Genomic DNA, 57,053 nt, shown 5'->3' with positions numbered 1-57,053 from the left:
ATGCTGGTTATTTTTGTTTTCTTTGTGTTTATAAGCCATAAAACGGCATTTGGCCGTTCAATTTATGCCATCGGTGGTAATGCCACGGCAGCTCAGCTGTGTGGCATTAATGTAAGGGCTGTACGCATCCTGGTTTTTGCATTGTCTGGACTGATGAGTGCGGTAACCGGAATTTTGCTCACCGCAAGATTGGGTTCCGGTAATGCAGGTGCCGCAAACGGCATGGAGTTTGATGTCATTGCCGCAGTTGTCGTGGGCGGGACTGCGCTGGCCGGTGGCAAGGGTTCTTTGTTTGGCAGTTTGTTAGGTGTGCTGGTGATTACTCTGATTGGTAATGGCTTGGTTTTGTTAGGTATTGATTCATTCTTTCAGCAAGTGGTTCGTGGTGTGATTATTGTGCTGGCGGTACTGATTAATATTCAGTTGCTTCAGAACAGTCGCCGTCGTTGATTTTGTGCGATGTCATCCAGACTGATTCTTCATATTGGAGTTGTGTCGTGTTGAAAACCATGATGGCCGCTTACCTGCCAGGGGACGCGCGTGTTGTTTTAAAAGAAGTGGCTGTGCCAATGCCGGGTATCAATCAAGTCCTGATCCGTATGAAGTCGTCAGGTATTTGCGGCAGTGATGTGCATTATATATATCACCAACATCGCGCCAGTGATGCCGCATCGGGCAAGCCGCTTTATCAAGGTGTGATCAACGGTCATGAGCCTTGTGGCCAAGTGGTGGCATTAGGTCCGGGCTGCCGTCACTTTAAAGAAGGGGACCGGGTGCTGGTCTACCATATTTCTGGTTGTGGATTTTGCCAGAATTGTAGGCGTGGCTTTCCCATTTCCTGCACCGGCAGCGATAAAGCAGCTTATGGCTGGCAGCGTGATGGTGGCCATGCCGACTATCTGCTGGCGGAGGAAAAAGATTTGATCCGCCTGCCTGATGCGCTGCGTTATGAGGATGGCGCATTCATCAGTTGCGGCGTGGCTACGGCATATGAAGGGATTGTGCGGGCCAAGGTGTCGGGCAGTGATACGGTGCTGGTGGTGGGCTTGGGGCCGGTTGGCATGATGGCCATGATGTTGGCCCGTGGCCGGGGGGCCAAACGTGTGATCGGGGTAGACCTATTGCCGGAGCGGCTTGCCTTGGCCAGCCAGTTGGCGGTGATGGATGTGGGCTATCTCGCGACTACGCCAGACCTGGTGCAAGTGATTGTCGAGCACACCAAAGGAGGGGCAGATGTCGCGCTGGATTGTTCCGGGAATCCTCAGGGGCGCTTGCTGGCTTTGCAAGCCAGTGCCGATTGGGGACGGGTTGTATATATCGGAGAAACGGGCAAAGTAGAGTTTTCGGTCAGTGCAGATTTAATGCATCACCAGCGCCGTATCATTGGCTCCTGGGTAAGCAGTTTGTTCCATATGGAAAAATGCGCGCATGATCTGACCGATTGGAAATTATATCCCCACCAGGCTATTTCACATCGGTTTACGCTGGAGCAGGCTGGTGAAGCTTATGCTTTGATGGCCAGTGGTCAATGTGGCAAAGTGGTTATCAATTTTCCGGAATAAATCATGACGACATATACCTTGGAAAACGCCAGTCTGCGGCTGCTGGTATCAAGTCATGGGGGATGTATTGAAGGTTTTTTCTTGCGAAGGGCAACGGGTGATTTTCCCTTGCTGCGGCCTGGGAAAAATAATGGTCAGGCTATTCACTCCTCTTGCTTTCCTTTTGTGCCATTTGCGAGTCGGGTGAGTGGTAATCAATTTGTGCAGGCGGGTAAAACTTATCACTTACCGCCCAATACCGATTGGGATCCGCATTATTTGCATGGTGATGGCTGGTTGAATGAGTGGCAATTACAACAAGCTGTTCACGATGAGTTGCAGCTTGCATACCAGCATCGCGGTGAATGTTATTGCTATGATGTATTGCAAACATTCAGTTTGCATGATGATTGCTTGCGATTGACGCTGGCAGTCACGCACCGCGGCCACACGCCACTGCCTTATGGTTTGGGTTGGCATCCTTATTTCCCCATGAATCATAAAACCCTGCTTTATGCACCAGCAGATGGGTATTGGGTGGAGCGGGAACAATGGTTGTCCGGGGCGCATAGGACGGTGCGCCCTGCGGCGCTGAATTTTAACCAAGCCACGCCGATTCCAAGCCATTGGGTAAATAACGGCTTTTCAGGCTGGAATGGCCAAGCGATTATTGCCTGGCCTGACGCTGCTTGTCAGTTATTGCTAAGCACGGAGCCAGCCGCACCATGCTATTTCGTGTTTGTTTCTGATACGCAGTTTGATCCGCAATATCAGTCAGATTATTTCTGTTTTGAGCCGATGAGCCACGGACCGGACGACCACCATCGTCCTGGCGCGGGTAAGCTGAACATCTTGGCAGCGGGAGAAACATTGCAGCTGAGTATGCTGTTGAGCGTGCTGGATCAGCAGGTTTGAGCAGGCAGGGCTAAGCTGAGTGCTGGCGTCGATTACCATTCCGCCAGACTGCCATCTTCGTGTCGCCAGAGTGGATTGCGCCATGGCTGGCTCTGTTGGCTGCGCGCCAGCACCATGTCCTCATCAATCTGTACACCCAAACCTGGCAAGTGCGGGGCTTTGAAAAAGCCCTGCTCAACCATAAAGTCGGCTTTATTATGAACGTAGTCTAATAAGTCGGCTTGCTGATTGTAATGCATGCCCATGCTGTGTTCTTGTAATGTGGCATTCCAACAGCAAAAATCAATTTGTAGACAAGCAGCCAAGGCAATGGGGCCGAGTGGGCAATGCGGTGCAAAGGCAACATCATAGGCCTCGGCCATGGCGGCTATCTTGAAGCATTCACTAATTCCCCCGGCATGGGACAAATCTGGCTGAATGATTGCCAAGCCTCCCGCTTCCAGCACGCTTTTGAAATCGAAGCGTGAAAACAGACGCTCGCCTGCCGCCAGCGGTATATGTGTTTGTGCGGCCAGCCGGGCATATGCATTGGCCTGCTCTGGCAATACCGGCTCTTCAATGAATAATGGGCGATAGGGCTCTAATTCATGGATCAGCACCTTGGCCATGGGCATGGAAACACGGCCATGAAAATCCAGGCCAAATTCCACAGTATGACCAAAGGTTTCCCGGATTTCTGCAACCCGCGCCACGGCATCATCAATCGCGCGTGAGCTGGCAATCATGGCCATCTGGTCGCAGCCATTCAGTTTGAAATAATCAATGCCCTGCGCCAGCAAGGTTTGCATGCCGGCGATGACCTCGCTGGGGCGATCGCCGCCCACCCAGCGATAGCTGCGCATGCGTTCGCGTACCTGGCCCCCTAATAGCGTGGCAACCGGTGCGCCCAGCCATTTTCCTTTGATGTCCCACAAGGCTTGGTCAATACCGGACAAGGCACTCATCAAGATGGGGCCGCCACGGTAGAAGCCGCCCCGGTACATGGTTTGCCATAAATCATTGATCTGGCCTGGATCTTTGCCAATCAGATATTCGGATAATTCATGTACGGCGGTTTCCACGGTATGCGCCCGGCCTTCGAGTACGGGCTCTCCCCAACCTGTGATGCCTGCGTCCGTTTCTATTTTCAGAAACATCCAGCGTGGTGCCACGTGATAACACTGCATGCGGGTAATTTTCATCGGCTTGTCTCTGCGGGTAATGCGGCCTGATAGGCGGCAACAAAGGCCTTGGCACCTTGCAAGGTTTGCTCGGGTGATTGGCCTGCTTGATACAGATCACTACCCAGGCCAGCACCGATGCATCCGGCAGCAAGGTAAGCAGCGATATTTTGTGGGGTGATGCCGCCCACTGCATAAAGCGGGATGTTTGCCGGCAGTACGGCCTTGAGCGCCGAAATATATTTTGGCCCCAGCGGGCCTGCCGGGAAGATTTTCAAGGCATTGGCACCGGCTTGCAGCGCGCGCAAGGCTTCCGATGCGCTCATGCAGCCGATGCAGCTATACAGCCCGTGCGTGCTGGCTGCGGCAATAATGTCGGGGTCGGTATTCGGGGTCACGATAAAGCGTGTGGCGCAGGCGGCTAATTGCGTCACTTGTGCGCAATGCAGCACGGTGCCAGCACCAATCCAGATATCCTTGCCAAAGGCTTGCACGCTTGCTTGCACACTGGATAAGGCTTGGGGCGAGTTCAAGGGAATCTCAATGGCGCGGAAACCGGCATCGATCAGCACTTCACAATGCTGCAAGACTTCTTCTGGCCGTATGCCGCGCAGGATTGCCACCAGGGGGGGAGCTGGGTCCAGGTCATGATTTACTCGTGATAAAGTTGCGAGCGTCCACCATCAATCAGAATGTCGGTGGCATTGATGAAACGGGCTTCATCGCTGGCGAGAAACAGCGCGGTATAAGCCACTTCCTCGGGTTCTCCGATACGTTTGCACGGCAGTAATTCTGCTTGGCGTTGGCGTTCGGCTTGTGGGTCGGCTGCTGCGGCAAAGCTGGCTTCGGCAATGGCGGTGAGGATTAATCCCGGAGAGATGGAATTAACCCGGATGCCGTGTGCCGCATATTCAATGCCCAGCGCGCGGGTGAGCCCAATCAAGCCGTGCTTGGCGACCGGGTAGGGAAAGCTGCCGGGAATGATTTTGTGGCCATGCACGGAAGCAATATTGATGATGCTGCCCGCCCCGCCGGCCAGCATGTGCGGCAATACGGCGCGCGCGCAGTGCCAGGCCCCTTCCAGATCAACGGCAAAACAACGCGTCCAGTCTTCCTGACTTAAAGCGAGCGGGTCGGAGAACACATTGATGCCGGCATTGTTGACCAGCACATCAATGGTGCCAAAGCGCGCAATGGCTGCGCTGACCATGGCATCAACCTGCTCCCGGCTGCGTACATCTGCCTGCATCAGCAGGATATTTTCTGGCTGGCCCAGCGAGGCGGCAAAAGCCATGGCGGCGTCGTTACAACTACGGACATTCACAATGACACGGGCACCATGCAGCGCGAACAGCTTGGCGCAAGCCGCGCCAATACCATGGGCGGCACCGGTGATCAGGGCCACTTTGCCGGCTAAGCGAGGTGGAAAGGTGTGTGGGGCATGGGTGGAGTGCATATGAGCTCGCTGTGGATCATGGCTGGCCTTAAGCGCGACTAAAAAAACCTGCTGCTGGATTGCGCCACCTTGCGCCAGGGACGCCAGGCGATTTTGTCAGCCGCTTTAAGGGAAAGAATTGCGCTGGCGACTGTTAGCAAGTGCTTGCGCCAGCCGCTCCGTAGCGTGCTTCGCGCAAGCCGCGCAGGCCGGGGAGCGTGAGCTGTAAAACTGCGCCGGCATTGGCATCGTTAGCCCGCTGCTGCTCAGACAGGCCGATATGCGCGCTGCTGACGTAGAGGGTATCCAGATCCGGCCCGGCAAAAGTCAGGCAGGTGGCTTGTGTAACCGGCAGCAACACGCGTTGCCGCAACTGTCCATCCGGGGTGTAGCAGGTGATGCAGCGTCCGCCCCACTCGGCATTCCACAAGCAGCCGGCCGCATCCACGCAGGAGCCATCCGGATAGCCGGACGTCTGGGTGTGATCAAGTTGGGCAAACAGGCGCAGCCGGTCAACTGCACCACTGTCTGCGTCGTAGTCACACATCAGAATGCGGCGTGTCGGCGTGTCACAGCAGTACATGGTTTTGCCATCCGGGCTGAAGGCAATACTGTTGGCCACGGTGACTGCTGGGAGTGCCAAGCGCTGTAATTGGCCGCTGGTCGTGAAGCGGTAAAAATGGCCAATGGCTTCCGGGCCGTGCTCGTTCATGGTGCCGAACACAAAATTGCCGGCGCGGTCGACTCGGCCATCATTAATGCGGGTGGAGTGCAGCCCCGCTTCTACTTCTGCCAGCAAGGTGAGTGCGCCGTTGCGGCTATCAAAACGCACGAGTTGTTTGGCCAGGCCGAGGATGAACACGCCAGGGGTGGCGGTCATGGCAAATGAACAGACGCGCTGCGGCAAAACCCAGTGCTGCTCTTGCTGGCTTGCTGGATGATGGTTCCACAGCATGCATTGCTGGATATCAACCCACCATAATTTCTCCTGCTGTTCATCCCAGAGAATGCCTTCGCCCAAGGTGCAGCGCGTAGGGGACAATAAATGTATCTCTGCCATTTGCTTCCCCTTAGCGATCGCCATGGCGGTGTTTTAATTGATCCGCCAATACTGCCGTCAACAAAATGCCACCACGAACCAAATATTGATAAAAAGTATCGATATTCAGCAGATTCATTGCATTTTGTACCGTACCCATAATCAGGACCCCCACCAGCACACCACTGACCGTGGCACGCCCACCCATCAGCGATACACCACCCAGCACGCAGGCAGAAATTACATTCAATTCAAAGCCCTGAGCGGCATTGGGCTGACCGCTGGTAATGCGCGCAGCCAGAATGATGCCGGCTAAAGCCGCAATCACGCCCTGAATCAAAAAGATGGTAATGCGTGTGGCATTGACCTGGACCCCGGCCAGCCTTGCCGCTTCCGGATTACCGCCAATGGCCAAGGTATTGCGTCCATAAACAGTTTTATTAAGCAGCACGGCAAACAGGATGAAACACAGTATGGCGATCCATACCGGTAGCGGCACACCCAGCCAGATGGCATTACCAAGTTCAAAAAATGCCATATCGGCAACGCCGACAGCCTGTCCGTCCGAGGTGATAAAAGCCAAACCGCGGACAATTTCCATGCTGGCCAGGGTAGTAATCAAGGCATTCACTCTCAGCTTGGCGATCACCACACCATTCAGGCCGCCAATCAGCGCACCGGCGCACAAACTGGCGGCAATGCCAAGCGTAATACTGCCGCTGGCATTGATGACGGTGGCGCACAGCACGCCGGCAAAGGCGACAATGGAACCGACGGAAAGATCAAAATCACGCGAGGCCAGGCAAAACATCATGCTGCACGCCACCATGCCGATTTGCGACACCGATAGCGCCAATCCCATCATGTTTTGCCATGAAAAAAAATAATCTACCGACAACGACAGCAGGATGAATAAAAGGGCAAAGATCAGCGGCAGGCTGAAATCCTCCAGCCACTGCAATTTGGCCATCCTGTCTGGCCGGGTAGGAGGCGGCATGCTGGCATGGTTTTCTGATGCAGGTTGCAACGGGGTCATGAAACACTCCTTTATCTGCGAATCGCACATCTGAGGCTGTTTTATCTGGCAGGCATGGCCAAGGTCAGAACGGCTTGCTCATTCGCCTGTTCGCGCGGCAATTCACCCACAAGGCGGCCGGCACTCATCACCAGAATGCGATCAGTCACACCCAATATTTCCGGCAGATCACTGGAAATCATCAAGATGGCCAAGCCCTGTTCGGCTAACTCATAAAGTAATTGGTAAATCTCGCTTCTGGCACCAACATCAATGCCGCGCGTTGGCTCGTCGACAATTAAGACGTGCAAACTATCCATGGCCAACCAGCGGGCCAGAATGGCTTTTTGTTGATTCCCTCCGGACAGCAGCCGAATTGGCTGTTCCCGGCTGGGCGTTTTAATATGCAGGCGCGTAATATAGTTGTCGGCAAGCGCAGCCTCACGACGCGCATGCACTGGCTGAAGCAAGCCCAAGCCGCTGCGACGGCGGCTGATATTGATGTTCTCCGCAACCGAGCGACAGCCGATAATCCCGTCTTGTTTACGATCTTCCGGGCAGAGCACGATGCCGTACCGGATGGCATCGGCAATACTGTTGATTTGCGCTGTTTTCCCATCAATCAGGATATTGCCGCTTCTTTTTGGCGCTACGCCAAAAATCAGGCGGGCCAATTCGGAACGACCGGCACCCACCAAGCCAAACAAGCCGACGATTTCTCCTTGTCTAACGGACAAACTCACCGGCTCGGCCAAGCCTGTGCCGTGCAGATGCTCTATGCGCAAACGTACCGCCCCAGGCTTGCGCGGGCGGTAGCCAAAGATATCCTGTACTTGTCGTCCCACCATGCAACTGATCAATTCATCCCGCGTCAGCCCGGCCATCTCCGGAAAATCGGCCACCTTATGTCCATCGCGAAACACCGTGCAACAATCACATAAATGAAAAATTTCATCCATGCGGTGCGAAATATAAATCAGCGCCTTGCCTTGTTTGCGTAGTGCCTTCACCAGATCAAATAAAATCTCTGTCTCACGGCTGGATAAGGAACTGCTCGGTTCATCCAGTGCAATCACGTGTGCATTACGTAATACCGCTTTGCAGATTTCCACCAGTTGTCGTTGACCAATAGACAAGGTTTTCAATTTGCAACGCAGGTCAAGGTCAATTCCCATGTGTTCAAGCTGGCTGCTAGTCCATGCCATGGCTGCGCGGTGTTGGATAAAACCAGCACGATGTGGTAAATGTCCCAGCATGAGATTGTCCATGATGCTAAGCTCCGGGACACCTTGCAGCTCCTGGTGAATCACGGCAATGCCGGCATTGATTGCTGCCTTGGTAGAGGTAAATGCGGTGGCTTGTCCCTGAATGACAATCTGTCCATGATCGGGCCGATAGTCACCACTCAGTATTTTTAATAGTGTTGATTTTCCCGCGCCATTTTCCCCCATCAAACCATGTATTTGCCCTGATGCAATGCTGAGTGACACATCAGACAGCGCCTGTACCCCAGGGAAGGCTTTACTGATATGGCGAAATTCAAGGAATGCAGACATACGCCAGTCTCCTGATGATGGCTCGCAATATTAAAAGCCCATGTCCCGGCGTAGCGTCTTTTGGTTTTCGCGCGTCATCAATGCGCCACTGGTCAGCGTCAGCATCGGCGGTGGCTTGTTATGGCTGATCCATTCATACATATTGATTGCAGTTTCATAGCCATGACGTTTTGGACTGATGAGCACACTGCCAAAAAATCCCGTGATGTTTGGTTTGGCAAATTCGTTCAGCGCCGATTGGCTCCCGCCAATCCCTACGCCAATCATATTTGCGGGCTTGATGCCTCTGCCTTCTGCCGCGCGCACGGCACCTAGCACCGCTTCGTCGTTCAGCCCAAAGGCAATCCAGTTTTTAAATTGCGGATTCTTGGTGATGGTAATATTTGCCGCGTTAAAGGCCGCTTCTGTGTCTGTTTTAGTCTGCGGGCTATTGAGAATGTTTTTCTGTGGCAAACCGGCCTGCAGCAGTACTTTCATCGCGCCATTGGTACGCTCCTGGGCAGTCGGTAATTGGTCATAGGCAATGCGGATGGCACCGACTTCGCCCAGCTTCCAGCCGCGCTTTTTCATTTCCTGTTTGATGGCTTCACCGACTTGCTCACCTATCTTGCTGGCTGATATACCCATGTGTGGAATGGATGAGATTTCTTTTCCGCTGCCATCCACCAGACGGTCATCAACGGTCATTAATTTCAAGCCATTCTGTTTGGCTTTGGCAATAATGGCCGGACCCAATTTGACATCGGGTGCGCAAATAATGAAGCCTTGCGCCTGTTGTGAGCCCAGATTGTCAATGGCAGTTAATACATCACTCCCGCTGGGGACGCCGATTTTTATTAGCTTGAATCCTTTTTGCTTGGCCGCAATGTCGGCAAACTTCCATTCATCCTGAAACCAGGATTCTTCTGGCTGTTTAACCAGAAAGCCAATTTTCACCACGGTGGCAGCATTGCTTGTTGCTATGCTGCTGGCGCACAGCGCCAGTACCAGGAAGGCTTTTCTGAGGTGGCCGCATTTGTTCATATTCCCCTCCTTGATAAAGCGCACAGCTGATGCTGCCCGCACGCGAATAAGATGCTGCTGTTTATTGCTTGTTGAGCAAACCACGCGCATGGGCAATGGCCATGGCACCATAACCGGCCAGATTTTCCTGTTGCATTTGATTGACAATGCTGACCTTGCCTGAGAAAAAGTCATCGTTTGAAACCAGTGCCGCCAGTGCTTCGCGCAGCATGGGCTTGCCCGTAATGACAAACTGTGTACTGGGATTCATGCGCATGGCGGTGCTGTTTCTCAGTGTGAGCAAATCTGCGCCCAAAATGGCACCCAGTAGAAAATTCGCCCGTGCATTACGTTGATAAACAGTAAACTGACTGAGCGTGCGTACCATGAAGCAGGCTCGCCCCAATCCCAGATTCTTGGCACTGGCCGCCCCGGCCAGCAGCATTTCAATATCTAATTCATCCGCGAAGTCAGCATCTAATGCTTCGGCCAGAATAGTGTGCTGGGTAACAACCTGTAATAATTCACCGGCTAATGTGGTGACGCAGCCGGTTATACGTTGCTGGGCATCAAGATGAACAAACTTGGAGTGTGAGCCCGGTAATGCAATCACGGCCGCTGTATTCAGTACCAAGCGTTTGAGCAGCCCCATGACTTCCACTTCTTCGCCGCGCATCATATCCATGGCTTCTATATTGTGTAGTCCAATATTGGCTATCTGATTGCGTATGCCAGGAATAAACCATATTGGTTTGGCACATACATTTGGCAGTGTGACTTCTACCATGCCCTTGGCCAGTTCTGGCAGGCCGGCAGGTGCCATTAAGTGGCCTAGCTCAATAAGGCCGACATTGGAGGTAATCATGCCCGATGCGACAATCAGATCAATTTGCGCAAGATAAAGCCCTGCTTGTTGCAACGCTTCGGCAATAGTGTTTTTCACACTATTTTCCAAGGCGGATTTATTGCCTGAAATGGCGGTATTTCTTACCCCGACTGCCTTGCTAGCCTGATAGACCGGAGTTGCATTTTCCCAGACAGTTATCCTGGTATTGGTGGTGCCAGTATCTAAGGTGATGATATTCATTCCTTGCCTACCCTCAAAGGCGTGACTGTGTGATGGCTTGTTTATTTATTACTTTCCATCGATTGCATTAACGCGGCGTCGTGTTTGTGATCTGGCTGGTCACTCAATGACATGGACAACTGCATTGGGTTGTCAGGCGACTTCAGTCTGTGTGCTGAGGTGACTGTGTGGTCAGGTGTCTGGATCAGCAGAGAAATGCAAAGATAGCGGGCATCCATTTTTTCATCGGTGTTTGCATGGTGATGTGCGGTGTGGATGATGAAACGGCATCAGGACAAATCGCGCAAACGAGAAATTTTTACTGCCCGTTAACATTTTTTTAGTGAAAGACCATGAAACAACGCCTTCCTCCGTTGAATGCCGTTCGCGTCTTTGAGGCGGCGGGTCGTCATCTGAGTTTCAGCCGTGCGGCAGATGAGTTGTGTGTGACTAATGCGGCGGTCAGCTTGCAGATCAAGCTGCTTGAGGAATTTTTGGGGAAGAAATTGTTTCACCGTCAGAATAATCAGTTGAGTTTGACGGAAGATGGACAGGATTATTTGCCTAGAATCCGAGAGTCGCTGCGCGCCTTGAGTAAGGCGACGGATAGACTATTTAGCAAGGAGGCCAATACATTGCGTATTGGCGTGTCTCCTTCTTTTGGTTCCAAATGGCTGATTCCCCGGCTTTATCGCTTTCTCAAGCAGTATCCGCAGGTTAATGTTGAGCTGGCCACCTTGGGGGGCAAAACCACCAGCAATATGATGTGTGTATTGATGATAGTCCTGCTTCTGGGCAGAACTTACAGATTGAATGGTTGACCGAGACTGATTTTTTTCCGGTTTGCAGTGCAAGCATGTCAGTGGAATTACAGCAGGCACCGGATTTCCAATGCAAAACGCTATTGCATGTGCGTAGCGCACCGCCGTCCGCGCATTACCCCACCTGGCGTCAATGGTTTGGCGAGGCCGGCATTATGCATCTGGAGCCAGAGGCCGGGCCGGTATTCAGTGAGGCATATATGGCATTGCAGGCGGCAATGGCAGGTCAGGGTTTGGTGCTGGGGCAAAGCATATTGGTAGATCATGATATGGCAGCCGGCAGGCTGGTACGCATGCTGGATACCCCGGTATCACTGCGTATGTCTTATTACTTGCTTTATCCACAGCAGTCGCAAGGGGAGCTTGCGTTTGAATTATTTCGAACATGGTTGTTGGATGAAATAAGACTTCCCCTGTATGGCAGCACTGTGTCGGCGGGCGGACAAAATCCTGTACTACCCCATGCCTAAGGCTTTCCGGCGCAGACAGTAGCAAGCTGGGAAGGGGACCATGGAAGGTGAGGGTGGCGTGATAAATAAAGCCCGCTTGCGCGGGCTTGCTTGTTGCAGTCAGGCTTAATGGGCGCCGCTGTCGGCCGCACCGCTGGAGGTGAACGGTGGCCGGGCAAACCACACCAGGGCAATCAGCGCGACAAACATGATGCCGAACAGCCAGAACACCTCGTTGACACCAATCAGTGAGCCCTGACGGGTAATTTGCAAGGTGGTGTAGGCCTGCTGCTGGCTGGTGGACATGCCGGTACTCTCCAGCAGGCGGAACCACATCAGGCTGGCCTGATCGTACAGCGTCACATGCTGGGTGAGCTGGGCGTGGTGCAAGGCTTCGCGGCGGTCCCACAGCGTGGTGGTGATGGAGGTGCCGATACTGCCGGCCAGGATGCGCAGGAAGTTGGACAGGCTGGAGGCGCTGGCAATCTGGTTCGGGCGCAGGCCGGACAGGGTGATGGTGGTCAGCGGCATGAAAAAGCAGGCCACGCCGATGCCCTGGATGAACTGCGGCCATACCACATAGGCAAAGTTCATCTCCACGTTGAACGTGCTACGCCAGAAGAAGCACAGCGCATACACGCTGAAGCTGATGGTGACCAGCCAGCGCATGTCCAGCCGGTGCGCATTCTTGCCGATGATGGGCGACAGGAAAACCGGCAGGATGCCGATGGGCGCGGCAGCGAGGCCGGCCCAGGTGGCGGTGTAGCCCATCTGGGTTTGCAGCATCAAGGGCAGCAGCACCACTGCGCCGAAGTACAGCATGAAACCCAGGCTGATGGCCACGGTGCCGACGGTGAAGTTGCGTTTGGCAAACAGGGTGAGGTCGACAATCGGGTGTTGTTCACCCAGCTCCCAGATCACCAGATAAATCAGTGATACGGCGGAGACGATGGCCAGCACCACGATTTCGGTGGAGTTGAACCAGTCCAGCTCCTTGCCGCGGTCCAGCATCATCTGCAGCGCACCCACGCCCACCACCAGCAGGGCCAGGCCCAGCTTGTCGATGGGCAGGTCGATGATGTCGGTTTCCCGCTCCTTGAGGATTTTCCAGCTGATGAAGGCAGCCGCCAGCCCTACCGGTACATTGATGAAGAAAATCCAGCCCCAGTGCCAGTTGTCGCTGATCACCCCGCCCAGAATCGGGCCGAATACCGGGGCCACAATCACCGTCATCGCCCATAGCGCCAGAGCCAACCCCTTCTTGGCCGGCGGGTAGCAGGCCATCAGCAGGCTTTGCGACAGCGGAATCATCGGCCCGGCCACCGCGCCTTGCAGCACGCGGAACAGGATGAGCATTTCCAGGCTGTTGGCCATGCCGCACATCCAGGAGGTGAGCACGAATAGCAGGGTGGAAATGGTGAACAGCCTTACTTCGCCAATCTGCTTGGCCAGCCAGCCGGTGAGCGGTACCGCGATGGCATTGGCTACGCCAAACGAGGTAATCACCCAGGTTCCCTGGCTGGTGGCCGCGCCCAGATTGCCGGAGATGGTGGGCAGCGCGACGTTGGCAATGGTGGTGTCCAGTACCTGCATGAACACCGACATCGACAATGCCAGCGTGATCCACACCAGGCGCGAGCCGGTCAGTGGTGGATGTTGCATGAAGAAATATCCTTGCTGCGGTATGCGCGGCCCTGGCTGTGCCAGGACCGCGTGTTGCCGGGATTACTGGGCGTTGGCAGCCAGCAGGCTGGCGACCAGATCGTCGGCCTGTTTCAGGTCCGGCGTGAGGGCTCGGGTTTCCTGTACCGGGTTGTCACGCGCACTCTGTGCCAGCGTGGGGCCATCCTGCTTGCTGGTGTCCACCACGGCATCCACCGACAGGCCGACGCGCAGCGGATGATCCTTCAGTTGTTTCGGGTCCAACTGGATGCGCACCGGCACCCGCTGCACCACCTTGATCCAGTTGCCGGTGGCGTTTTGCGCCGGCAACAGCGAGAAGGCACTGCCGGTGCCAGCCGACAGACCCTGTACCTTGCCGTGGTAGCTGATCTTGCTGCCGTACACGTCGGCTGTCAGTTCCACGTCCTGGCCGATGCGGATCTTGGCCAGTTGTACTTCCTTGAAGTTGGCATCCACCCATACGCTGTCCAGCGGCACCACCACCATCAGCGGGGTGCCGGCGGCCACGCGCTGGCCTACCTGCACATTGCGACGAGCCACATAGCCGGATACCGGTGCCTTCACCTCAGTACGTTGCAGCGCCAGCCAGGCTTCCTTCAGCTTGCTGGCGGCGCGCTGCACATTGGGCTGCTTGGCCAGCACATCCTTGCCCACCAGCGCATTGGTGGCCTTGGCCTGTTCGCGCGCGGCGTCCAGCGCAGCCTGGGCGGTTTTCACCGCATCACGGGCATGGCCCAGCTCTTCGGCCGACATGGCGTCGGTGCCGGCCAGGGTTTCGCGGCGCTTGAGGTCGGACTGGGCGCGGCCCAGCTCGGCTTCGCGCTGGGCCACCTGGGCGGCCAGTTGCTGGGTGCTGGTCATCAACTGGCGGGTTTCGCGCACGGTCTGCACAAATTCATTGCGGGCGCGTTCAAACGCCAGCTTGGCATCGCTGTTGTCAAACGCCACCACGGTCTGGCCGCTGTTGACGCGGTCGGTGTCTTCGGCACTGATTTTTACCACCGTTCCGGCAATTTCCGGGGTGAGCTGCACCATGTGGCCGGCGACGTAGGCATCGTCGGTGCTTTCCTGATGGCTGAGCACCAGACCCCAGTAGGCACCGTAGCCGATGGCCAGCGCCGCGATGAGGCCGGTGGCGACAAAAAGATTACGTTTGCGGCTTTTCGCCGTCTCGATCTGCTTATCCATGATGGGTGTGTCCTTAATGGGCTTGTTGGGTGGTTTCACTGGTGGCGAAACCCCCGCCCAGTGCGGTGTTCAGTGTGGCCCAGGCCATGCGGTTGGCGGCGGTGGCGTCAATCTTGCCGGCTTGCTGGTTCAGGTCGGCATCCTGTGCCTGCAGTACGGCCAGCTTGTCGACCAGGCCGGCCTTGAAGCGCAGTACCGTACTGTCGGATGCCTTGCGGCTCAACTGGGTGGCCTGGTGGGCGTCAGACAGTTGGCCGGCGGTTTTTTGCCAGGTAGACAGGCTGTCAGCGGCATCGCGCAGGGCATCCAGCACGGTCTGGTTGTAGTTTTCCACCGCCATGTCATAGCGCGCGCGCGTGGAGGCCAGATTGGCCTGCAGTGCGCCGGAGGTGAAGATGGGCAGGTGGATGGCCGGTGCGATGCCCACCACCTTGGAGCCGGTCTTGAACAGGTCGGATGTTTCCAGCGCCGACTGGCCGGCAAAGGCGGTCAGCGCCACATTGGGGTAGAACTCGGCACGGGCGGCCTTGACCGATTCATTCATCGCTTCCACGCGGGCGCGCTGGGCGATGATGTCCGGGCGCTGGCCCAGAATATCCAGCGTCAGGGCTGCGTCCGGCATGGCCGGGGCGGGCTTGAGTGGTGCCGGTTTCAGGCTGTCCAGCGCATGCGGCGGCTGGCCGGTGAGTGCGGCCAGTGCGTGGCGGGCATGATCGGCCTGGTCGGCCAGCACGCTGTCTTGCTGGCTGAGCTGTTTCAGGCGGATTTCTGCCTGGCGCAGGCTGTCGCCCGGCAGCAGGCCGGCATTGACGCGGGCCTGGGTCAGCGCCAACTGGCTCTGTGCCAGTTGCTGGCGCGCCTTGAGCAACTGCGCCTGGGCCAGGATGCGCTGCAGGCCGGTGTACTGGGCAATCACGGCCTGGGTCAGCACCAGGCGTGCCTGTTGGCCCTCCAGCGCCACGGCCTGCTGGTTGCCGATGGCCGCCTTGACTGCGGCGCGGTTCTTGCCCCAGAAGTCGATTTCCCAACTGGCGCTCAGCGACAGGGTGTAGACATCGTAATAATTGCCGCCAATGGGCGCGGGCAGCAGGCCGTACAGCGAGTAGCGCTCACGGTCCATGCTGGCATTGGCCTGTACTTGCAGGCCGTCCTTGCTCTCGGTCATGCCAATGGCGCTGCGTGCTTCACGCAGGCGGGCATCGGCTATTTTCAGGCTGGGCGATTGTTGCAGGGCGGTACTGATCAGTTGGTCCAGCGCCGGGTCTGCCAGTTGCTGCCACCAGCCCGGCCCTACCTGGGACGCGCTATGGCTGTCCAGCTGCAGTTGGCTGGCCGTCAGCGGTTTGGCGGGTGCGGTTTCGTCACCGAAACTGGCGCAGCCACCCAGCATGGCGGTCAACATCAGCACGCCTGCTGTTTGCTGCCAATTGGGTTTATTCACCTTGTGGGTCTCCGGATTCCATCGTGATGGTTGATCGTGTGATAGTCACTTACGTTATTATCTGGGCGCACCTTGGCAAGGGCGGGCAGGATTCAGCCGCCCAGCTTGGCCAATAGTTTGCGCATCATTTTTTCCATCAACTGCATTTCCTCGGCATCAAAGTCCTGCCACAGCGCACGGTGGCTGGCGCGGGATACCGGCAGCAATTGTTCCACCAGTGCTAGTCCGGCGTCGGTCAGCTCCAGGCGGATCTTGCGGCGGTCTTCGGCGCAGGGAATGCGCGTGGCCCAGCCATTGCGTACCAGTTCGTCGACAATCCGTGTGGCATTGGTGCGCGAGGAATCCAGCGTGTCGCTGATGTCCGAGGGAAAAAGCGTCTGTTGCGGACAGGCGTACATCGCCAGCAGTGACATCCACAGCGATTCATTCAGCCCGAATTCCTTCATGCCTTCATTCAGATGGCAGGTGAGGCGCGGCATGATGTGGTAGTACAGCCGGGTGAGGATGACTTCCTGACGCGGTACGCCGGGGAAGCGGCTTTCGATGCGATCGATAGCCTGTTCCAGATGATGGAATGATTTGTTCATGCGCTATTTTAGTAACGGATGTTATTATTTTACAAGTTACTATTTGCATGCAAGCCATTTGCCCGGCCGCGCAGTGTGGCCGGCCCACGACAGCGGCTGTCCGGGAAAAACAAAACGCCAGGCGGTGGCTGGCGTTGGTGGGAGCCTGCTCGGCATCGCCGTTCAGGCATGTGGCGCATTGCGCAACTGTTTCAGTGTTGCAACAGTGCCAGCACCTTTTCCGGCGGGCGGCCCAGCACCGCCTTGTCTTCACTGACGGCAATCGGGCGTTCGATCAGCATGGGATTGTCCACCATGGTTTCGATCAGCGACTCGCGCTCCAGCGTGATGTCATCCAGACAGAGGGTTTCGTACTCTTCTTCCTTGGTGCGCAGCAGATCACGCGGTTCCAGTTGCAGCAGGGTCAGGATGCGGTCCAGTTCGGCTGCGCTTGGCGGATGTTTCAGGTATTCGATGACCTCGACCTCGGCACCGGCCTCTTGCAGCAAGGCCAGTGCTTCGCGCGATTTGGAGCAGCGCGGGTTGTGATATAGACGGATCATTGAGGGTCTCCCTTGTGGTTTTGGTGGGGGCGGGAAGAGGGCCTGTCGTGCCGACCTGGCAGGGTGGACAGGACGGCGGTGCCAGCAGCATGCCGGCCAGGACAGTGACTTCCATCTTAGACAGAAAACTTTTTCTTTGTGTAGCTGCAATGGCATGCGGGCCAGCAGCTTTTCTGCGGCGCGCATTCTCGCGCAGACTGCCGCCCACGCCAAGGGTTTGGCTTTTGCCGTGGCGGGGCGGTAACATGTGCCGCCCCCACCGCCCTTGATCGGATTTCCATGTCGCATTCCGCACGCAGCCATTTTGGTCTGGCCTTGTTGCTGGCGGCCCTGTCCACGCTCGGCCCCTTCTCGATCGATACCTTCCTGCCCGCCATGCAGGCCATCGGTCATACGCTGTCGGCCTCTCCGCTGCAGATGCAGCAGGCGTTGACGGTATACCTGTTGTGCTATGCGGTGATGATGTTGTGGCATGGTTCGATTTCCGATGCCATTGGCCGTAGGCCGGTGGTGCTGGTTACCACCTTGTTGTTCAGCCTGGCCTCGCTGGGCTGTGCGCTGGCCCCGTCGCTGGGTTGGCTGCTGCTGTGCCGCGGCCTGCAAGGGCTGTGCGGCGGTGCCGGGCTGGTGGTGGGCCGGGCCATCATCCGCGACAAGCTGGACGGTGCCGAGGCGCAGCGGCTGATGTCGCAAGTCACCATGCTGTTTTCCTTGTCGCCGGCCATCGCGCCGGTGGTGGGCGGCTGGTTGTTCGGCGCTTTTGGCTGGCATTCCATTTTCGTGTTCATGGCGCTGATCGGCCTGGCGCTGTTTGTGATGAGCTGGTTTGCACTGGATGAAACCCACCACGCCCATCTGCGCACCCCGCTGGCCTGGCGCTCCCTGCTGCAAAATTATCTGGAGGTATTGCGCAAGCGTGATTTCCAGTTGCTGGCGGCCGCCGTGTCCTGCAATTTTGCCGGCTTCTTTCTGTACATCCCGTCGGCACCGGTCTTCCTGCTGCAGCACCTGCATTTGCGCCCGGATCAGTTTCTGTGGATGTTTGGCCCGGCGGTGTCCGGCATCATGTTCGGGGCTTATCTGTCCGGCAAGATGGCCGGGCGGCGCGGCGCGCGCGAGATTGTCACGCTGGGCTATGTGCTGATGTTTGCTGCGGCGGGAGCCAACCTGGCCTACAACCTGGCGGTGGTCGAAGCGGCCATGCCGTGGGCGGTATTACCGCTGGCACTCTACACCACCGGCATGTCGCTGGCCGCACCGTCGATCACACTTAACCTGATGGACCAGTTTCCGGCGCTGCGTGGCACTGTGTCATCCTTGCAGGGCTTTTTGCAGACCATGCTGGGCAGCATCGTGGCTGGCGTGATTGCGCCGCTGGTATGGGGCAGCACACTCAGTCTGGCTTGTTGCATGGCGGTGTTTTTACTGTTGGGCTTTGGTTTTCGCAGCGCTTATCGTCGTCGTTTGGCACGGCCTGCCAGGTAGCATGGGGGGCGCGGCTGATGGCGCTGCTGTCGCTCGTTTTGTCTGGTAGTAGTGCGGGATGATTCCGTAAATAAACGTTTTTTTCCTGACAAGCCAGTGTGGGCATGTTGCGAAAGAGAATGATTCCTATGTAGAATGCGAAAAATTATCATTCGCTTGCAGTCCTTGCAGCTACACCGGCTGCTTGCTGCTTTGAGAAAGGGCATCTCATGCGTTCTACCGTAAGCACCTTGTTGCTGGCTTCTGCCGCCTTGACCCTGAGCGCCGTTGCTGCGGCCAAGGAATACCCGATTGGCAAGCCGGCCATCAAGAATGGCATGGAAATTGGTGCGGTTTACCTGCAGCCGACCAAGATGGAGCCGGAAGGCATGATGCGCAAGGCCGAAGAGTCCGACGTGCATCTGGAAGCCGACATTCACGCACTCAAGAACAATCCCAACGGTTTTGAAGAAGGCGCGTGGATGCCTTACCTGATGGTCAAGTACGAACTGACCAAGGTGGGCGGCAAGGGCAGCATCAAGGGCGATATGATGCCGATGGTGGCCAACGATGGCCCGCACTACGGCGATAACGTGAAGCTGCAAGGCCCGGGCAAGTACAAGCTGAAGCTGACCATTCTGCCGCCGTCGGAAAACCCGCACGCCCACTTTGGCCGCCATGTGGACAAGGAAACCGGCGTGGGTCCGTGGTACAAGTCCTTTGAAGTGAACTACGAGTTCACCTATGCGGGCATCGGCAAGAAGGGCGGCTACTAAGCCGCAGCGTTTGCCCAAGCGTGGCCTGGCGGCATAGTGTAATGCGAATCTAAACGCAAACCATTCCCGTTGGAGTATCATGAGAAACAGCGCTGCTGATTTGAGCCAGCGCTGTTTTCTATTCAGGGGTTGCACATGAAAGTTGCGATGTTTCTGACGGCAGCACTGCTGTCGATGTCGGCACTGGCTGACGACATGCCCACCTACCGGCTGGAGCTGAAGGACGGCGTACTCAAGCCCGCCCGCCTGCAGGTGCCGGTCAATACCAAGTTCCGTCTGGAAGTAAGCAATACCGGCAAGACGCCGGCCGAGTTCGAAAGCACCCAACTGCGCAAGGAAAAAGTATTGGCACCGGGCGTGACGTCCTCGGTGGTGATCCTGCCGCTGGCCGCAGGCGAGTACAAGTTCTTCGATGATTTCCACATGGCAACCGCGCAGGGCGTGATTGTTGCCAAGTAAGTGACATGCGCAGGAAGAAGGTAAAACAATGGGTCAGGTATTGTTCATTGTCTGGCGCGAAAGCGTGGAAGCCTTGCTGGTGGTGGGCATTCTGAATGCCTGGATGAACCAGAACCCGCAGGGCAAGGCCGGTAAACCCTATTTGTGGGGCGGTGTGGCGCTGGGGATTGCGCTGGCGGTATTGCTGGCGGTGGCGCTGTTTTCTGCCAGCACCCTGATGGCAGGTTCGCAGGATGTGTTCCAGACCGTGATGGAATTCATGGCCTCCGGCCTGATCGTGCAGATGGTGCTGTGGATGCGCGAGCATGGCCGCACGTTGAAAAAAGAGCTGGAATCCGGCCTGGCTGATAATGCCAGCAGTGCCAACTGGTGGGGTGTCACCACGCTGGTGGCCATCGCCGTGGCGCGTGAGGGCAGCGAAACCGTGGTGTTCCTGTACGGCATGCTGGGCAGTGCCGACGGCCAGACCTTGCTGCACATGAGTGGTGCCGCCCTGATGGGCCTGGCGCTGGCCTTCCTGACTTTCTACGTGTTGCAGTTGGGCGGCAAGGTGCTGTCCTGGCGGCTGTTCTTCCGCGTGACCGAAATCATGCTGCTGCTGCTGGGTGCGTCCTTGTTCCTGGCCGGGGTGGAGAAGCTGATTTCCATGGAAATCCTGCCCGCGCTGATCGACCCCTTGTGGGATAGTTCGGCGCTGCTGGATGACATGAGTCCGGCCGGCGGGGTAGTGGCTTCGCTCACCGGCTATCGTGCCCATCCGGCCTTGATGAGCTTGTTGGCCTATATCCTGTTCTGGGCTGGGGTGTTTGGCATGTTCTTCTGGCGCAAGCGTCGTCAGCCGGCATGAAGCCGCTTGCTGATCACCGTCGTCGGCCCGAGCTGCTGCGCCCGCTGTCTGGCGGTTGCGGCAGCCATGCGGCCGCCGGCAATGGCCGCCTGGCCGCAGTGGGCAACTGGCTGCGCGACCATGCCGGCACCCTGCGTCTGCTGCAGTGGCTGGTGGTGCTGGTGTATGCGGCGCTGCTGTTGATTCCTGCCTGGCTGCCGCTGCCAGGCGATAGCGCCCGCATCGTCAACAATCTCACCATTTTTGCCCAGTTCGTGTTCTGGGGCATCTGGTGGCCGTTTGTACTGCTGTCCATGGTGCTGTTTGGCCGGCTGTGGTGCGGTGTGCTTTGCCCGGAAGGCGCGCTTAGTGAATGGGCGGCCAAGAAGGGACTGGGCCGACCGATTCCGCGCTGGATGCGCTGGGACGGCTGGCCCTTTGTCGCCTTTGCCCTCACCACCCTGTATGGCCAGTTGGTGAGTGTGTATCAGTATCCCAAGGCGGCACTGCTGGTGCTGGGCGGCTCCACCGTGGCGGCCATCGCCATCGGCCTGGTGTATACCCGCGGCAAGCGCGCCTGGTGCCGTCATCTGTGTCCGGTCAACGGTGTGTTTTCCCTGCTCTCCAAACTGGCCCCCATGCATTACAAGGTGGATGAACAGCGCTGGCAGGAATCCACCCGCCAGTCCGGCGTCATCCGCATCCAGGCGGTGGACTGCGCGCCCTTGCAGCCGCTACGTCATATGCAGGGCGGCAGTGGCTGTCATATGTGTGGCCGGTGCAGTGGCCACCGTGATGCCATCAGCCTGAGCCTGCGCTCGCCGGCCGAGGAAGTGGTGAAGGTGGCGGGCAAGGAGGCCACGGTGTGGCAGACCCTGCTGATTGTCTATGGTCTGCTGGGCATTGCCATGGGTGGCTTTCACTGGACGGCCAGCCCCTGGTTTGTCGACCTGAAGCAGGCGGCTGCCGAATGGCTGGTGGACCACGACATCATGTGGCCGCTGGATACCGATGCGCCGTGGTGGCTGCTTACCCATTACCCGGATCACAACGACGTGTTTTCCTGGCTGGATGGCATGGCCATCATCGCCTACATGCTGGGTACGGCGTTGGTGCTGGGCAGCGGCTTATTGTTGGCGCTGTCCTGTGCGGTGCGCCTGGCCGGCGCGTGGCGCAGCCAGCGCCTGCATCATCTGGCTCAAAGCCTGATTCCGCTGGCCGGTATCGGGGTGTTTCTGGGACTGTCGGCGCTGACCGTCACCCTGCTCAAGGCTGAAGGTATTGCCACCGGGTGGGCCAATGATTTGCGTCTGGGCCTGCTGTTGCTGGCCAATGTCTGGTCGCTCTGGCTGGCGGCGGGCATCGTGCGGCAATGGCAGATCGGCTGGCGTACCTTGCCGGCACTGGCTTGCCTGCTGGCCGGCATGGCGCTGGTGGATGCCGCCTGGGGCTTCATGTTCTGGTGGTGGTAAACCCCTTATCCCGAATAGTCACCCGAATAATCAACAGGCCGCGCTAAGCGGCTTGTTGATTATTGAAAACGCCCTCTCGCTTTGTGCAAGGGAAGCCAGCCTCCCTTCTTCAATTGGCAGGGCAAGGGCGGGGATCGGGAATAGATGGCAGGCTGCGCAATAAAGCAGTTTGTCGGAAGGCCCCGCGTTGCCGGGTCCAATGCAACCGTGGCAAAGCACTTTGTTTGCAGCCAAAACAGGGCGGTTTTACCGCCCTGTTTTGTGTCTGGCATCAGGCCGCCGCCTGAACCAGCACCGGCTGCAACACGCGAATGACTTCCTGCGGGTCGATGCCGATCAGGAAACCGCGCTTGCCGCCATTGATATAGATGCGCGGTAGTTGGGCAATGCTGCTTTCCATATACACCGGCATCGGGTGGCGGGTGCCAAACGGGCTGGTGCCGCCCACCTGATAGCCGCTGTGCTTGTCGGCGGTTTTCGGGTCGCAGGGGCTGATCTTCTTCACCCCGATCTGCTTGGCCAGCATGCCGGTGCCCACTTCGCGGTCGCCATGCATCAGCACGATCAGCGGGTGCTTCTGTTCGTCTTCCATGATCAGGGTTTTCACCACGCAATGTTCATCCACGCCCAGTTCGCGTGCCGACACGGTGGTGCCGCCCTTGTCCTCGTATTTGTACAGATGCTCGCTGTACTCCACTTTGTGTTCGCGCAGCACGCGAATGGCCTGGGTGACTGGCGTCTTTTCCTTGGACATATCCGTCTATCTGTTACGGCAAAACGGCTACTTTAGTGGCTGTGGCGGTCAACTGCAAACCGGGTGTACGGCGCTATGCCGGCGGCGTCTGGTGACTGCGCCGCCTGCCGGTCAGGCTCAGTGTGCGGCAGGGCGGATGCTGCATAACAGTTCTTTCCCAAGCAGATGTACGCAGCTTTCCTGCTCTTCCTGACGACATAACAGCATGATCTGCATTTTCAGCCTGGAGTCTGGCACGGGCCGATAACAGACCCGGTCGGTATCAATGTGTTGCAAGCCTGCCGGTAGCAGAGCCACACCCAATCCTAGCCCCACCATGGTGATGATGGACTTCCAGCTGCGTGCCTGATGCAGGATGCGCGGATGAAACCCCGCCGCGGCGCATTGGGCCAGAATCTGGTGGTGAAAGTGTGGAGAGACTTCTGGCGCAAACAGGATGAATGGTTGCTGTTGCAGTGAGGGCAGTGCGATGCATTGTTGTGCATGCAAGGGGTGGTCAAGCGGCAGGCAGCAGACAAAGTCTTCTTCCAGCACGCGTTGCGCCAGGATGCCGGCGGGAAAGTGCGCATCATTGGCACAGCCAAGATCAATCTTCCCTTGTTCGATGGCCTGAATCTGTTCGTGGGTACCCATTTCCTTGAGCGCAATGTCCACCCCAGGATATTGGGCGGCAAAGCGTTGTACCACCTGCGGCAAGCCCAGATGCAACATCGAGTTGATGAATCCCAGGCGAATAAAGCCTTTTTTTCCCTGCGCATAGCTGTGTAGCATTTGCTGCAATTCGTCTGCACTTTCCAGCAGGCTTCTGCATTTGATCAGCAAGGCATCACCGCATTGGGTCAGCCTAACTTCCTTGCTGTTGCGCAAGAATAATTGCACCCCTATCCGTTCTTCCAGTTTCCGAATGTCAAAACTCAAGGCCGGCTGTGAAATGTGCAGCCGTTTTGCTGCCCGGCCAAAATGCAGTTCTTCAGCAACTGCAAGGAAATTACGCAATTGTCTGAGTTCCATTGCCTTCTTTCGTGGATGACGATAACGATGATTTATCGTTCGAGAATTTAAATGTATTGGACGCTGTATTGCCATGCCAATAGCCTGTTTTCCTTCATCAATCAAGCATGGCTATTGCTTGATCCGGGTGATGACTCTTGAGGAGAAAACAAATGGCAATGCATCAGGATGGTCATGGTGGAAATAATATTCCCGATAGCAGGAATTGTAATTTCTTTGCATTGGATAAAGATCTAGGTGCTTTGCTGTCCTTGCATCTTGGTGCCGATTATTATTCCGGCATCAAAAAGCAGTTGTTTGATTTGGGTGGCAGGATAACGGCGGAATTGGATGAGCTGGCATTGCTGGCTGATCGGAATCCCCCGGTGTTGTATCCACGGAATCGTCGCGCCGAGCCCGTGGATCATATTGAAAAACACCCGGCCTATATCAAGTTGGAAGAGGTAGCTTATTCAGAATTGGGTTTGGCATCGCTCAGTCATGATGGAAAAAATAACCCACCATTGCTGAAATATGCCCTGACATATCTATTTGTGCAGGCAGAATTTGGCCTGTGCTGCCCGGTCAGCATGACGGATTCACTCACCCGCACCTTGTGCAAGTTTGGCGAGCCAGACCTGGTGGCGCGCTATTTGCCTTTCCTCAGCACGCGGGATTTTGACCAGCTCTATCAGGGTGCGATGTTCATTACCGAGCAGCAGGCCGGTTCGGATGTCGGCCAGGTGGCCACCCGTGCGGTGTGCAGCCAGGCGGCTGATGGCAGCAAACAGTGGCAGCTATATGGCGACAAATGGTTCTGCTCCAATCCGGATGCCGATCTGGCCATGGTGCTGGCACGCCCGGAAGGCGCTCCCAAGGGGATACACGGCTTGGGCCTGTTCCTGTTGCCCAAGCATTTGCCGGATGGCACGCGCAATGCCTACCGCATCGTGCGGCTGAAACCGAAAATGGGCACTCGCTCCATGGCCAGCGGCGAGATTGTGCTGGAAGGTGCCACGGCTTATCTGATTGGCCAGATTGGCCGTGGCTTCCAGCAAATGGCCGACATGATCAATATGTCGCGGCTGTCCAACGGGGTGAGGTCTGCCGGGCTGATGCGCCGTGCCTTGTCCGAAGCCTTGCATGTGGCCAGCCATCGCCATGCCTTTGGCCAGCGGCTGATCGATATGCCGCTGATGCAGCGCCAGTTGCTGAAGATGCTGCTACCCACCGAGCAAGGCCGTTCCATGTTCATGCATACCGCGCAAATGCTGGGGCGGGCCGATGCCGGCGATGCCAGCGCGCAAGGCGCGGTACGGCTGCTGACGCCGTTGATCAAGTTCCGCACCTGCCGCGATGCGCGCCGGGTGACTGGGGATGCCATGGAAGTGCGTGGCGGGCTGGGTTACATCGAGGAATGGAGCGATGCCCGCATTGTGCGCGATGCCCACCTGGGCTCCATCTGGGAAGGCACCAGCAATATCGTGGCGCTGGACATCCTGCGCGCGGTGAAGCGCGCCGGGGCGCTGCCGCCCTTGCTGGCCCATGCGCTGGCCCTGCTGGACGAGGCTGGCCTGCCCGCTGCCAGTGATCACTTGTTCCGCCGCGTATTACGTCAGGCGGCTGACAATCTGCTGCAGGTGGCCGAGCGCGGCGAGGCGCAGTCCATCCGACAGGCGGGCAGCCAGTTCTATCATGTGCTGACCGCCCTGTTCATGGCCTGGGAAAGCGCCCGGCTGGCACCGGATTACCGGCGGCTGGCCATTGCCCATCTGGTATTGCGCCATCGCGTGTTGCCACGTGACCCGATGCAACTGGATGCCGACGCACTGGCACCCGCGCTGGCGGCCAAACTGCTGGAAGTCCAGCCCTGCAGCCTGGATGAAGCCATGGCCTGCCTGCCTGCAGGAGCACAGCCATGAAGCCGGCAAGCGCAGCCTTGCACGGCGTGCGGGTGCTGGACCTGAGCCGGGTCTTGGGCGGGCCGTATTGCAGCCAGGCGCTGGCCGACCATGGCGCGGATGTCATCAAGCTGGAGCCGCCCTCCGGGGATGAAACCCGTGGCTGGGGGCCGCCCTTCCTGGGCGATACCGCCTGGTATTTCGAGGGGGTCAATCGCAACAAGCGGGCCATCTGTGTCGATCTGTCGCAGGAGGCCGGTCGCGCCATTGTGTGGCAGTTGCTGGAGCAGGCCGATGTGCTGCTGGAAAACTTCAAGCCCGGCACGCTGGCGCGCTGGGGCATGGATTATGCCCGCGATCTGGCACCGCGTTTTCCGCGGCTGATTCATTGCGCCGTCACCGGCTTTGGCGCACAAGGACCGCTGGGCGGGCTGCCCGGCTACGATGCCGCCATCCAGGCGATGACCGGGCTGATGAGCGTCAACGGTGAGCAGGATGGGCCGCCATTGCGGGTGGGGCTGCCGGTGGTGGACATGGTGACCGGGCTGAATGCCTTGTCCGGCATCTTGCTGGCGTTGTATGAGCGGGAGCGCAGCGGGCTGGGGCAGTCGCTGGATATTGCGCTATACGATTGCGGTGTGTCGCTGCTGCATCCGCATCTGCCCAATTATTTTGGCTCCGGCAAGGCCACGACGCGCAGTGGCAATGCCCATCCCAATATCGCGCCCTACGACAGCTACCGCACCGCCAGCGTGCCCTTGTACCTGGCGGTGGGCAATGACCGGCAATTTGCCCGGCTGTGCCAGATGCTGGAGATCGCCAGCTTGCCTGCCGACCCGCGCTTCATCGACAACCGCAGCCGCTGTGCCCACCGTCCGCAACTCAAGCAGGCGCTGGAAGCGGCGCTCAGTCAGCACCGGGCTGAAGAGCTGGCCCCGCGCCTGCTGCACGACGGCGTGCCTTGCGCGCCGGTGCAGGGAGTGGAGCAGGTGGTGGCCCATCCGCATACCGCTTACCGCCAGTTGCTGGTGGACATGGGGGAGTACCGTGGTACCGCCTCGCCGATCAAGCTGTCCCGTACCCCGGCGCGCTATGACACGCCGCCTCCGGCCTTGGGCCAGCACAGCCGCACCGTGCTGAGTGAGCTGGGCTATGCGGACGCACAGCAACAAGCCCTGCTGGATGCCGGGGTGGTGATCAGCCACGACTGAGCCATTCCTGCCCGCTTTCTCCCGCTAACAGCCTGCGTGCCGTGCCGGGAGATGCGCCCTTTTTCTGGAGACACTATCCATGCAACACGTGCAGACCCAGGCGGACGACAAGAAAAAACCAATGCGTGCCGCCATTGCCGCCTTTGTCGGCACCACCATCGAGTGGTACGACTTTTATATCTATGGTCTTGCCGCCGCGCTGGTGTTCGGCAAGGTGTTCTTTCCGGCCACACTGGATCCGGGCGTGGCCACGCTGCTGTCCTTTGTCACGCTGTGGGCCGGTTTTATCGCCCGGCCGCTGGGCGGGGTCATTTTTGGCCACTTTGGCGACCGTATCGGTCGCAAGACCACGCTGGTGATCACCCTGATGCTGATGGGCCTGTCCACCCTGGGCATCGGCCTGCTGCCGTCCTACCAGAGCATTGGCGTGCTGGCACCCATCGGCCTGGTGCTGCTGCGCATCGTGCAGGGCATTGCCGTGGGCGGCGAGTGGGGTGGGGCGGTGCTGATTGCCAGCGAAAACGCGCCCAAGAACAAGGGCATCCTGTATGCGGCGTTTGCCCAGCAAGGCTCACCGGCGGGTAATCTGCTGGCCACGCTGGTGTTCTTCCTGCTCGGCCGCATGCCCATGCCGGAGTTTGTACAGTGGGGCTGGCGTATTCCCTTCCTGTTGTCTGCCGTGCTGGTGCTGGTGGGGCTGTTTATCCGCCTGCAACTGAGCGAATCCAAGGCCATGCAGCAGGTGATGGCCGAGAAAAAGGTAGAGCGGTTGCCGCTGCTGAGTGTGCTGCGCCAGCACGGCATGCTGGTATGGATGACCATGCTGGTGCCTACCGTCATCCACGTGACTTATCTGAAAACCACCTTCGCCCTGTCCTGGGCCACCAGCGAGCTGGGGTATGGCCGGGAAACCTTTTTGCAGATCATCCTGTGGGCCTTGGTGGTGCAGTTTGTGGTGCAGCCGTTTGGCGCAGTGCTGGTATCGCGCATGGACAAGGCCAAGGCCATTTTGTGGATCTTGCTGCCGGAATTTCTGCTGATGCCGCTGATGTTCTGGGCCATCTCCACCGGCAGCTACTGGCTGGCCGTGACTGCCATGTGCCTGGCCACCATTCCGCATTCCATGTTTTACGGTGCGATTGGCGGCCTGCTGGCCCAGGCTTTTCCGGTGCAACTGCGCTACACCGGCATGTCCTTTTCCTACCAGCTATGTTCCCTGCTGATTGGCGGCGGCACACCGGTGCTGGCGCAATGGCTGCTTAATGTCACTGGCGGCATCAGCTGGGTGGCGGTCATTTCTGGCTGTTATGCACTGGTGTCGCTGTTCAGCACCCTGTGGCTGCTCAAACGCATTCCGGAGCCGGATGCGCAGCCAGCCGGCGTGGCGCACACCCCGCTTGCCGCTGCAACAACCGCACAGCCGCGTTGATCCATCCAGCCGCCAGGAGAAACAAGCATGCCTTATGCCGATATCCCCGATTTATTGCAGTGTGCCGCTCCGGTGGAGGGGGTGCTGACCCTCACCCTGCACCGTCCTGCGCTGCGTAATGCCTTGTCCACCCCCTTGCTGCAGGCCTTGGTACAGGTGCTGGCGCGCGCCGAACAGGACGATGCCGTGGCGGTGGTGGTGTTGAGCGGTGGCGACAAGGTGTTTGCCGCCGGGGCCGATCTGGCCGAGATGGCGGACAAGAAGCTGCCCGCCATGCTGTGCGATGAACGCCCGGCGCTGTTTGCCGCCATTGCCCGCTTTCCCAAGCCGCTGCTGGCTGCCGTGTGTGGCTATGCGCTGGGTGGCGGCTGCGAACTGGCCATGCACGCCGACATCATCATTGCCGGGGAATCAGCCTGTTTCGGCCAGCCGGAAATCAAGCTGGGCATCATGCCGGGGGCCGGTGGCACCCAGCGCCTGCTGCGTGCGGTGGGCAAGTCGCTGGCGATGAAAATGGTGCTCAGCGGCGACTTTATCGGGGCCGAAGAAGCCAGGCAGGCCGGGCTGGTGGCCGAGGTATGGCCGGATGCCGATTGCCTGCCCAAGGCGCAGGCACTGGCTGCGCGTATTGCGCGGCAAGCCCCGCTGGCCTTGCGTCTGGCCAAGGCGGCCTTGCTGGCGGCCCAGGAAACCGGCCTGTCCGCCGGGCTGGCACAGGAGCGTGCCCATTTTGTCACGCTGTCGGCCAGCCAGGACCGGCAGGAGGGCATCCGCGCCTTTCTGGAAAAACGTTCGCCACAGTGGCAGGGCTGCTAGTCCGTCTTCATCCCCATTTCGCACAGAGAGAAGCCATGCAACACGCTCTTTCCTTATCCCGCCCGGTGGCGATCATCGGCAGTGGCGTGATGGGCCGTGGCATCGCCATGGTGGCTGCTGCGGCAGGCCATCAGGTCTGTTTATATGATGCCAATGGCCATGCCAGCGCGCAGGCGGTGGCAACCATCCAGCAGCAGTGGCAGCGCCAGGCCGACAAAGGCAAGTTATCTGCAGAAGAGGTGGCGCACTTGTGCGCACGGCTGTCCCGTGCCGAACAACTGCAGCAACTGGCCGATGCCGGCTTGGTGATTGAAGCCATTGTCGAAGACCTGGCCGCCAAGCAGGCCTTGTTTTGCCAGTTGGAGCAAATCGTGGCTGTGGACTGCCTGCTGGCCAGCAATACCTCCTCACTGTCCATCAGCGCCATTGCCGCCGCCATGGCCGCGCCGCAGCGGCTGGTGGGCATGCACTTCTTCAACCCGGCTCCGGCCATGCGGCTGGTGGAAATTGTCCACGGCCTGGCCACCGATGCCGATCTGCTGGCGCAAGTGCGCGCCACCGCCCGCGCCTGGGGCAAGGAGACGGTGCTGGTGCGCTCCAGCCCCGGTTTCATCGTCAACCGCATTGCCAGACCGTTTTATCTGGAAAGCCTGCGTTGCTTGCAGGATGGTCTGGCCGATTGCGCCACGCTGGACCGCCTGTTGCAGCACAGCGGTGGCTTTCGCATGGGGCCGTTTGCCTTGATGGACCTGATCGGCCTGGATGTGAATCTGGCAGTGCATCGTTCCATCTGGCAGGCCATGTGTTACGACCCGCGCTACACCCCGCTGTGGATTCAGCAGGAAATGGTGGCGGCCGGCTGGCTGGGCCGCAAAAGCGGTCGCGGTTATTACCGCTATCCGCAGGATCAGACCGCCGAGCCGGACCGCTTGCACGTCGGCCAGCCCGACTGCCGCCAGATCATCTGCAATCCGGCGCAGCCGGTGGCTGTCGTGCTGGCGCAACGGTTGCAGCAGGCCGGAGTGCAACTGGCGCCGCAACACGCGGCGGCGGACTGGCTGTTCCGCATCGGCAGCGCGCATGTCTGCTTGAGCGATGGCCGCCCGGCTGCCCAGCGTGAGCAGGCGGAGCAGCAACCCTGCCTGCTGCTGGATCAGGCTTTTGATTTTCAGCACGTCAGCCTGCTGGCCGCCCAGTCCAGCCCCGGCCTGTCACCGGCGCAGCGGCAGGCGCTGGAACAACTGCTGAATGCAGCAGGCATCCGCCTGTGTCATCTGCCGGATGCCGCCGGGCTGCCGGTATTGCGCACGGTGGCCATGCTGGTCAACGAAGCGGCAGACGTGCTGCAGCAAGGCCTGGCCAGCGCGGAGGATATCGACCACGCCATGTGTCTGGGCCTGAATTATCCACAAGGCCCCTTGGCCTGGGGCCGACGGCTGGGCTATGGCTGGCTGGCCCAGGTGCTGCGCCACCTGGCGGATTACCACGGCGATGGCCACTACCGTGTTGCCGGCTGGCTGCAGCAACAGGCCTTTTCTTCCCTGTCATCCCCTGCCGAGGTGCTGTAATGCAAGACGCTTATATTTGTGATGCCGTGCGTACTCCGATTGGCCGCTATGGCGGCAGCCTGTCCTCCATCCGCTGTGACGATCTGGCCGCCTTGCCCTTGCGCGCCTTGCGCGCGCGCCATCCGGAGCTGGATTGGGGCGTGCTGGATGATATCTGGCTGGGTTGTGCCAATCAGGCCGGCGAGGACAACCGCAATGTGGCGCGCATGGCGGGCTTGCTGGCCGGTCTGCCGATGACGGTTGCCGGGGTGACGCTGAACCGCCTGTGCGGTTCCGGTATGGATGCCGTGGGCAGCGCCGCGCGCTGCATCGCGCTGGGCGAAGCCGATTTGCTGCTGGCCGGCGGGGTGGAGAGCATGTCGCGCGCACCCATGGTGCTGGGCAAGGCCGCGCAGGCGTTTGAGCGCACGCAGGCGCTGTTTGACACCACCATCGGTTGGCGCTTTATCAATCCCTTGATGGCAAAGCAGTTTGGCACCGACTCCATGCCGCAAACCGCCGACAATGTAGCCGCCGCCTTTGGCATCAGCCGGGCCGATCAGGACCGCTTTGCCTTGCAGTCGCAGCAACGCTGGCAGGCGGCGCAGCAGCAAGGGCGGTTTGCCGCGGAAATCATCCCGGTGACGCTGTCGCGTCCGCGCCAGCCAGAGCGGGTGTTTGATTGCGACGAGCACCCGCGCCCGGAGGTGACGCTGGAAGGGCTGGCCAAGCTGTCTGGCATCAATGGCAAGGAGCTGTCGGTGACGGCTGGCAATGCCTCCGGGGTGAATGACGGTGCTTGCGCGCTGCTGCTGGCCTCGGCGCGTGCGGTGCAGCAGCACGGCCTGCGCCCCTTGACCCGCGTGCTGGGCATGGCCTGCGCCGGGGTGGAACCACGGCTGATGGGCATCGGCCCGGTGCCAGCCAGCCGCAAACTGTTGCAGCGGCTGGGGTTGCGGCTGGAGCAAATGGACGTGATTGAAATCAACGAAGCCTTTGCCGCCCAGGCACTGGCGGTGCTGCGCGAGTTGGGTCTGCCGGAGGATGCTGATTACATCAATCCCAATGGCGGGGCGATTGCCATGGGCCATCCGCTGGGCATGAGCGGCGCACGCTTGTTGGCCACCGCCAGTTACGAGCTGCAACGCCGCCAGGGCCGTTATGCCTTGTGCAGCATGTGTATCGGCGTGGGGCAGGGCATTGCCGTGGTGCTGGAGCGGGTCAGCTAGAGCGGCGCAGCCTGCGGTACAGGCGCCAGCCCAGCAACACCGCCAGCACTACGGCGTAGAACATGGGCTGGGTGAGGTCTTTCTTCACCAGCCACCAGTAGTGCAGCACGCCCAGCAGCGCCACCGGGTAAACCAGCTGGTGCAGCTTGCCCCAATTGCGTTTCAGCCGTTTCATCCAGCCCTGGGTGGAGGTGATGGCCAGCGGCGTCATCAGCAGCATGGCGGCAAAGCCCACGGTAATGAAGGGGCGCTTGATGATGTCGTGCAGCATGCCCGGCCAGTCAAAAAACTGATCCAGCCACACATAGGTGCTCAGGTGCAGGCTGCCATAAAAGAAAGCATACAGGCCCAGCATGCGGCGCAGGCGCAGCGGCCAGCCCCAGCCGGATAGCTGGCGCAAGGGGCTGATGGCCAGGGTGATCAGCAGGAAGCTCAGCGTCCAGGTGCCGGTGGAGCGGGTGATGAACTCCACCGGGTTGACGGCGTCGCCGGACAGCACAATCCACGCCGCGCGGGCCAGTGGCAGCAGGCAGAGTACAAAGACCGCAATCTTCAGCCAGTTGAAGCGGGCAGGCTGGCGGGCGGCAGCAGGGTTTTTCATGCGCAGGGTAGTCATGTCAGAAGTTCTTGCGCAGGTCCATGCCACGGTACAGGCTGGCCACCTGATCGCCATAGCCGTTGAACATCAGCGTCTTGCGCTTGAGGAATTCGCCGATGCGCCGCTCGCTGGCCTGGCTCCAGCGCGGGTGGTCCACTTCCGGGTTCACATTGGAATAGAAGCCGTACTCGTGGGCATTGGCCATATTCCAGCTGGTGGCGGGCATTTGCTCTTGCAGATGGATGCGCACGATGGACTTGATGCTCTTGAAGCCGTATTTCCACGGCACCACCAGGCGGATGGGCGCGCCGTTCTGGTTGGGCAGCACATCGTTGTACAGGCCGACGGCCAGGATGGTGAGCGGATGCATGGCTTCATCCATGCGCAGGCCCTCGCGGTAAGGCCAGTCCAGTACGCGGCTGCGCTGACCGGGCATCTCGGACGGGCGTTGCAGGGTTTCGAAGGCCACGTATTTGGCGCGCGAATTGGGTGCTACTTGTTTAAGCAGGCTGGAGAGCGGAAAGCCTATCCACGGAATCACCATGCTCCAGCCTTCCACGCAGCGCAGGCGGTAAATGCGTTCTTCCAGCGGCTGCTTCAGCAGTTCTTCGATGCCAAAGCTGCGCGGCTTGCCCACTTCACCGTCCACTACCACATTCCACGGCCGGGTTTTCAAGGAACCGGCGTACATGGCCGGTTCGCTCTTGTCGGTGCCAAACTCGTAGAAATTGTTATAGCTGCTGATGTCTTTCAGGCTGTTGGGCTTGTCGCTGGTGGACAGCGGGCTTTTCTTGCTGGCTAGTGCGGCCAGGGTTTCGCCGGACAGCAGCAGGCCGGCACTACCCAGCATGAACTGGCGGCGGTTGAAATACACGCCTTCGGGGGTGATTTCCGAAGGCTGGATGTCGGCGGGTTTCTTGATGAGCATGATGGTTTCTCCAGTGCTGTGCTTCTTTGTCGCAGCAACAGGGAGAATCTGACATGCAATCTTTACGATTGTTCAGGCTGGTTTGATAGCCAATGGCTAATTTGTGTTAAGCCGCCGCTCGTTAACGGAATAACGCTGCGCTCAGGCCGCCTGTGCCGACCAGCACCGCCCCAGCGCGCTGCCCTGGCCACCATCGCGCGCCAGCAACTGGCCAATGGCTTGCAGAGCAGTCCAGCGCGGGCCGCACCAGTCCGGCGCAATCAGGGTGGGGGCCTGCGCGGTGGCGGAAATGCGGTGGAACACCACCTCCGGCGGGGTATGGCGAATCAAGGAAGCGGCCAGGTGCGCGTAATCACCCAGCGCCATGGCCGAGACTTCACCACGCTGATGCTGGGCGGCCATGCGGCTGCCACGCACAATCATCAGCGGGTGCAGCTTCAGCCCCTGCACACCGATTTCCAGCACGGTATCCAGCGTGGCATGCACATCGGCGGCATCTTCACCGGGCAGACCGGCAATCAGGTGGGTACATACCTTGAGGCCATGCTGCTGGGCGCGGCGCACCGCATCGCGGTAATCGGCCAGGGTGTGGCCGCGCAGGATGCGGCGCTGGGTGTGGTCATGCGCGGTTTGCAAGCCCAGCTCCAGCCACACTTCCTTGCCGGCAGCCTGATAACTGGCCAGCAGCTCCAGCGCGCTGTCCGGCACGCAGTCCGGCCGGGTGCCCACGCACAGGCCCACCACATCCGCAGCGGTGGTGGCTTCGTCATATAGCTCGCGCAGGCGGCTGACTTCGGCATAGGTGCTGGTGTAGGCCTGAAAATAGGCCAGATAACGGCGCGCGCGGTCGGTCTTGTCCTTTTCGCGGGCAATCTGGCCGCTGATGGACAGTTCGGCGGCATCGCGGCCAAAGCTTTTGACATTACAGAAGGTGCAGCCGCCCCGGCCCAGGGTGCCGTCGCGGTTGGGGCAGGTAAAGTCACCGGCCAGTGACAGCTTGTGTACCGCCTGGCCGTGACGGCGCTTGAGGTAATGGCCAAAGGTATGCAGGTGAGCGGTAAGGTCCATGGTGCTAAACGGCAGAGTGCAGGCAGAAAAGCCCACAGCTTAGGCCGTTTGCCCCGGCATGGCCCTGTGCCATATCAAGGCTTGCGCCTTAGAGCTGGTGAAAGCCCAGCCAGTACAGCAGCACGAAAATGGCCGAGGCGGCCAGCAAGGCGGTGGCCAGCGTGCTGACGAATTCGCGCAGGCTGGCCCGCTGACGCCGGTCCAGCAGCCAGCGTGCGATGGCATACAGCACGGCAAACAGCAGCAACAGGCGGAACAGGCGACCGATCATGGCAGGGACGGGGTAAGAAAACCGGGCCGATTATGCGGTGCATGCGAAACGGTAGCAAGCAAGGCTATGGATATAATCGGCCAGACAGGCGATGATAGCAGCCGTAGCCTACAGGAGGCCCCGCAACGAGAATGGCCGGCAAGGCCGCCGGCGGGGCAATAATCAATAGAGGCCTTTTTTGTTATGTCTGATCTGACAAGGTCCGTCGGCATCGTACAGGCGCAGACAGCGGTATTCGATACCCCGCTGCAACTGGCCAGCGGTGCCGTACTGCCTGATTACCAGCTGTGTTTTGAAACCTATGGCACGCTCAATGCCGCGCGCAGCAATGCCATCCTGATCTGCCATGCGCTGTCCGGCCACCACCATGTGGCGGGGCGCTACACGCCGGAAGATAAGGCGGCAGGCTGGTGGGACAATATGGTGGGGCCGGGCAAACCCATCGATACCGACCGCTTCTTTGTGGTGGGGGTAAACAATCTGGGCGGCTGCCACGGCAGTACCGGCCCGTCCTCCATCAACCCGGCCACCGGCCAGCCCTGGGGGTCTTCCTTCCCGGTGGTGACGGTGCCGGACTGGGTGCGCTCGCAAGCGCGACTGGCCGACCGGCTGGGCATAGACCGCTGGGCCGCCATCATCGGTGGCAGCCTGGGCGGCATGCAAACCCTGCAATGGAGCATCGATTACCCGGAACGGGTGGCGCATGCACTGGTGATTGCGTCTGCACCCAAGCTGTCGGCACAGAACATTGCCTTCAACGATGTCGCCCGTCAGGCCATCCTTACCGACCCGGATTTCCACGGCGGCGACTACTACGCCCACGATGCCATTCCGCGGCGTGGCCTGCGGCTGGCGCGCATGCTGGGCCATATCACCTATCTGTCCGATGACGGCATGGGGGAGAAATTCGGCCGCATGCTCAAAAGCGGCGATTACCAGTTTGGTTACGAGGTGGAATTCGAAATCGAATCCTACCTGCGTTATCAAGGCGACAAGTTCTCTGATTATTTCGATGCCAACACCTATTTGCTGATGACCAAGGCACTGGATTACTTCGACCCGGCCAAGGACCTGAACGACGACCTGGTGGCGGCGCTGAGAAAAGCCAGCGCCCGTTTCATGGTGGCCAGCTTTACCTCGGACTGGCGTTTTTCGCCGGAGCGTTCGCGCGAAATCGTCAAGGCGCTGGTGGCGGCGGACAAGGAAGTGGTGTACGGCGAAATCGAATCGGTACACGGCCATGATGCCTTCCTGATGCTGGATGCGCCCTATGTCAACCTGATGCGCGCCTATCTGAACCGTGTGGCCGAGGAGGTGAACGCATGAGCACTGCCAACACTTTGCGGGCCGACCTGCAACTGATTGCCGACTGGGTAGCCCCTGCCAGCCGGGTGCTGGACCTGGGCTGCGGCGATGGTGCCTTGCTGTCCTGGCTGAACCGCCATAAAGCCGTGCGCGGCTATGGCGTGGACTTTGACGTCAACAATGTGGTGCGCTGCGTGCAAGCCGGCGTCAACGCCATCCAGGGCAACCTGGAAACCGGTCTGGCCGAGTTTGAAGACCAGCGTTTCGACCATGTGGTGTTGTCGCAAACCATTCAGGCCATGCACAATACCGAGCAGATTCTGGTGGAAATGCTGCGTGTGGGCCGCGAGGCCATCGTCACCTTCCCCAACTTTGGCTACTGGGAAAACCGCTGGCAAATCCTGCAAGGCCATATGCCGGTGTCGGAAACCATCCCTTACCAGTGGTACAACACGCCTAACATCCATTGGTGCATGCTGGGTGACTTTGAGGCGCTGTGTGCCAAGAATGGTATCCAGGTGCTGGAGCGGGTGGTGATGAACGAAGGCAAGCGCATTCTCTTTCTGCCCAATCTGCGCGGCAGCCTGGCGTTTTACCGGGTGGCGCGCCAGCCTGCCTGATCATTGATAACCCACTAAGAGCCGCCAACAAAACCGCGTAGCGCCCCTGAGGCAAAGCGCCGGGCAAGGAGGCAGCACGCAGCAGCAGGTTTCTTTTGTTTGCGGCTCTGCAGGCAGCGGTGGCTGCCTGTTTGCATTAGCGGCTCCGGTCGCAAGGATACATGACGCACACTTCCGTTCACTGGCGGCAGGCCATCCTGTCGCCTCGCATGCTGATCTGCATCTGTACCGGCTTTGCTTCCGGCCTGCCGCTTTATCTGCTGATCAATCTGTTGCCCGCCTGGTTGCGCAGCGAAGGGGTGGATCTAAAAGCCATCGGCCTGTTTGCCCTGATCGGCCTGCCTTATACCTGGAAATTCCTCTGGTCGCCGTTGCTGGATCGCTTTGTCCCGCCGCTGTTGGGACGTCGCCGCGGCTGGATGCTGCTCAGCCAACTGGCCTTGCTGGTGAGCATGGCCTTGTTCGGTCTGTTTGATCCACGGCTGCAATTGCAAGCGATTGCCGCGCTGGCCGCGGTGGTGGCCTTCTTCTCGGCCAGCCAGGACATCGTGCTGGACGCTTACCGGCGCGAGCTGCTGCCGGATGCCGAGCTGGGGCTGGGCAACTCGGTACATATCAATGCCTACCGTCTGGCCGGATTGGTGCCGGGTGCCTTGTCGCTGATTCTGGCCGATCACACCAGTTGGGCCAATGTATTCATCATCACCGCGCTGTTCATGCTGCCGGGGCCGATCATGACCCTGCTGGTGTCTGAACCCAGGCTGGCCGCTGCGCCACCCAAAACCCTGCGCGAGGCGGTGGTGGAGCCGTTTGAGGAATTCGTCCACCGCCAGGGTTGGCACAGCGCCGCCACCATTCTGGGTTTCATCTTCCTGTACAAGCTGGGCGACAGCATGGCCACCGCGCTGGCCACGCCGTTTTATCTGGACATGGGCTTTGCCAAGTCGGAGATCGGCCTGGTAGCCAAGAATGCCGGCTTGTGGCCGGCGGTGATCGGCGCGCTGCTGGGCGGGGTGTGGATGCTCAAGCTGGGCATCAACCGCGCGCTGTGGCTGTTTGGCGTGGTGCAGGTATTGTCGATTCTGGGTTTTGCCTGGCTGGCCAGCTATGGCCATTTTCAGCAGATCGGCTCCACACAACTGGCGCAACTGGCGGTGGTCATCGGTTTCGAGGCACTGGGTGTGGGCCTGGGCACGGCAGCCTTTGTCGCCTTTATTGCCCGCACTACCCACCCGGCCTATACCGCCACCCAGTTTGCCCTGTTTACCAGCTTGTCGGCGGTGCCGCGTACCTTCGCTAATGCGGCCACCGGTTTTATTGTCAATCAAGTGGGTTGGGTGGGTTTTTTCCTGCTGTGTACCCTGCTGGCGTTGCCCGGCATGTTGTTGCTGCTGAAAGTTGCCCCGTGGCGGGGGGATGATTTGAGCGAGGAAGCATCATGAAAACCGCAATCACCTTGTTGTTGAGTGTGCTAAGCCTGCCGGCGCTGGCTGCACCGGGGCCGGAAGCTGTGCCGGAACCTGCCGCGCCACCCGCAGGCAATACGGTGGTATTGCAAAAGGTGGATTACCAGTGCGCCGCCCAGCGCACGGTCAGCGTGGAATATCCGCAGTCGGAAGTGGAAGACGTGGTGCCCATCCGCATCAGCTGGCATGGCCGCCATTACCGGCTGGTGCGGGTGAGCAGTGCCAGCGGCGCGCGCTATGCCAGTCAGCAACTGGTGTGGTGGAACAAGGGCGAGCAGGCAATCTTGCTGACCCGTGGCGGGCGCACACTGGCGCGCGATTGCCAGCCCTTGCTGGTCGCCGCCACCCCGGTTCCCACCACGCCGGCACCATGAAAAAACCGGCCCTCAAGGCCGGTTTTGCTGTGTGCCAGCAGTCGCGTTGTCTCAGGCTTTTTTGTGGTGCAAATCCGGCAGCAGCACGGTAATGATGCCCAGCAGCGGCAGGTAGGCGCATAGCTGATAGACGGTTTCGATGCCGTAGTGGTCGGCCACCTTGCCCAGTACCGCCGCACCAATGCCGCCAATGCCGAAGGCAAAGCCGAAGAACAGCCCGGACACCATGCCCACCTTGCCCGGCACCAGCTCCTGCGCATACACCAGGATGGCGGAGAAGGCCGAAGCCAGGATGAAGCCGATGATGAAGGACAGCACGCTGGTCCAGAACAGGTCCACATGCGGCAGCGCGAGGGTAAACGGGGCCACACCCAGAATCGAGAACCAGATCACCCGCTTGCGGCCAATGGCATCGCCAATCGGCCCGCCCAGTACGGTACCGGCAGCGACGGCAAACAGGAAGATGAACAGATGCAGTTGTGCCGCCTGCACCCCCAGCCCGAAGTGCTGCATCAGGTAGAAGGTGAAATAGCTGGTAATGCTGGTGAGGTAGAAATACTTGGAGAACACCAACAGCACCAGCACGCCCAGTGTGAACGCCGTGCGCTGCGGCGACAGACCGGTGGCCACGACGGCCTTGTGTGCCTTGGCGGTGCGCTGCTGGTGGGCATACCAGTTACCAATGCGCCACAGCACCAGCATGCCCAGGAGAGCCGCCAGCGAAAACCACGCCAGGCTGGGCTGACCATAGGGAAACACCACCAGTGCGGCCAGCAAGGGGCCGGTGGCGGTGCCGGCATTGCCGCCCACCTGAAACAGTGATTGCGCCAGGCCGTGGCGACCACCGGAGGCCATGCGTGCCACACGGGAGGATTCCGGATGGAAGATGGACGAGCCGGTGCCGACCAGCGCGGCGGCCATCAGCAGCACCGGATAGCTGGACGCCACCGACAGCAGCAACAGGCCGCACAGGGTGGCGCCCATGCCGAAAACCAGCGAATAGGGCAGCGGCCGCTTGTCGGTGTAAATGCCCACCAGCGGTTGCAATAGCGAGGCGGTACACTGGTAAACCAGCGTCATCAGGCCGATCTGGGCAAAGCTCAGATGAAAGCCGCCCTTGAGTACCGGGTAGATGGCCAGAATCAGCGACTGCAACATGTCGTTGAGGAAATGGGTAAAGCTGATGGCACCCAAAACCCGGAAGCGGGTGTCCTGCGGCGGGGCCATGCTCTGGCTGGCGCTTGTCATGATGATGTCGTCTTGTGGTGGAGGGTTCATCATGCTATCAAGGGCTATTCCTGCCCGTCTTGCGCATTCGGGGCGATCATCTTTTAGAAAATGACAGTCATGAATGATTATCTACATCTGCACCAGTACGACACCGGTATCGCCCCGGTCGTGGCCAAGGCGCGTGATTACCCAGCGGGTGAAAACACGCCGCGCCATGCCCACCCCACGGCGCAACTCTTGTATGCGGTGGAAGGCGTGATGGTGGTGAGCACGGCGCTGGGGCAGTGGATCGTGCCGCCTACCCGTGGCATCTGGCTGCCAATCGACACCTGGCACCAGGTGCGGATGATCAGCGCAGTGCGCATGCGCACGGTGTATGTGCGCAAGGATAGTCTGGAAGGCCTGCCGCAGGAGTGCCGGGTGCTGGCCATCTCCCCCTTGCTGCGCGAGCTGATTCTGGCGGCAATGAGCATCGCCGTACCCTATGCACCGGATTCACGCGATGAGCGGCTGATGAAGCTGCTGCTGGATGAAATCCGCAGCCTGCCCACGCTGGCCTTGTCCCTGCCACGGCCGCAAAGCCCGGCCTTGCAAGGTTTGTGTGATGTATTGCTGGCCGAGCCGGCGGATGCCCGTTCGGTGGAGGAGTGGGCCACGCAACTGGCGATGGACCCACGCACCTTGCAGCGGCGCTTCAGCCGGGAAACCGGCTTGTCACTGGGGCAGTGGCGGCGGCAGGCACGGCTGATTGCCGCGCTGGAAAAACTGGCCTGCGGGGCCAGCGTGCTGGAAGTGGCACTGGACCTGGGTTATGCCAGCCCCAGTGCCTTTGCCACCATGTTCAAGCGCGAACTGGGCGTATCGCCCAGCAGCTTTTATGCCCCGCTGCCGGATGATGATTACGCGGTGATATGTGGGGGTTAGGGCAGGGCGCGGCGCAGCGCGTCCAACTGGGTCAGGCTTTCGTCCAGAATCAGCAATTGCAGCATCTGCTCGGCCAGCGCCTCCTTGCCACCCCGGTAAGCCTGGGCAAAGGCATCCACGGCGGTGGCATCCAGCAAGTTGTCGGTCTGGCGGCTCAGCCGGCTGCCAAGGCCGGCAAAACGCTCGGCCAGACTGGTTTTCAGCCAGCCGGCAAGCGGCGGGTTGAAGCCGCGTTTCTTGCGCTGGAAAAAGTCGGCCGGCAGGGCCGGGTGCATGGCGCGGCGGAAAATCAGCTTGGCAGGCTGGGTGTAGCGCTCGGCGTCAGTCGTGGCCAGCAGATGCTGGTACAAGCCGTGGTCCAGCAGCGGGGCGCGGCCTTCCAGCCCGTGCGCCATGGTACACAGGTCCGACTTTTGCAGGATGTAGTCCGGCAGGTAATTGGCGAAGTCGATGGCCAGCAGGCTTTGCAGGCCGGGGATGGCATCGCTGGCCTCCGGGCCGATATCGTCCGCTGCGCGCCAGTAGCTCAGTTTTTGTAGCTCCCGCCCTGCTTGCAGGTAGCGGCGCTGGCCTGGGGTCATGCCGGAAAAACGCAGCGAATAGGCCTCCGTCCAGCTCATCGCCAGTTCGGTACCCAGCTTGCCCTGTTTGCCGTCCAGTGAGGGACGGATGCCCAGCGGCAGTTGCAGGTGACGCCGCCAGCGGGTGCGCAGGTGCTTGTTCATGCGCTTGTAACCGGCCAGCAGCTCATCACCGCCATCGCCCACCAGCACCACTTTTACATGCTTGCTGACCTCGCGTGCCAGATACCAGGTGGGAAAGCTGGACGGGTCGGCAAAGGGCTGGTCCAGATCGGCCACAATGCGCGAGAAATCCGCCGCCAGATTTTCCGGCATGTCGATGCGGATATTGCTCAGCCCCATGCGCTGGGCGGAATCTGCCGCGTCGACCGATTCATCCAGCGTGCTGCCGGGAAAGGCCGCGGTAAAGGTGGAAAACTGCTGATAGCCCTGGGTGGCCAGTCGGCTGGCAATCAGGGTGGAGTCAATGCCACCGGACAGCAGCACGCCCAGCGGGCGGTCGGCCACGGTACGCATGGCTACGGCGCGGTCCAGCTCGGGCAGCCAGTCACCCGCCGTGGCCTGCGGTTGCCAGTAGCGACGTTTCTTCAATTGACGACTGGCAAGGTCGAACTCCAGGCAATAGCCGTTTTCCAGCCGCTGGATGTTTTCGAATACGGTGGCCGGTGCCGGGATATAGCGGTGCGCCAGATAGGCGTCGATGGCGGCTGGGCTGAACTGGCGGGCAGGCAAAGGCAGAAAGGGCAGCACCGAACGCACCAGCGAGCCGAAGGCCAGATTGCCATCCAGCAGCGCATACAGCAGCGGTTTTTCGCCCATGCGGTCGCGTGCCAGATGCACCTTGCCCTGGCGCAGGTCGAGAATGGCAAAGGCAAACATGCCGCGCAGGCGCGCCAGCAAGCCGTCAATGCCCCAGGCTTCGTAAGCCCGCAGGATGAATTCGGTATCGGAATGGGTGCGGAACACCGCGCCGGCCTGTTCCAGCTCGCGCTTGCTGTCTTCCCAGTCGTACACCTCGCCGTTGTAGCAGATCCATACCTGGCCATCGTCGTTGTGCATCGGCTGGTCGGCCTCGGGGCGCGGGTCGATGATGGACAGGCGTGCATGCAGCAAGGCGTTGTGGATATTGTCCGCTCCTGCCTGTCCTCCTTGCGCATCCAGCCGTAGCTGGTGGGCGGCATCCGGGCCGCGCCTGGCCAGCTCCAGCAGCATGGCATCGGCGGTGGCTGCTGCCACTGGGTGTCGGGAGAAGAAACCGGCGATTCCGCACATAAAGCATGATCCTGATCCTGGCCGTGGCAGCGTGCCGACGGCCAGTCGTGGCGAACAAGGGAAAACCGGCTGGCGATGCAAGCTGGTGCAACCGGTCGGTGTCAACAGACAGCCTGGCTGTCTGGCGCAGTGCCTAGCCGTGTTGGGCTGGCAGTGTCTGCTGCAGTCGCAACGCCGCTTCGGCCAGGCGTTTGCCCTGGGCCAGCGCCAGCTTGCGCTCGTCTTCGGACAGCGCCCGGTCGTTCTGCACGCCAGCCACATGGCTGACGCCGTAAGGCGTGCCGCCGCTCTGGGTGGCGGCCAGCGGCGGCTCGGCGTAAGGCAGGCCGATAATCAGCATGCCGTGGTGCAAGAGCGGCAGCATCATGCTCAGCAAGGTGGATTCTTGCCCGCCGTGCATGGAGGAGGAACTGGTAAACACGCAGCCGGGTTTGCCGGCCAGCGCACCTGCCATCCATTCACCGCTGGTGCTGTCGATGAAGTACTTCATGGCCGCCGCCATATTGCCAAAGCGGGTGGGGCTGCCCAGTGCCAGGCCGATGCACTCGGCCAGATCGCTTTTTTCCACATAGGGTGCGCCGCTGGCCGGGATGGCGGGGGCGCTGGCTTCGCACACGGTGGATACCTTGGGCACGGTACGCAGCCGTGCCTGGCAGCCCGGCACGCTTTCGATGCCACGGGCAATCAGGCGGGCTAGTTCGGCAGTGGCACCATGCTGGCTGTAATAGAGAACAAGAATGTCTTGCACGGCAATGTCCAGTGATATGTCATCGTCAGCCGATGACTTCGATAACAGGCTGCATGATACCAGTTTCCAATCGTTAATTTGTATGAAGACCGTGTGCAAAACATGACGCCAGCAGGGTTTTTGCCTGCGGCAGCCGCTCGGCACTGCGCAATCGCGGCCACTGTTGCTTGCCAGTTGCGGGTGGCTGCATTACCTTGCGCCTCATGAAACTGCTGCACAGATACGCTACCCAAGCGGGCTTTGTCGGTTTCCTGGTCAGACGCATGGGCAGCCATCGCGTGATGCAGGTAGCCGGCAGCCTGACCTTTACCACCCTGTTGGCGCTGGTGCCGCTGTTCACCATTGCGCTGACGGTGATTTCCGCCTTTCCGGTGTTTGCCGATTACAGCACCCGTTTCAAGGTGATGCTGCTGTCCACCCTGGTGCCGGAATTCGCCGGCAAGGTGATTTCCGTCTACATGCGCCAGTTTGCCGACAATGCGGAAAAACTGACCGCGGCCGGCATCGTGATGCTGGGCGTGACGGCGCTGATGCTGATGTCCACCATCGAGCGCACTTTCAATGCCATCTGGAGTGTGCGCCGTGGCCGTCCCTGGCTGCAGCAGAGCATGGTGTACTGGACGGTGCTGACGCTCGGTCCGCTGGTGCTGGGCGGTGGCCTGCTGTCCTGGCGCTGGCTGCTCAAGTTCAGCCGCTTTGAAAAGACCATGCCGCTGCTGGCCAGCACGCTGGGGGCCGGCGGCACCATTTTGCTGACCGGCATCGTGCTGTCGCTGTTGTACCGCATTGTGCCCAACCGCTTTGTCCCCATCCGCCACGCGGTGCTGGGGGCGATGATTACGGCGGTGCTGCTGGAGCTGACCAAGCTCGGCTTCGGCTATTACATCGGCCAGGTGGCCAGCTACCAACTGGTGTATGGGGCGTTTGCCAGTATTCCGATTTTTCTGCTGTGGGTGTACTGCCTGTGGATGGTGGTGTTGGCCGGGGCGGTATTCACCGCCTCCCTGTCTTACTGGGAAGGCGGAGCCTGGCGGCGGCGCTTTGAGCCGCGGCGGCGCTTTCTGGACGCGGTGGAGGTGTTGCTGATGCTGGATGCGGCCCAGGCGCAAGGCTGCAGCCTGACGCCGGTACAACTGCGCCAGCAGGTGAAGATCGGCTACGACGAGCTGGGCCTGGTATTGGACAAGCTGGCACAGCATGGCTATGTGCAAAAAGGCCAGCGCGATGGCTGGGTGTTGATGCGCAAGCTCTCCACGGTGCAGCTGTCCGATTTGTTCCAGCTATTTGTGTACCGGGCAGATCTGGCCAATGACGATGATGTCGGCCAGGGCATTGAAGCCTTGCTCGGCAGCGTCACCGAGCGGCTTCAGGCGGTATCGCTGGATGACTTTGCCCGCCGGCTGGGGCGGAAGTAGTCGGTATTTCGGTAGAAAGCCGCTTGTTCATTGTCCGGCCACCAGCCGGGAATGCCCAGCAGCGGCAGCGGCCATAGCTGGCGCGGACTGCTCAGCCAGTTGTCATCGGCCAGCCGCGTGGCCAGCAGCGCATCCAGTTGCTGGCATTGCTGCCTTGGGCTGGCATTGAAAAAATCATCCGCCACGGGTAGCAGCAAGGCCTTGCCGCACCAGCCGATATGCGGCTGCAGGCCAACTTCGAAGATGGCGTGTCCCAGCGTATGTACGCTGATCTGCCGTCCCCAGGCGGCCCGCTCCTCAACAAACAGCGTCTGCCACTGCATGTCGTCCAGCGCCTGGCCCAGTTCCGGGCGGGAGCAGGCCACAATCACCCCGCATTCATCCAGCAAGGTGGCGGCATCGCGGCGCGGCCCGCGCTTTATCTCACCCGCGGCAATGGCCCGCACATGACGCGCATTCAGCGCCGCCTTGCTTAGCGGCCAGGCCAGCCAGGCCAGCGCATTGAACCAGTCATGCCAGTTGCCGCTGCGGGTGGGGATTTCACCTGTGCGGCCGATGTGCATTTCATAGTAGCTATCGGCTTGCAGATCGCAGCAGAAGCGCAGGCTTGCCGGCAGGGGGGCGTGTGTACGAGCCAGTTGCAATAGCTGGTCGTAATCCTGCTGTGTCGGCCAGTTGGCCAGTGGCAGCAGGTCGGCCAAGCCGACCAGCGGCTGGTATAGCGGATGGGTGAGGTAATCGGTACGCCAGTGGTTCACGGCAGCGGCCATTGCGGAAAAAGGCGTATCTTAGAACCTGCCCGGTGCGGTGGGATAGTCCGGCCTGCGTCAGCAGCACTCAGTCCGTCTTGCCTGTCAGGTCGTGACAGACCTGGTTACGCCCCTGGTGTTTGGCCTGGTACAGCAGTTTGTCTGCGCGTTTTAGCAGGTCGTCCACATGCTGGTCGCTGTCGCGCAGCAAGGACAGGCCAATGCTGACCGTGTAGCGAATCGGCTGGCCATTGACGTCCACCACGCTGTCGTTGACGGCCATGCGTAGTCGCTCGGCCACGGTCAGTGCATGCGGGCTGTCGGTATCCGGCAGCAAGACGGCAAATTCCTCACCGCCCAGCCGGCCTGCCAGATCGCTTGTGCGCAGCATCTGGCGGCACAACTGGGCAAAATGGCTGATGACCTGATCGCCTGTCGCATGGCCATGGGCATCGTTGATGTTCTTGAAGTGGTCCAGATCCATCATCAATACCGCCATGCCATGACCGCTACGCTGGCTGCGCTTGAGTTCGCGTGCGGCCTGTTGCAGGAAATGGCGGCGGTTGTCCAGGCGGGTCAGTTCGTCCATGGTGGCCAGCTGAAACAGCTTTTTCTCGTGCTGGTCGCGCTGCAGGGCAATGGCGGTGATGTGCGAGCTGCGATGGACCAGGCGCATCTCGTCCGGATTCGGCGTACGCGGCTCATTGTAGTAAATGGCAAAGGTGCCTAGTAGTTCGCGCTGGCTGCTGAACAGCGGGGTGGACCAGCAGGCACGCAGGCCGAAGGGGCGGATCAGCTCCAGATAAGGCTGCCACAGCGGGCTGTTTTCCATGTCATCAACGATGATGGTGCGCTTGAAATAAGCTGCGGTGCCACAGGAGCCCACTTCCGGCCCGATGGCAATCCCTTCGATGATGGCAATGTATTCGGCTGGCAGCTTGCGGCCAGAGGCGACATGCAGGTGCTGGCGGTCTTCGGTCAGCAGCATCACCGAACAGCGTCCGCCGGTGAGCTGGGATTCGATCATGGTACAGATCTGGCCCAGAATGTCCTCCAGCGGCTGATTGGCGGCAATCATCTCCATCACCGCATTTTCTTCGCTCAGCAGGCGGTTAGCCTGCCGGCTGTCGGTAATTTCACGGTCTACCGACAGAATGCTGGTCAGCCTGCCGTTGCTGTCGAATTCGGGAAACAGGCGGGTTTCAAAAATGTAGCGCCGGTTGTGCGACAGCACATCCATTTCAAAACAACGTGGTTCGCCGCTGTTGATCAGGTGATGGCACTCCTGCTCGAACTGTTTTGCCACCGCCTCCGGCCACCCCTTTTCATGAATGGTTTTGCCGATATGTTCGTCCCGAATCATCGCCGAATAGCGACTGACACTGCGGTTGATGAACTGGCAGCGCAGTTCCAGATCGTAACGGGCAATGATGTCACTGGAGTTTTCCACCAGGGTGCGGAACTCCAGCTCGCGCCGGCGCATGGCGGCCTCGGCCAGCTTGCGCGGGGTGATTACCTGGCTGAAGGCCTGCACATGGCGTGGGCGGGTAAGCGGATCGACAATCTGAAAGATCTGCTCCAGCCATTCCCAGTGCTGGTCGGCATGTTGCATGCGGTACTCCAGATCCTGTCCGGCAGCCGTGTCGGCACTGAGGTTCTGCAGCATGTTTTCCAGCAACTGGCGGTCTTCCGGATGCACCCGTTGCTGCCATGTATCCAGACTGATGGTGTCCTGCTCGGGCGGCAGGCCCAGCAAGGTGTGCAGTGCGCCGGGACTGCAGATCACCCTGGCCTGCTCCAGATCGAACTCGCACAGTCCAATGCGCGCACTCTCCAGCGCCGTGACCATGGCGGGCGTCAGCGTGGCTGCCGGGGTAATGCAGTCGGTGGCATGCAGCAGCAGCACCCGCCAGTGCGCGGGCAGGGTATCCGCCGGCAGCACCAACTGCTGCACGCCCAAGCGCAATGGCCCTTGTGCCCGGTCTTGCCAGTCAAGGAAATAAGGCGGCGACAGCAATGCGGTTTGCTGCCGCAGTTGCTGGCACAGTGCGGCAGGCAGTCCGCTGTCATCCAGGCTGTGCGGCTGCCGGCCCAACAGGGTGGCACAGCCCTGTCCTGCAGCCTGAACCCGGCCATGTGCATCCAGCGCCAGCAGCGCATCGGTGGAGTGTTGCACATGAAAACGCAGGGTATCAATGCGCAGCCGTGACTGGCGCTGACGCTGCCAGAGACTACCCAGCCAGATGCCTATCGCCAGGAACACCATCCCGGCCAGCGGCCAGTCCCACGGGGCATGCCCATACCCCTCAGCTGCCGCCAATGTCACGCCAGCGGCAGGCAGCAGGGCGGCACCGCTTGCTGCGACAGCCAGGGCCATCGCTGATCTGGAATTATTCAATGTTCACCCACCGCTTCCGTGATTTGCCCTCTCTGTTTGTTGCGAAGGGCTTCCTTTCATCATGGCATTTAGTATGAAAGTTGCGATGACGAAAATCAGACGGCATGCGCCGTTTTCGTCGTTTTTATGCAACAAATAAAGTATGCTGTGGCGATTGTTGTGGAGTGATGCATGGACTACTTTCCGATTTTTCTCAAGCTGCAGGATGCCGACTGCCTGGTGGTCGGCGGCGGAGACGTTGCCCTGCGCAAGGTACGCCTGCTGAAGGCAGCCGGTGCGCGCCTGACCGTGGTTGCTCCCGAAGTGACTGAAGAGCTGGCCATGATGGCACAGCGTGGCGAACTGCAGTGGCGGGCGGGTTTGTTTACCGATGACATGGTCAGCGGCATGCGGCTGGTGATTGCCGCCACCGACCAGCGCGTGGTCAACCAACAGGTTTCACAGGTGGCGCAGCAGCACAATATCCCGGTCAATGTGGTGGACGACCCGGAAATCTCCACCTATATCACCCCGGCCATCATCGACCGCTCGCCGCTGGTGATTGCAGTTTCCTCCGGTGGCAGCGTTCCGGTACTGGCGCGCTTGGTCCGTGCCCGGCTGGAAAGCATCATTCCGGCCGGTTTTGGCCTGCTGGCAGCATTTTCTGCCCGTTTCCGCGAGCGGGTGAAAGCCCGCTTTGCCGATGTCGAAGCACGCCGCACCTTCTGGGAATCAGTATTGGAAGGACCGGTTGCCGAAGCGGTGATGAACGGTCGCGAGGCGGTTGCCTGCGAGGAAATGGAAAAGCGCCTGGCCAGCGCCGAAGACAGTCCCAGCGGGGCGGTGTATCTGGTGGGTGCCGGCCCGGGCAATCCTGATCTGCTGACTTTCCGTGCCTTGCGCCTGATGCAGCAGGCCGACGTGGTGCTGCATGACAAACTGGTGGCTCCGGAGCTGCTGGAACTGGTGCGGCGCGATGCCGAGCGTATTTATGTGGGCAAGGCGCGTGCCAATCACACCCTGCCGCAAGAGGACATCAACCAGTTGATGGTGCGCCTGGCAAAGTCGGGCAAACGGGTGTTGCGGCTGAAGGGCGGTGATCCCTTCACCTTTGGCCGCGGCGGCGAGGAAATCGAAACCCTGGCCGAGCACAATATTCCCTTTGAAGTCGTACCGGGCATTACCTCTGCAAATGGCGCTGCCAGCTATGCCGGTATACCCTTGACCCACCGCGATCATGCCCAGTCGGTGACATTTGTCACCGGCCACAAGAAAGACGGCAGCATCGATCTGGACTGGCCAGCGCTGACCCGTCCAGACCAGACCGTGGTGGTTTACATGGGCCTGACCATGGCCGCCGAGTTGTGTGCTGCCTTCATCGCTCATGGCAAACCGGCTGATACCCCGGCTGCCGTGATCGAATGGGCAACCACTCCGCGCCAGCGCACGCTGAGCGGAACGCTGCAGACACTGCCGACGCTGATATCGTCCTATGGCGTTGCCTCGCCTGCGCTTATCATAGTGGGCAGTGTTGTTTCGCTGGCAGACAAGCTGGCCTGGTTCCGGCGGGTGGAAAACGGGCCTGCTACAATGCCGGATTTGCAGCAGAAATGAAGCACGGTTCGCCGCAGCGCACCGTGTGCCGATAATCGTTACGGACAAGAAGACGCAGGCATGGTTGGTGTACTAGTCATATCTCATGGCAATCTGGGTGCCTGTCTACTCGACTGCGCCCGGCACGTATTAGGACGGGATCCGGACAATATCGCCACGCTGGCGGTAGAGAAAACCGAGGACCCGGATCAGAAACTGGTCGAAGCCGCAGCGCTGGTGGCCCGTCTGGAACAGGGCGAAGGCGTGGTGGTGTTGACTGATATGTATGGCGGCACGCCATCCAATATTGCCAGCCGGCTGATTGATCCAGGCAAGGTGGAAGCCGTTGCCGGGGTCAGTCTGCCCATGCTGGTGCGTGCGCTCAGTTACAGCAGCCAGCCGCTGGAAATCGTGGTCAGCAAGGCCATTACCGGCGGGCTGGAGGGCGTACTTTATATTCTTCCAGGGGACGGTAATGCTGCGCGTTGAAATACAAATTATTAATAAACTTGGCCTGCATGCTCGCGCTTCGAGTAAATTCACCCAGCTGGCCAGCCGCTTCAAGAGCGATGTGGGCATTGCCCGCAATGGCCGCCGGGTAAACGGCAAGAGCATCATGGGCGTGATGATGCTGGCAGCGGCCAAGGGTTCCACCGTCGAGCTGGACGTGGATGGCCCGGATGAACAGGAAGCGCTGGACGCGCTGGTGGCATTGATCAACAACAGGTTTGACGAGGCTGAATGAATCAGCCCGCTTGAGGAGGGGATGGGACGATGAATATCACCCTGCATGGTGTAGCCATTGGTGGCGGCATCGCCATTGGCCGGGCCCATCTTATCTCCCGCAGTATGGACGATGTGGCGCACTACGGCCTGGAAGATGCAGAAATCCCGGCGGAGATGGCGCGCTTTGATGAGGCAGTGCGCGCCACCCGCAAGGAGCTGGAAATGCTGTGGGGCAGCATTCCGGAAAATGCGCCGGCCGAGCTGGGTGCCTTCCTGTCGCTGCACATCATGCTGCTGGGGGATATCACCATCTCGCGCGAGCCGCGTGAAATCATCGAAAAACAGCGCTGCAACGCCGAATGGGCATTGAAGCTGCAATGTGACCTGCTGGTGGAGCAGTTTGACGCCATCGAGGAAGACTACCTGCGCGAACGCAAGAACGACGTGCTGCAGGTGGTGGAGCGCATTTTCAAGAACCTGGATGGCCACGCCCCGCAATTGCCCGCGCCTGGCGATTTGCTGGACGATACCATTCTGGTGGCGCACGACCTGTCGCCGGCCGACATGGTGTATTTCAAGGATTCCAATTTTGCCGCCTTCGTCACCGATGTAGGCGGAGCCACCTCGCACACCGCTATTCTGGGACGCAGCCTCGACCTGCCCTCCGTCATCGCCCTGCACCATGCGCGTGAGCTGATCCGCGAGGAAGAGCAGATCATTGTCGATGGCCAGCAAGGCGTGCTGATCATCAACCCGGACGAACTGGTGCTGAGCGAATACCGCCGCCGCCAGCGTGCCTGGCGTGATGCCAAGCGCAAGCTGTCCTCCATCCGTAAGTCCGATGCCAAAACCAAAGATGGCACGGTGATCGAACTGCTGGCCAATATCGAGCTGCCGCAGGATGTGGAGGTGGTGAAGGGCTCCGGTGCCGCTGGTGTGGGCTTGTTCCGCAGCGAATTCCTGTTCCTGGGCCGGGATACCCTGCCCACCGAAAACGAGCAGTTCGAGGCCTACCGCAAGGTGGCCGAAGACATGAAAGGCCTGCCGGTCACCATCCGCACCATGGACCTGGGGGCCGACAAGAATCCCAAGTGGCTGAATCACGACGTGGCGGATAACCCGGCACTGGGCCTTACCGGCATCCGCCTGTGTCTGGCCGAACCGCTGATGTTCCGTGCCCAGTTACGGGCGCTGTTGCGTGCCTCACACTACGGCAAGGTGAAAATCCTGTTCCCCATGCTCAATTCGCTGGGCGAACTCAAACAGTCGATTGCCCAACTGGATTACGCCAAGCAGGAATTGCATGAAGAAGGTCTGCCATTCGATGAAAAGGTGGAAGTGGGCGCGATGATTGAAATCCCGTCCGCCGCGCTGGTGGTGGGCAGTTTCATCAAATATGTCGACTTCCTGTCCATCGGCACCAACGACCTGATCCAGTACACCCTGGCCATCGACCGTAACGACGATTCGGTCAGCCATCTGTACGACCCGGTACATCCGGCGGTGCTCAAGCTCATCCTGCATACCATCCGCACCGGCATCAAGGGTGGGGTGCCGGTATCGGTGTGCGGCGAGATGGCGGGCGACCCGCGCCTTACCCGGCTGCTGCTGGGCATGGGCTTGCGCAAGTTCTCCATGCACCCGGCCAGCCTGTTGGCGGTGAAGCGCATGGTACTCAATACCCACCTGGACGATATCGCCCCCATCGCAGGGCGCATGCTTCGATCCGAAGACCCTGATAAAATCGCCGATCTTTTGCAACTGCTGAATACCGAGCCGGATGCCTGATCCGGCTTTTATTTTTGGCCGCATTGCTGCCTGATCTGCTGTTCAGTGTGAATGGAAGCCCTATCCCGGATGAAACGTCTTGCCATTGTTCGTCAAAAATATAACCCCGCTGGCGGTGCCGAGCGTTTCATCAGCCGTGCCCTGCATGCGCTGACCCAGCAGCATGCGTTAAGCGTTTCCCTCATTGCGCGCAATTGGGAAAAACTGGAGGGCATTGCCGAATGTCGGGTCAACCCTTTCTATTTGGGTAACCTGTGGCGTGACTGGGGCTTCGCGTGGTCAGCGCGGCGGCGTTGGCAGCAGGAAGGTTTTGATTTAGTGCAGTCGCATGAGCGCATTCCAGGCTGCCACATCTTCCGGGCCGGCGATGGCGTACATCGGCATTGGCTGCAACTGCGTCGTCGGCATTTGGGCTGGTTTGGGCGCTTGTCGCTACTGCTCAATCCGTATCACCACTATGTTCAATATGCTGAAAAAGCCATGTTTCAGCACCCAGATTTACGTTTGGTGGTGTGTAACTCGCACATGGTGAAACAAGAAGTACAACACTATTTCGGCTTGCCCGATCAGCGTTTCGCCGTCGTTTATAATGGCGTCGACACAGCGCAGTTTCATCCGCAATTGCAGCAGCAATATCGTGCCATCATGAGAGCACAGTATGACATTCCGGCGGCTTCGCCTGTCATGTTGTATGTTGGCTCCGGTTTTGAGCGTAAAGGCGTGGCTAGAGCATTACAGGTGCTGCAGCAATTCCCCGATATTTATCTGGTTGTGGTTGGTGGTGATAAGCATGCCGCTCGTTATCACGTTCTGGCCGAACGCCTGGGGATGCAGAGACGAGTGCGTTTTACCGGGGCACAGCGAGAAGTAAAGCCATTTTATGGGATGGCGGATGCCTTTATATTACCGACACTGTATGATCCCTTCCCCAATGTGTGTGTTGAAGCAATGGCCGCAGGGCTTCCGGTATTTACCACAACCACCTGTGGCAGTGCCGAACTGCTGACTAATGGGCGTAATGGCTGGGTCGCTGCTGTGGATGATCAGCAGGGGTGGCATGATGGAGTGGCATATTGGCTTCAACATCAACAGGACTGGGCTTCCTGGTGCCAGCAGGCTCGTCAGGCAGTGGAGGGGCTGACCCTGCCCGCCATGACCGATGTTATGTTGCAAAAATATGAAAAACTCCTTGCCGTGCATACGTCTTGAACCGTGCCTGATTGCCTTGTCGCAAGGCGCAAGCGAATGATTTTCTTACCGCATGAGTGAAATGCTAAAAGACTCCATCGATCTGACCCAGGTACGACGCGTCTTGGTCATCAAATTGCGTCACCATGGGGATGTGCTGCTGACGTCTCCGGTTTTTTCCGTGCTCAAACAGCAGGCCCCGCAGTTGGAGGTCGATGCCTTGGTGTACCGCGATACCCAGGAAATGCTCAGCCTGCATCCGGCCATCAGCCAACTGCACACCATAGATCGCAACTGGAAAAAACTGGGTCCCATCGGCCAACTCAAGGCAGAGTTGCATTTGCTGTCTGCCTTACGCCAGCGTCGCTACGATCTGGTGATCACCCTGACCGAACACAAGCGCGGGGCATGGCTGACGCGTCTGCTGTCGCCACGCTGGTCGGTAGGGCCGGATGGCCGCTACGGCAAACTGTTTCGCAACAGCTTTACTCACCGCTATCTGCAAGTGCCGGGCAACCGCCGCCATACTATTGAAATCCATCTGGATGCTTTGCGGCGTATCGGGGTCTATCCGGCTGAAAATCAGCGACAACTGACGCTGGTGGCCGGCCACAATGCCGAAGCCACGCTGGCCGCCAAACTGGAACAGCAGGGCTTGCAGGCCGGGCAGTACATTCTGGTACACCCTACCTCGCGCTGGTTGTTCAAGAGCTGGACGGTGGAAAACATGGCTGCGCTGATCAACACCCTGCAGCAGCGTGGCCAGCGTGTACTGCTGACCGCTGCGCCCAGCCCGGATGAAATGGCCATGCTGGCCGACATCCAGTCGCGGCTGACGCAGCCGGCTGCCAGCCTGGCCGGTCAGTTGACCCTGAAGGAACTCGCAGCCGCCATCGACAACGCCCGTCTGTACATCGGCGTGGATTCGGTGCCCATGCACATTGCCTCGGCGATGAAAACGCCCTGTGTGGCCTTGTTTGGCCCGTCTGGTGACATCGAATGGGGGCCGTGGCAGGTACCGCACCGGGTGGTGGCAGCCAAGATGTCCTGCCGTCCGTGTGGTAATGCGGGTTGTGGTGGCGGTTGGCTGAGTGAGTGTTTACAGCAAATTAGGCTGGAGGAGGTGATTGCTGCAGTTGATGGCGTCCTGGAGGAGTCTGTATGAAAAAGCAGCGACGACTGCCCGGACGCTTGCTGATTTTTGCCGCGCTGATGTGCCGTTTACCTTGGCAGTGGTTGCGGCGGCGTCCCTCCGAGCAAACTGTGCAGCGAATTTTGGTCCTGCATCAGTTCCTGTTGGGTGACGCCTTAATGGCTACCAGCCTGCTGGCCAAATTGCGAGAGCGTTATCCCGTGGCAGAGATTACACTGGCCTGCCCGCCGGGGCAGGTTGGGCTATATCAGAGTCGGCCTTACGGCATTACTGCAGTCGGCTGGCATCCACGGGACTTTGCCTCTGTACGCAAGTTATTCGCGATGCCACGCTTCGATCTGGTCTTTCTCAGTGGAGAGAACCGTTTGTCCTTTCTGGCGCGTGCCATTGGCGCACGCTGGATCATTGGCTTTGCTGCCGAGGCACCAGCATATAAAAACTGGTTGGTTGATGAGGCGGTGGCGTATAGCGATCAGCCTGAGTCATGGACAGACACAGCAGCAAGGTTGGTTGCTGGACCTGAACCCAAAGCATTTGATTTGGCAGATTGGCCAGTTGAAGTGATCAACCCGGTGTCCATTGCTCAACCCTATGTCGTGCTTCATGTGGGTGCCAGTTCGGCTACCCGGTATTGGCCAACTACCAATTGGCAAGACCTAGCTGCTGGTTTGCGTATGCAGGGGCGCTGTATTGTGTGGTCCTGTGGTCCAGGAGAAGAGCAGCTGATTGGTGCGATTGATCCCCCGGCTCAGGACATTGTGATGGCCGGTTGTCTCAACTTGGTTCAATTACGAGCTCTTTTACATGGAGCGCAAGCCTGCATCTGCCCCGATACCGGCGTTGCCCATCTAGCCAAGACGGCAGGTGTTCCATTGTTGATGCTATTTGGCCCTGGCAGTGAAATCTTGTTTGGTCGCAGCAATTTCTTTTCCGCCATTCCTTGTGTGGGTGTAGGTGCAGCATGGTTTCCTTGCCGTATTCAGCGTGATATGCATCATCGCCAAGTATCATGGGCCCTGCGCTGTCACCGTACTGTGGGTGATAAGCCAGACCAGTGCCATAAGCCACAGTGTATGGCAGCCGTGCAGCCATCTATGGTGTTGCAAGCGTTAGTTCAGTTACTGCCTTAAGAGAATTAATTTAATGAACAAGATATTCGACTCAATGGGTACTGTACGGCGTGTTCCACTGTATCTGGAACTTATCCTTGTTATGGTGGCGGCCTCATTGATGTTTGTATGGTCAATGCCGAACCTCACAGGATTGCGTAATAGCCTTTTGGTTTTTGATTTTCTTATTTGCGTGCCATTGGCATGGCCTGTTTTGTGTAATAGGGGATGGCGTCGATTTTTCCCAGTTTTACCTTTGAAAATATATTGCGTACTCACGTTGTGGATTGTTTTGTGTGCTTTTTTATTTTCTGATAATCGTGTTGTGAGCTTTCATGAGATATGGGGGCAATGGATACGTAGTGCACTAGCTGGTGCTATGGGTTTTCTGTTGGCCTCCTTGTCGGCTAGTCGCCGCCTGCGTCTTTCCCCCTCATCAGTATTGACGGTGCTTATGTTGGCGATTTTTTCACAAGTTATGCTCCATGATGTAGATATGTTATACCAGTGGATAACTGTGGGGAGAATTCCATTTGGGGAAACAAAAATTCTGGAAAGCAGGACTGTTCTGACCTATGTTGTTAATTTGTTACTGGCATTTTCAGCAGCAGAGTTGATGGGTCGAGTTTTATTCAAGCGGCGCTATATGCTTTTTTCTGATATTTTCTTTGTATTTGTAGGGCTTGTTTGTATTTTTGCTTCCTACACTTTGCAAACCAGGAATGGCATGATCGGTACCTTGGCATTGCTAGTTTCCTGCTCCTTACTCTTCTGGTTTGTTAAGCGAAAAACTACTAATAATATACTGGTTGCAGGTCTGGTCTTGTTGGTTTTGTCAGGTGTCGTCACTTTAGGTTGGTTCTCTTATAAATCTGACCCTCGCTGGGGATCGCTACTAGAAACAGTTCCAATTGCTTGGGATACACAGGGACATCAGGAGTGGATTCATCGTCAGTATCCCTTGCTCGCAGACGGGAGCCCCGTTAGTGGGTCGAATTATGAGCGTATTGCTTGGGCAAAAGAGGCCCTGCTACAAATCGCACGTGAGCCCATTGGCGTAGGTTATAATCGAAGCGCATTCGGATTGGCACTGAAAAAAATCCACCCAGATTTGGTTGATACAGCGCATTCTCATAGTGGAATATTAGATTTTACCATTGCAAACGGTATTCCTGGTTTAATTATTTTTATTGCTCTGTTGTGGGTTTGTTTTCGGCAGGGTTTGTTGGCTTTTTTTAAAAATCATTCCCCGCAAG

54 protein-coding genes (2 of these 54 only partly in view) are annotated in these 57,053 nt (G+C 59.1%); 30 read left to right on the top strand and 24 right to left on the bottom strand.

What is annotated here, in order from left to right; genetic code table 11:
- The 3 genes in view from DLM_RS18075 to DLM_RS18065 are tightly spaced (at most 47 nt apart) and all read left to right on the top strand, a layout consistent with a single transcriptional unit that may run on beyond the window.
- On the top strand, nt 1–450 hold the final stretch of the coding sequence (locus DLM_RS18075) for an ABC transporter permease (protein WP_089083633.1). It extends 543 nt beyond the left edge of the window; 450 of the gene's 993 nt are visible here — the last part of the coding sequence; its start codon lies beyond the left edge, outside the window; its stop codon occupies nt 448–450.
- A 47-nt stretch (nt 451–497) separates the two neighbouring features.
- A complete protein-coding gene (locus DLM_RS18070) occupies nt 498–1,562 on the top strand; it encodes a zinc-dependent alcohol dehydrogenase family protein (RefSeq protein ID WP_231959894.1) in 1,065 nt (354 codons plus the stop codon).
- Between the two features lie 3 nt (nt 1,563–1,565).
- A complete protein-coding gene (locus tag DLM_RS18065; protein WP_089083632.1) occupies nt 1,566–2,456 on the top strand; it encodes an aldose 1-epimerase in 891 nt (296 codons plus the stop codon).
- Between the two features lie 32 nt (nt 2,457–2,488).
- Here DLM_RS18065 and dgoD read toward each other — a convergent pair whose 3' ends face one another.
- The 8 genes from dgoD to DLM_RS18025 form a co-directional block, all read right to left on the bottom strand.
- Nucleotides 2,489–3,637: a galactonate dehydratase gene (dgoD, locus tag DLM_RS18060; protein WP_089083631.1), complete on the bottom strand. Its 1,149-nt coding sequence runs from the start codon at nt 3,635–3,637 to the stop codon at nt 2,489–2,491.
- Nucleotides 3,634–4,203, bottom strand: coding sequence for a 2-dehydro-3-deoxy-6-phosphogalactonate aldolase (locus DLM_RS18055; RefSeq protein WP_231959893.1), 570 nt, complete (start codon nt 4,201–4,203; stop codon nt 3,634–3,636). The genes dgoD and DLM_RS18055 overlap by 4 nt, the downstream gene beginning before the upstream one ends.
- 65 nt (nt 4,204–4,268) lie before the next feature.
- A complete protein-coding gene (locus DLM_RS18050; protein ID WP_197715447.1) occupies nt 4,269–5,021 on the bottom strand; it encodes an SDR family oxidoreductase in 753 nt (250 codons plus the stop codon).
- Between the two features lie 184 nt (nt 5,022–5,205).
- On the bottom strand, nt 5,206–6,111 hold the full coding sequence (locus DLM_RS18045; RefSeq protein WP_089083628.1) for an SMP-30/gluconolactonase/LRE family protein: 906 nt from the start codon (nt 6,109–6,111) through the stop codon (nt 5,206–5,208).
- Between the two features lie 10 nt (nt 6,112–6,121).
- Entirely contained in the window at nt 6,122–7,126 is a 1,005-nt protein-coding gene (gene araH, locus DLM_RS18040) for an L-arabinose ABC transporter permease AraH (protein ID WP_089083627.1), read from the bottom strand.
- A gap of 41 nt (nt 7,127–7,167) precedes the next feature.
- Entirely contained in the window at nt 7,168–8,661 is a 1,494-nt protein-coding gene (gene araG / locus DLM_RS18035) for an L-arabinose ABC transporter ATP-binding protein AraG (RefSeq protein ID WP_089083626.1), read from the bottom strand.
- A 30-nt stretch (nt 8,662–8,691) separates the two neighbouring features.
- Nucleotides 8,692–9,774, bottom strand: coding sequence for an arabinose ABC transporter substrate-binding protein (locus DLM_RS18030; RefSeq protein ID WP_197715446.1), 1,083 nt, complete (start codon nt 9,772–9,774; stop codon nt 8,692–8,694).
- A complete protein-coding gene (locus tag DLM_RS18025; RefSeq protein WP_089083624.1) occupies nt 9,746–10,750 on the bottom strand; it encodes a 2-dehydro-3-deoxygalactonokinase in 1,005 nt (334 codons plus the stop codon). The genes DLM_RS18030 and DLM_RS18025 overlap by 29 nt, the downstream gene beginning before the upstream one ends.
- A 332-nt stretch (nt 10,751–11,082) precedes the next feature.
- On the opposite strand from DLM_RS18025, the gene DLM_RS23910 reads away from it, so the two are divergent.
- Nucleotides 11,083–11,550, top strand: a complete 468-nt coding sequence (locus DLM_RS23910) for a LysR family transcriptional regulator (RefSeq protein WP_197715445.1) — start codon at nt 11,083–11,085, stop codon at nt 11,548–11,550.
- Nucleotides 11,496–12,020, top strand: a complete 525-nt coding sequence (locus DLM_RS23905; RefSeq protein ID WP_197715444.1) for a LysR substrate-binding domain-containing protein — start codon at nt 11,496–11,498, stop codon at nt 12,018–12,020. The genes DLM_RS23910 and DLM_RS23905 overlap by 55 nt, the downstream gene beginning before the upstream one ends.
- Nucleotides 12,021–12,125: 105 nt before the next feature.
- On the opposite strand, the gene DLM_RS18015 is transcribed toward DLM_RS23905, so the two are convergent.
- The 5 genes from DLM_RS18015 to arsC form a co-directional block, all read right to left on the bottom strand.
- A complete protein-coding gene (locus DLM_RS18015; protein ID WP_089083622.1) occupies nt 12,126–13,661 on the bottom strand; it encodes a DHA2 family efflux MFS transporter permease subunit in 1,536 nt (511 codons plus the stop codon).
- 63 nt (nt 13,662–13,724) lie between these two features.
- Complete coding sequence (locus tag DLM_RS18010) at nt 13,725–14,870, bottom strand: HlyD family efflux transporter periplasmic adaptor subunit (protein WP_089083621.1); 1,146 nt, start codon at nt 14,868–14,870, stop codon at nt 13,725–13,727.
- 13 nt (nt 14,871–14,883) lie between these two features.
- Nucleotides 14,884–16,311 carry an efflux transporter outer membrane subunit gene (locus DLM_RS18005; protein ID WP_231959892.1) on the bottom strand — a complete coding sequence of 476 codons (1,428 nt, stop codon included), beginning with the start codon at nt 16,309–16,311 and terminating at the stop codon, nt 14,884–14,886.
- A 92-nt stretch (nt 16,312–16,403) separates the two neighbouring features.
- Nucleotides 16,404–16,898 (bottom strand): MarR family transcriptional regulator, encoded by a 495-nt coding sequence (locus DLM_RS18000; RefSeq protein WP_089083619.1) that lies wholly within the window; start codon nt 16,896–16,898, stop codon nt 16,404–16,406.
- Between the two features lie 191 nt (nt 16,899–17,089).
- Nucleotides 17,090–17,440, bottom strand: a complete 351-nt coding sequence (gene arsC, locus DLM_RS17995) for an arsenate reductase (glutaredoxin) (protein ID WP_089083618.1) — start codon at nt 17,438–17,440, stop codon at nt 17,090–17,092.
- 279 nt (nt 17,441–17,719) lie between these two features.
- Here arsC and DLM_RS17990 point away from each other — a divergent pair, with 279 nt between their 5' ends.
- From DLM_RS17990 to DLM_RS17970, 5 genes are all read left to right on the top strand, one after another.
- Nucleotides 17,720–18,925, top strand: coding sequence for a multidrug effflux MFS transporter (locus tag DLM_RS17990; protein WP_089083617.1), 1,206 nt, complete (start codon nt 17,720–17,722; stop codon nt 18,923–18,925).
- A gap of 209 nt (nt 18,926–19,134) precedes the next feature.
- Entirely contained in the window at nt 19,135–19,680 is a 546-nt protein-coding gene (locus DLM_RS17985; protein ID WP_089083616.1) for an iron transporter, read from the top strand.
- Nucleotides 19,681–19,815: 135 nt separating this feature from the next.
- Complete coding sequence (locus DLM_RS17980; RefSeq protein ID WP_089083615.1) at nt 19,816–20,139, top strand: cupredoxin domain-containing protein; 324 nt, start codon at nt 19,816–19,818, stop codon at nt 20,137–20,139.
- Nucleotides 20,140–20,167: 28 nt separating this feature from the next.
- The gene (locus tag DLM_RS17975) at nt 20,168–20,986 is read left to right on the top strand and encodes an FTR1 family iron permease (RefSeq protein WP_089083614.1); all 819 of its coding nucleotides are present in this window, start codon (nt 20,168–20,170) and stop codon (nt 20,984–20,986) included.
- Entirely contained in the window at nt 20,983–22,437 is a 1,455-nt protein-coding gene (locus DLM_RS17970; protein ID WP_089083613.1) for a 4Fe-4S binding protein, read from the top strand. Before DLM_RS17975 ends, DLM_RS17970 begins: the two co-directional genes overlap by 4 nt.
- Before the next feature lie 271 nt (nt 22,438–22,708).
- On the opposite strand, the gene ybaK is transcribed toward DLM_RS17970, so the two are convergent.
- Both ybaK and DLM_RS17960 read right to left on the bottom strand, forming a co-directional pair.
- Complete coding sequence (gene ybaK, locus DLM_RS17965) at nt 22,709–23,191, bottom strand: Cys-tRNA(Pro) deacylase (protein ID WP_089083612.1); 483 nt, start codon at nt 23,189–23,191, stop codon at nt 22,709–22,711.
- 117 nt (nt 23,192–23,308) lie between these two features.
- The gene (locus tag DLM_RS17960; RefSeq protein WP_145985885.1) at nt 23,309–24,307 is read right to left on the bottom strand and encodes a LysR family transcriptional regulator; all 999 of its coding nucleotides are present in this window, start codon (nt 24,305–24,307) and stop codon (nt 23,309–23,311) included.
- Between the two features lie 47 nt (nt 24,308–24,354).
- Between DLM_RS17960 and DLM_RS17955 the strand changes: the two genes are divergently transcribed.
- From DLM_RS17955 to pcaF, 6 genes are all read left to right on the top strand, one after another.
- On the top strand, nt 24,355–26,103 hold the full coding sequence (locus DLM_RS17955; RefSeq protein WP_089083610.1) for an acyl-CoA dehydrogenase family protein: 1,749 nt from the start codon (nt 24,355–24,357) through the stop codon (nt 26,101–26,103).
- Nucleotides 26,100–27,293 (top strand): CaiB/BaiF CoA transferase family protein, encoded by a 1,194-nt coding sequence (locus tag DLM_RS17950; protein ID WP_089083609.1) that lies wholly within the window; start codon nt 26,100–26,102, stop codon nt 27,291–27,293. The genes DLM_RS17955 and DLM_RS17950 overlap by 4 nt, the downstream gene beginning before the upstream one ends.
- A 79-nt stretch (nt 27,294–27,372) precedes the next feature.
- Nucleotides 27,373–28,722, top strand: coding sequence for an MFS transporter (locus DLM_RS17945; RefSeq protein WP_089083608.1), 1,350 nt, complete (start codon nt 27,373–27,375; stop codon nt 28,720–28,722).
- A 27-nt stretch (nt 28,723–28,749) separates the two neighbouring features.
- Nucleotides 28,750–29,538: an enoyl-CoA hydratase-related protein gene (locus DLM_RS17940; protein WP_089083607.1), complete on the top strand. Its 789-nt coding sequence runs from the start codon at nt 28,750–28,752 to the stop codon at nt 29,536–29,538.
- A gap of 35 nt (nt 29,539–29,573) precedes the next feature.
- A complete protein-coding gene (locus DLM_RS17935; RefSeq protein WP_089083606.1) occupies nt 29,574–31,106 on the top strand; it encodes a 3-hydroxyacyl-CoA dehydrogenase in 1,533 nt (510 codons plus the stop codon).
- A complete protein-coding gene (gene pcaF, locus DLM_RS17930; protein ID WP_089083605.1) occupies nt 31,106–32,314 on the top strand; it encodes a 3-oxoadipyl-CoA thiolase in 1,209 nt (402 codons plus the stop codon). The genes DLM_RS17935 and pcaF overlap by 1 nt, the downstream gene beginning before the upstream one ends.
- On the opposite strand, the gene DLM_RS17925 is transcribed toward pcaF, so the two are convergent.
- From DLM_RS17925 to DLM_RS17910, 4 genes are all read right to left on the bottom strand, one after another.
- Complete coding sequence (locus DLM_RS17925; RefSeq protein ID WP_089083604.1) at nt 32,307–32,930, bottom strand: sulfite oxidase heme-binding subunit YedZ; 624 nt, start codon at nt 32,928–32,930, stop codon at nt 32,307–32,309. The genes pcaF and DLM_RS17925 overlap by 8 nt on opposite strands.
- 1 nt (nt 32,931) lies before the next feature.
- Nucleotides 32,932–33,840 (bottom strand): protein-methionine-sulfoxide reductase catalytic subunit MsrP, encoded by a 909-nt coding sequence (gene msrP / locus DLM_RS17920; RefSeq protein WP_089083603.1) that lies wholly within the window; start codon nt 33,838–33,840, stop codon nt 32,932–32,934.
- Nucleotides 33,841–33,981: 141 nt separating this feature from the next.
- The gene (locus tag DLM_RS17915) at nt 33,982–34,908 is read right to left on the bottom strand and encodes a TIGR01212 family radical SAM protein (protein WP_089083602.1); all 927 of its coding nucleotides are present in this window, start codon (nt 34,906–34,908) and stop codon (nt 33,982–33,984) included.
- 88 nt (nt 34,909–34,996) lie between these two features.
- Nucleotides 34,997–35,179 carry a protein MIGRI gene (locus DLM_RS17910; RefSeq protein WP_089083601.1) on the bottom strand — a complete coding sequence of 61 codons (183 nt, stop codon included), beginning with the start codon at nt 35,177–35,179 and terminating at the stop codon, nt 34,997–34,999.
- A 183-nt stretch (nt 35,180–35,362) separates the two neighbouring features.
- On the opposite strand from DLM_RS17910, the gene metX reads away from it, so the two are divergent.
- The 4 genes from metX to DLM_RS17890 all read left to right on the top strand — a co-directional run bounded on the left by metX (nt 35,363) and on the right by DLM_RS17890 (nt 38,944).
- On the top strand, nt 35,363–36,505 hold the full coding sequence (gene metX, locus DLM_RS17905; RefSeq protein WP_089083600.1) for a homoserine O-succinyltransferase MetX: 1,143 nt from the start codon (nt 35,363–35,365) through the stop codon (nt 36,503–36,505).
- The gene (gene metW / locus DLM_RS17900; protein ID WP_089083599.1) at nt 36,502–37,104 is read left to right on the top strand and encodes a methionine biosynthesis protein MetW; all 603 of its coding nucleotides are present in this window, start codon (nt 36,502–36,504) and stop codon (nt 37,102–37,104) included. The genes metX and metW overlap by 4 nt, the downstream gene beginning before the upstream one ends.
- Before the next feature lie 161 nt (nt 37,105–37,265).
- Nucleotides 37,266–38,546, top strand: coding sequence for an AmpG family muropeptide MFS transporter (locus tag DLM_RS17895; protein ID WP_089083598.1), 1,281 nt, complete (start codon nt 37,266–37,268; stop codon nt 38,544–38,546).
- A complete protein-coding gene (locus tag DLM_RS17890) occupies nt 38,543–38,944 on the top strand; it encodes an MliC family protein (RefSeq protein ID WP_089083597.1) in 402 nt (133 codons plus the stop codon). The genes DLM_RS17895 and DLM_RS17890 overlap by 4 nt, the downstream gene beginning before the upstream one ends.
- Nucleotides 38,945–38,995: 51 nt before the next feature.
- Here the strand turns inward: DLM_RS17890 and DLM_RS17885 are convergent, their stop codons facing one another.
- Nucleotides 38,996–40,225: an MFS transporter gene (locus DLM_RS17885; RefSeq protein ID WP_269461334.1), complete on the bottom strand. Its 1,230-nt coding sequence runs from the start codon at nt 40,223–40,225 to the stop codon at nt 38,996–38,998.
- A gap of 66 nt (nt 40,226–40,291) precedes the next feature.
- Between DLM_RS17885 and DLM_RS17880 the strand changes: the two genes are divergently transcribed.
- On the top strand, nt 40,292–41,098 hold the full coding sequence (locus DLM_RS17880; RefSeq protein ID WP_089083596.1) for an AraC family transcriptional regulator: 807 nt from the start codon (nt 40,292–40,294) through the stop codon (nt 41,096–41,098).
- Here the strand turns inward: DLM_RS17880 and asnB are convergent.
- Both asnB and wrbA read right to left on the bottom strand, forming a co-directional pair.
- A complete protein-coding gene (asnB, locus tag DLM_RS17875; RefSeq protein ID WP_089083595.1) occupies nt 41,095–42,951 on the bottom strand; it encodes an asparagine synthase (glutamine-hydrolyzing) in 1,857 nt (618 codons plus the stop codon). The two genes, DLM_RS17880 and asnB, sit on opposite strands and share 4 nt — an antisense overlap.
- Before the next feature lie 133 nt (nt 42,952–43,084).
- Nucleotides 43,085–43,699, bottom strand: a complete 615-nt coding sequence (wrbA, locus tag DLM_RS17870) for an NAD(P)H:quinone oxidoreductase (RefSeq protein ID WP_089083679.1) — start codon at nt 43,697–43,699, stop codon at nt 43,085–43,087.
- Between the two features lie 203 nt (nt 43,700–43,902).
- Here wrbA and DLM_RS17865 point away from each other — a divergent pair, with 203 nt between their 5' ends.
- Nucleotides 43,903–45,114, top strand: a complete 1,212-nt coding sequence (locus DLM_RS17865; RefSeq protein WP_089083594.1) for a YihY family inner membrane protein — start codon at nt 43,903–43,905, stop codon at nt 45,112–45,114.
- On the opposite strand, the gene DLM_RS17860 is transcribed toward DLM_RS17865, so the two are convergent.
- The gene (locus tag DLM_RS17860; RefSeq protein ID WP_231959891.1) at nt 45,066–45,872 is read right to left on the bottom strand and encodes a DUF3025 domain-containing protein; all 807 of its coding nucleotides are present in this window, start codon (nt 45,870–45,872) and stop codon (nt 45,066–45,068) included. The two genes, DLM_RS17865 and DLM_RS17860, sit on opposite strands and share 49 nt — an antisense overlap.
- A gap of 79 nt (nt 45,873–45,951) precedes the next feature.
- Nucleotides 45,952–48,240: a sensor domain-containing diguanylate cyclase gene (locus DLM_RS17855; protein ID WP_089083592.1), complete on the bottom strand. Its 2,289-nt coding sequence runs from the start codon at nt 48,238–48,240 to the stop codon at nt 45,952–45,954.
- 192 nt (nt 48,241–48,432) lie between these two features.
- Here DLM_RS17855 and cysG point away from each other — a divergent pair, with 192 nt between their 5' ends.
- The 8 genes in view from cysG to DLM_RS17815 are tightly spaced (at most 60 nt apart) and all read left to right on the top strand, a layout consistent with a single transcriptional unit that may run on beyond the window.
- Nucleotides 48,433–49,854: a siroheme synthase CysG gene (gene cysG, locus DLM_RS17850; protein ID WP_089083591.1), complete on the top strand. Its 1,422-nt coding sequence runs from the start codon at nt 48,433–48,435 to the stop codon at nt 49,852–49,854.
- A 60-nt stretch (nt 49,855–49,914) separates the two neighbouring features.
- The gene (locus tag DLM_RS17845; RefSeq protein WP_089083590.1) at nt 49,915–50,322 is read left to right on the top strand and encodes a PTS sugar transporter subunit IIA; all 408 of its coding nucleotides are present in this window, start codon (nt 49,915–49,917) and stop codon (nt 50,320–50,322) included.
- A complete protein-coding gene (locus DLM_RS17840; protein WP_089083589.1) occupies nt 50,309–50,578 on the top strand; it encodes an HPr family phosphocarrier protein in 270 nt (89 codons plus the stop codon). The genes DLM_RS17845 and DLM_RS17840 overlap by 14 nt, the downstream gene beginning before the upstream one ends.
- Before the next feature lie 29 nt (nt 50,579–50,607).
- On the top strand, nt 50,608–52,347 hold the full coding sequence (gene ptsP / locus DLM_RS17835; protein ID WP_089083588.1) for a phosphoenolpyruvate--protein phosphotransferase: 1,740 nt from the start codon (nt 50,608–50,610) through the stop codon (nt 52,345–52,347).
- A gap of 51 nt (nt 52,348–52,398) precedes the next feature.
- Complete coding sequence (locus DLM_RS17830; protein WP_231959890.1) at nt 52,399–53,556, top strand: glycosyltransferase family 4 protein; 1,158 nt, start codon at nt 52,399–52,401, stop codon at nt 53,554–53,556.
- 52 nt (nt 53,557–53,608) lie between these two features.
- Nucleotides 53,609–54,700, top strand: coding sequence for a putative lipopolysaccharide heptosyltransferase III (rfaQ, locus tag DLM_RS17825; RefSeq protein WP_231959889.1), 1,092 nt, complete (start codon nt 53,609–53,611; stop codon nt 54,698–54,700).
- Nucleotides 54,697–55,818: a glycosyltransferase family 9 protein gene (locus DLM_RS17820; protein WP_089083586.1), complete on the top strand. Its 1,122-nt coding sequence runs from the start codon at nt 54,697–54,699 to the stop codon at nt 55,816–55,818. The genes rfaQ and DLM_RS17820 overlap by 4 nt, the downstream gene beginning before the upstream one ends.
- A 13-nt stretch (nt 55,819–55,831) precedes the next feature.
- Nucleotides 55,832–57,053 carry the 5' portion of an O-antigen ligase family protein gene (locus tag DLM_RS17815; RefSeq protein WP_089083585.1) on the top strand. It continues 146 nt past the right edge of the window, so 1,222 of the gene's 1,368 nt are visible here — the first part of the coding sequence; it begins with the start codon at nt 55,832–55,834; the stop codon falls past the right edge of the window.

This window comes from Aquitalea magnusonii, from assembly GCF_002217795.2.
GTDB classification, from domain to species: Bacteria; Pseudomonadota; Gammaproteobacteria; order Burkholderiales; family Chromobacteriaceae; genus Aquitalea; species Aquitalea magnusonii_B.
The sequence above is the reverse complement of the archived record's forward strand: the minus strand, read 5'-3'. Positions and strand labels throughout refer to the sequence as shown.

Coding starts and splice junctions, on each gene's coding strand:
- DLM_RS17890 (WP_089083597.1), top strand. CDS start 38,543: ATGAAAACCGCAATCACCTTGTTGTTGAGTGTGCTAAGCCTGCCGGCG.
- DLM_RS17865 (WP_089083594.1), top strand. CDS start 43,903: ATGAAACTGCTGCACAGATACGCTACCCAAGCGGGCTTTGTCGGTTTC.
- DLM_RS17915 (WP_089083602.1), bottom strand. CDS start 34,908: ATGGACCTTACCGCTCACCTGCATACCTTTGGCCATTACCTCAAGCGC.
- DLM_RS17880 (WP_089083596.1), top strand. CDS start 40,292: ATGAATGATTATCTACATCTGCACCAGTACGACACCGGTATCGCCCCG.
- DLM_RS17955 (WP_089083610.1), top strand. CDS start 24,355: ATGGCAATGCATCAGGATGGTCATGGTGGAAATAATATTCCCGATAGC.
- DLM_RS17855 (WP_089083592.1), bottom strand. CDS start 48,240: ATGGCCCTGGCTGTCGCAGCAAGCGGTGCCGCCCTGCTGCCTGCCGCT.
- araG (WP_089083626.1), bottom strand. CDS start 8,661: ATGTCTGCATTCCTTGAATTTCGCCATATCAGTAAAGCCTTCCCTGGG.
- DLM_RS17940 (WP_089083607.1), top strand. CDS start 28,750: ATGCCTTATGCCGATATCCCCGATTTATTGCAGTGTGCCGCTCCGGTG.
- asnB (WP_089083595.1), bottom strand. CDS start 42,951: ATGTGCGGAATCGCCGGTTTCTTCTCCCGACACCCAGTGGCAGCAGCC.
- DLM_RS17945 (WP_089083608.1), top strand. CDS start 27,373: ATGCAACACGTGCAGACCCAGGCGGACGACAAGAAAAAACCAATGCGT.
- DLM_RS17990 (WP_089083617.1), top strand. CDS start 17,720: ATGTCGCATTCCGCACGCAGCCATTTTGGTCTGGCCTTGTTGCTGGCG.
- DLM_RS18030 (WP_197715446.1), bottom strand. CDS start 9,774: ATGCGCGTGGTTTGCTCAACAAGCAATAAACAGCAGCATCTTATTCGC.
- rfaQ (WP_231959889.1), top strand. CDS start 53,609: ATGAGTGAAATGCTAAAAGACTCCATCGATCTGACCCAGGTACGACGC.
- msrP (WP_089083603.1), bottom strand. CDS start 33,840: ATGCTCATCAAGAAACCCGCCGACATCCAGCCTTCGGAAATCACCCCC.
- DLM_RS18015 (WP_089083622.1), bottom strand. CDS start 13,661: ATGCAACATCCACCACTGACCGGCTCGCGCCTGGTGTGGATCACGCTG.
- DLM_RS17845 (WP_089083590.1), top strand. CDS start 49,915: ATGGTTGGTGTACTAGTCATATCTCATGGCAATCTGGGTGCCTGTCTA.
- DLM_RS18025 (WP_089083624.1), bottom strand. CDS start 10,750: ATGAATATCATCACCTTAGATACTGGCACCACCAATACCAGGATAACT.
- DLM_RS17840 (WP_089083589.1), top strand. CDS start 50,309: ATGCTGCGCGTTGAAATACAAATTATTAATAAACTTGGCCTGCATGCT.
- DLM_RS18045 (WP_089083628.1), bottom strand. CDS start 6,111: ATGGCAGAGATACATTTATTGTCCCCTACGCGCTGCACCTTGGGCGAA.
- DLM_RS17970 (WP_089083613.1), top strand. CDS start 20,983: ATGAAGCCGCTTGCTGATCACCGTCGTCGGCCCGAGCTGCTGCGCCCG.
- dgoD (WP_089083631.1), bottom strand. CDS start 3,637: ATGAAAATTACCCGCATGCAGTGTTATCACGTGGCACCACGCTGGATG.
- DLM_RS17935 (WP_089083606.1), top strand. CDS start 29,574: ATGCAACACGCTCTTTCCTTATCCCGCCCGGTGGCGATCATCGGCAGT.
- DLM_RS18065 (WP_089083632.1), top strand. CDS start 1,566: ATGACGACATATACCTTGGAAAACGCCAGTCTGCGGCTGCTGGTATCA.
- DLM_RS17985 (WP_089083616.1), top strand. CDS start 19,135: ATGCGTTCTACCGTAAGCACCTTGTTGCTGGCTTCTGCCGCCTTGACC.
- DLM_RS18000 (WP_089083619.1), bottom strand. CDS start 16,898: ATGAACAAATCATTCCATCATCTGGAACAGGCTATCGATCGCATCGAA.
- metX (WP_089083600.1), top strand. CDS start 35,363: ATGTCTGATCTGACAAGGTCCGTCGGCATCGTACAGGCGCAGACAGCG.
- DLM_RS17910 (WP_089083601.1), bottom strand. CDS start 35,179: ATGATCGGTCGCCTGTTCCGCCTGTTGCTGCTGTTTGCCGTGCTGTAT.
- DLM_RS17895 (WP_089083598.1), top strand. CDS start 37,266: ATGACGCACACTTCCGTTCACTGGCGGCAGGCCATCCTGTCGCCTCGC.
- arsC (WP_089083618.1), bottom strand. CDS start 17,440: ATGATCCGTCTATATCACAACCCGCGCTGCTCCAAATCGCGCGAAGCA.
- DLM_RS17980 (WP_089083615.1), top strand. CDS start 19,816: ATGAAAGTTGCGATGTTTCTGACGGCAGCACTGCTGTCGATGTCGGCA.
- ptsP (WP_089083588.1), top strand. CDS start 50,608: ATGAATATCACCCTGCATGGTGTAGCCATTGGTGGCGGCATCGCCATT.
- cysG (WP_089083591.1), top strand. CDS start 48,433: ATGGACTACTTTCCGATTTTTCTCAAGCTGCAGGATGCCGACTGCCTG.
- DLM_RS17820 (WP_089083586.1), top strand. CDS start 54,697: ATGAAAAAGCAGCGACGACTGCCCGGACGCTTGCTGATTTTTGCCGCG.
- DLM_RS18010 (WP_089083621.1), bottom strand. CDS start 14,870: ATGGATAAGCAGATCGAGACGGCGAAAAGCCGCAAACGTAATCTTTTT.
- metW (WP_089083599.1), top strand. CDS start 36,502: ATGAGCACTGCCAACACTTTGCGGGCCGACCTGCAACTGATTGCCGAC.
- DLM_RS17975 (WP_089083614.1), top strand. CDS start 20,168: ATGGGTCAGGTATTGTTCATTGTCTGGCGCGAAAGCGTGGAAGCCTTG.
- DLM_RS17925 (WP_089083604.1), bottom strand. CDS start 32,930: ATGACTACCCTGCGCATGAAAAACCCTGCTGCCGCCCGCCAGCCTGCC.
- ybaK (WP_089083612.1), bottom strand. CDS start 23,191: ATGTCCAAGGAAAAGACGCCAGTCACCCAGGCCATTCGCGTGCTGCGC.
- DLM_RS23910 (WP_197715445.1), top strand. CDS start 11,083: ATGAAACAACGCCTTCCTCCGTTGAATGCCGTTCGCGTCTTTGAGGCG.
- DLM_RS17830 (WP_231959890.1), top strand. CDS start 52,399: ATGGAAGCCCTATCCCGGATGAAACGTCTTGCCATTGTTCGTCAAAAA.
- pcaF (WP_089083605.1), top strand. CDS start 31,106: ATGCAAGACGCTTATATTTGTGATGCCGTGCGTACTCCGATTGGCCGC.
- DLM_RS17885 (WP_269461334.1), bottom strand. CDS start 40,225: ATGATGAACCCTCCACCACAAGACGACATCATCATGACAAGCGCCAGC.
- araH (WP_089083627.1), bottom strand. CDS start 7,126: ATGACCCCGTTGCAACCTGCATCAGAAAACCATGCCAGCATGCCGCCT.
- DLM_RS17950 (WP_089083609.1), top strand. CDS start 26,100: ATGAAGCCGGCAAGCGCAGCCTTGCACGGCGTGCGGGTGCTGGACCTG.